Source organism: Lysobacter stagni, assembly GCF_030053425.1.
In the GTDB taxonomy this organism is placed as follows: domain Bacteria; phylum Pseudomonadota; class Gammaproteobacteria; order Xanthomonadales; family Xanthomonadaceae; genus Lysobacter_J; species Lysobacter_J stagni.
In genome coordinates, this window is record NZ_JASGBI010000001.1 from 114960 (window position 1) to 172152 (window position 57193).

Consider the following 57193-nt stretch of genomic DNA (forward strand, 5'->3'; position numbering starts at 1 on the left):
AGATCGTCACCGTCGCCATCCGCCGCACGAACATCGGCCAGAACCCCGGCGAGCCGAACCTGCTCGACGTGCTCCCGCCCGACCGTTTCACGCTCCTGCCCAACACCGCAGGCTGCTACACCGCCGATGACGCGGTGCGCACCTGCCGCCTCGCGCGCGAGCTGCTCGACGGCCACAAGCTGGTCAAGCTGGAAGTGCTCGGCGACCAGAAGACGCTCTACCCCGACGTCGTGCAGACCCTCGCCGCGGCCGAGCTGCTGGTGAAGGACGGCTTCGACGTGATGGTCTACACCTCCGACGACCCCATCCTGGCCAGGCGCCTGGAGGAGATCGGCTGCGTGGCGGTGATGCCGCTGGCCGCGCCCATCGGCTCGGGCCTTGGCGTGCAGAACAAGTACAACCTGATCGAGATCATCGAGAACGCGAAGGTGCCGATCATTGTCGATGCCGGCGTGGGCACCGCTTCCGACGCCGCCATCGCGATGGAGCTGGGCTGCGACGGCGTGCTGATGAACACCGCCATCGCCGGCGCGAAGGACCCGGTGCTCATGGCGCACGCGATGAAGCTGGCCGTCGAGGCCGGTCGCGCCGCCTTCAAGGCCGGCCGCATTCCGCGCAAGCGCTTCGCCAGTGCGTCCTCGCCGGTGGACGGGCTGATCGGGTGATGTCGCCGAGCCTCAATGACACCGTTCGTCCTGAGCGTAGCGCCGAACGCGCGAAGTCGAAGGACCCGTACAGCACCGTCCATCCTTCGACTTCGCCGCTGCGCGGCTACGCTCAGGACGAACGGGAATGAGTCACGACGGCCCGCGCAAGGCTCCGCCCAAGCCCTTCACCGTCGAGGAAGGCCGCCGCCAGGTCCGCAGCTTCGTGCTGCGACAGGGGCGCTTCACCGAGGCCCAGCAGCGTGCGTTCGATACGCTGTGGCCCCGGTTCGGCCTGGACTACACGGGCCAGCCGCGCGATTTCGACGCCGCCTTCGGCCGGCACGCCAGGCGCGTGCTCGAGATCGGCTTCGGCAACGGCGAGGCCCTGCGGTTCGCCGCGCAGAACGACCGCGAACGCGACCTCATCGGCATCGAAGTCCATGCACCGGGCGTGGGCCGGCTGCTCAACGCGCTGGCCCAGGACGACGCCGATCACGTGCGCGTGTACCACCACGATGCCGTGGAAGTGCTGCGCAACGAGATCGCCGACGGCTCGCTCGACGAGATCCGCATCTACTTCCCCGATCCCTGGCACAAGAAGCGCCACAACAAGCGGCGACTGGTGCAACCCGAGTTCGCCGCCCTGCTGACGGCCAAACTCGCCATCGGCGGGCGCTTGCACCTCGCCACCGATTGGCACGACTATGCCGAACAGATGTGGGATGTGCTCGACGCAACGCCCGGCCTGATCAATCGTGCCGGTCCGCGCGGAAGCGTTCCGCGGCCGCAATGGCGACCGCAGACCCACTTCGAAACCCGCGGCCAGAAGCTCGGCCACGGCGTGTGGGACCTGCTCTACGACCGTCGCTGACGCCACGAAGACACGAGAGTCGCTGACCACGCCGCATGGACACCGCGCTGACGCTCACCACCGACATGAAGCTCGTGCTCGGGCTGGTGGGCTTCACGATGGTGATGTTCCTGTTCGAGCGCATCCGCGCCGACGTGGTCGCCCTGGTGGTGCTGGTGCTGCTGGGCCTGTCGGGCCTGGTCGAACCGGACGAACTGTTCAACGGCTTCTCCGGTAACGCGGTCATCAGCATCATCGCCACGATGATCCTGGGCGCCGGCCTGGACCGCACCGGCGCACTCAACCGCCTCGCCGGCTGGCTGCTGCGCCGCGCAAAGGGCATGGAGCAACGGTTGCTGCTGCTCACCAGCGCGGTGGCCGGCCTCAACTCCTCGATCATGCAGAACCCGTCGGTGATGGCGCTGTACATGCCCGTCGCCGCGCGCCTGTCCTCCCGCACCGGCCTGGCCATGCCGCGCCTGCTGTTGCCGATCGCCGCGGCCATCGTCATGGGTGGCGCGCTGACGATGGTCGGCAACTCGCCGCTGATCCTGCTCAACGACCTGCTGATGGCGGCCAACAGCAACCTGCCCTCGGGCGCGGCCACGCTGGAACCGCTGAAGATGTTCGCGCCGCTGCCGATCGGCCTGGCGCTGCTGGCCGCGTCGCTGGCGTACTTCCATTTCTTCGGCGACAAGCGCCTGAGCGACGACGAAGGCAAGGGCGCCACGCCCGCGCGCACGCAGAGCTACTTCGCCAAGTCCTATGGCATCGAAGGCGACGTGTACGAACTCACCGTCAGCGCCGACAGCCCGCTGGTGGGCATGTCGCTGGGCGAGGCCGAGGCGCTGCGCGGCGCTCCGTTACTGCTGGCGCTCAAGAGCGATGGCGAGGCGCGACTGGCACCACCGGCGGACACGCGCATCTGGGTCGGCAGCGTGATCGGAGCGATGGGCCCGAAGCAGCAGGTCGGCGATTTCGCCCAGAACCACTTCCTGCGCATGTCCTCGCGCCTGCGTACCTTCGGCGACCTGTTCAACCCCAGTCGTGCCGGTATTTCCGAAGCAGTCGTGCCAGCCACCTCGAAGTTCATCGGCAAGAACGGCCGCGACCTGCAACTGCGCAAGCAGATGGGCCTGAGCCTGCTGGCGATCAACCGCGACAAGAGCGTGCTGCGCGAGAACGTGCGCGACGTGAACCTGCGCGCCGGCGACATGCTGGTGTTCCACAGCATCTGGACCGACCTGCACGAAGCGGCGGCCAGCAAGGACCTGGTGGTCGTCACCGACTACCCCAAGGGCGAGCAGCGCCCGCACAAGTTCAAGATCGCCATGACGATCTTCGCCATCTCGATGCTGCTGGCGCTGTCCTCGCGGCTGCCGGTGTCGATCGCTCTGATGACCGGTGTGGCCGGCATGCTCATCGCCGGCGTGATCCACATCGACGAGGCCTACGCTGCGATCAACTGGAAGACCGTCTTCCTGATGGCGTGCCTGATCCCCTTGGGCTGGGCGATGGATTCCAGCGGTGCCGCAGCGTGGGTGGCGGGCCACACCATCGAACGATTGCCCACCGGTACGCCGGTGTGGCTGATCGAAATACTGCTGGGCCTGTTCACCACGCTGTTCTCGCTGGTGATCAGCCATGTCGGCGCGACCATCGTCACCGTGCCACTGGCGATCAACCTCGCCCTCGCCGCGGGCGGCAACCCGACCGCATTCGCGCTGATCGTCGCGCTGTCGGCGTCCAACAACTTCATGACCGCATCCAACCCGGTCATCTCGATGATCACCGGCCCGGCCGGCTACACCGGCAAGGAACTGTGGAGGATCGGCGCGCCACTGTCGCTGATCTACACCGCGGTGATCGTACTGATGGTCAATCTGATGTTCTGAACGTCCTGGGGGACTTCGCGCATGCACCCGTTCCGACTCGCCGCCGTGCTGGCAGCGACCGTTCTCTTCGTCCCGATGCACTCGCAGGCCGCCTCGCCCATGACCGTCACGCTCAGCACGCGCACCACGCTCAACCTCGCCACGGCCAAGGCGATCGTCGCCGCCGCCGAAGCCGAAGCACAGCGCCAGCAACTGCGCGTGACCATCGTGGTGGTCGACGACGCGGGCCGCCCGCTGCTGCTGCAACGCATGGACGGCACGCCCAATTCCAGTGTGGAAGTCGCCACCGCGAAGGCACGCCACGCCGTGGACTACCGCCGCGACACGGTGTTCCACCAGGACCTGCTGGAGAAGCAGGCACTGGCGGTGCTCGCGTTGCCGGATTCGCTGCCCATCGAAGGCGGCGTGATGCTCAAGCACGGCGAGGAAGTGATCGGCGCGATCGGCGTGTCGGGAGCGGCGTCCAGTAAGGACGGCGAGATCGCGCGCGCAGGTGCGGCGGTGTTGGCGACAGCGCGCGCGCCGTGACACGCGCGAAACGGTCAGCGTGAGGCGTCCACCAGCATCACGGCCCACAGCCCAAGCACCGCCACGAAGTTCACGGTGAACACCAGCCCGCGCAGCCGCACGTTGCGCGTGCCGATCTGCACCGCGCTGTGCAGCACGCGCCCGGCGACGAACAGCCACGCCAGCAGCAACGGCCACGAACCGCTGTCGTTTCGCACGATCAGCAGTACGCAGGCCACGTGGAAGAACAGCGGCCACTCGAACTGGTTCGACAGGTTCGCGCTGATGCGCGGCTCGACGCCGGCCCAGGGATTGCTGCCGTCATCCTTCCGTCCGATGCCCCAGATGGCCGGCGCCCGCGCGACGGTCAGCAACACATAGAGGAAGGCCGCCAGCGCGATGTGCGCGGTCATGGGGACGATCAGCGGATGTGGCATTCGCGCTCCCGGAACGAACGTCGTTGAAATGCAGCCGATGCGTCCGGCGGCGCGTGCGGGTCGAACCTTACATCCCCAGCCACACCGCCCCATCGCGCACACTCACCTCCACCGCGCGCAGCGATTCCCCACGACACGGTCCGGCCACGCAGTCGCCGCGAACGAGTTCGAAACTCGCACCGTGCGCGGCGCAGACCAGCAGGCCGTCCTTGCTCTTGAGGAACTGGCCCGGCGCCCAGTCGAGGCGACGCCCCGCGTGCGGGCAGATGTTCAGCCAGGCCCGCACGTGATCGCCGTCACGATACAGAATCAACGATTCCGCATCGCCATCCAGGACCGCTTCGACCTCGGCGAAAGCCCCGTCCTGCAAGCGTTCAAGCACGATCAGCGGGGTCGCTTCCGCGGCCGGCACATGCGAATTGCTTAACGAAGTTCTCACACCTTCGGTCATGGGTGGCCCGATACTCCGTTGCCCGGCGATGTTGCCGCATTGTGTCACGACGCATTCCGATGTTCGCCCAGACCTTCCGCTTCGGTACGTCCCACTTCCATTCGCGCGTGCGTTCGGCCTTCGAGCCGCGCAAGCCGCGTCACCGCCTGCTGCGCTTCGCGCTGGGCGTGATCGGCCTCGGCGTGCTCGCGGTGCTGGTGGCGTTCTCGGTCGTCCTCGGCGCGGCGATGATCGCCATCGGCGTCACGTACAAGCTGTGGAAGCAGCGCGGCAAGCGCATGGCACGCAACGCGCAGCACATCGAAGGCGAGTTCCGCGTGGTCGGCCAGCCGGTGCTGGAGCCGCGTCGCGACGAATCGCAGACCAACGCCCTGTAAGCACATGGGTGACGTGATCGCGGCGCCGCCGCAGCCCCGCATTCCGGTCCGCGGCCAGTCGGACGGGTTCTTCCCGGTTCACCGTATTTATTGCGTCGGCCGCAACTTCGCCGATCACGCCCGCGAGATGGGCGCGGCCGTCCCGGCTTCGCGCGCCGACCGCGGCCAGCCCGTGTTCTTCCTCAAGCCTGCCGACGCCATCGCGCTGCAGGCGGACGTGCCCTATCCGCCCGGTACCCAGGACCTGCACCACGAAGTGGAGCTGGTCGTGGCGCTGGGCCAGGACGCACCACCCGGCGTGCTCGATCCCGACGACGCCGAACGCTTGATCTACGGTTACGCCGTGGGGCTGGACCTGACCCGTCGCGACCTGCAGGGCGCAGCCAAAGCCAAGGGCCTGCCGTGGGATACGGGCAAGGCGTTCGATCACGCCGCGCCCATCAGCGCCATCGTCCCGGCAGCCGAGGTTGGCGAGCTGGGCGCGCGCGCCCTCACCCTCACGATCAACGGCGAGACGAAACAGAACGGTTCGCTGGCCGACCTGATCTGGACGGTGCCGGAAATCCTGCACGAGCTGTCCAGGCTGTACGCCCTTCGCGCGGGCGACCTGATCTTCATGGGTACGCCGGCCGGTGTGGGTCCGCTGCAGCCGGGCGACCGTTTCCATGCCGTGCTGGAAGGCGTGGCGGAGCATTCGGGCCGGATCGTCGCTGCCTGAGCGGTATAGTCGCGGCGGCAGCCGCCGTCACCCAGTCAACGCAGGAGAGAGCGAAGCCATGGGCCTGATCACCGAGTTCAAGGAATTCATCTCGCGCGGCAACGTCGTCGACCTCGCCGTCGGTGTGGTGATCGGTGCGGCGTTCGGCAAGATCGTGACCGCGCTGGTGGACGGCATCGTGATGCCGGCGATCGGCGCCTTCACCAAGGGCGTCAGCGTCAGCGAGTGGAAGTACGTCATCAAGTCATCGCAACTGGATTCGGCCGGCAAGGAAGTCGCCGCCGAGCTGGCGATCCGCTACGGCATGTTCATCCAGACCCTCATCGATTTCGTGCTGATCGCGCTGGTGATCTTCCTGTTCCTCAAGGCCTACAACCGCGTGCGCACTCCGGCAGCCACGCCGGCCACGCCGGAAGACGTGCTGCTGCTGCGCGAGATCCGCGACCTGCTGAAGAAGTAAGCGCTTCGCGCCCTCTTCCGCCCTTCGGGCACCGCAACACAACCTCACTCCACCTGCCCTCTCCCCTTGCGGGAGAGGGACAGGCCGCGCAGCGGCCAGGGAGAGGGTTGGTCGTGCTTCGCGCATCCTGCGCTCACCGCCGTCGCCTCCTTTGCAGGGCGAGACGAAAACAGCACAAACGGCAAAGTCCACCGCGTGACTACCGACACCCTGCGGGTGGCGCATGACTTGTTACCCTCGCGCTTTCGTCTTCAGGGGAATTACCGGATGCGCGCAACACTGTCGGTGGCCATCGCCACGCTTCTGACCGCCGCCGTGTGCGGCCACGCCGACGCCGCCGAGCGCGAAACCCGGATTCCCGACAAGGCCATCGCCACCGCCGCGCAGCTGCGCGAGACGGCGCTGAAGAGCGACCTGGGCTACCGCATCGTCGAATCGCTGACCACCGAGGTCGGTCCGCGCCTGGCCGGCAGCGAGGCCGACGCGCGCGCCGTCGCGTGGGCGACCGCCAAGTTCAAGGAACTGGGCTTCGACAAGGTCTGGACCGAGCCGGTCACCTTCCCGAAGTGGGAGCGCCGCAGCGAATCGGCCCAGGTGGTCGGCAAGAACATGCAGCCGCTCCATCTGACTGCGCTGGGCGGCAGCCCGGCCGGCACCGTCGAGGCCGAAGTCGTGCGCTTCGCCGACCTGGCCGCACTGGAGGCCGCCGCGCCCGGTTCGCTGGCCGGCAAGATCGCCTTCATCGACTACAGGATGGAACGCGCGCGTGACGGCTCTGGCTACGGTCCGGGTTCGCGGGTGCGCAGCAAGGGCCCGTCCGCGGCGATCCGCGCCGGTGCCAGCGCCTATCTGATGCGCTCGGCCGGCACGGACTCGCACCGCAACCCGCACACCGGCATCACCCGCTTCGACGAAGGCCTCACGCCCATCCCGTCCGCGGCACTGGCCGTGCCGGACGCCGACCAGCTGGCGCGCCTGCTCGAGCGTGGTCCGGTGAAGGTGCGCGTGGCGCTGGACTGCGGCTGGGACGGCACCTACACCTCGCAGAACGTCATCGGCGAAATCCGCGGCTCGAAGAAGCCGGACGAAGTGGTCGTGATCGGCGGCCATCTGGATTCCTGGGACCTGGGCACCGGCGCGATCGACGACGGCGCCGGCGTGGGCCTGACGATGGCGGCCGCCAAACTCATCGGCGACCTCAAGCAGCACCCGGCGCGCACCATCCGCGTGGTCGCCTTCGCCAACGAGGAGCAGGGCCTGCACGGCGGCAAGGCCTACGCCGCCCAGCACAAGCCGGACGTGGCCAAGCACCAGATCGCCGCCGAGAGCGACTTCGGCGCGGGCCGCGTCTACGCCTGGTCCAGCTCCGCACCGGAATACGCCAAGGCCGCCGAGGCGCAGATCGCGCAGGCACTGGCCCCGCTGGGCATCGCCTACACGCCCGGCCAGGGGGGCCCGGGCCCGGACGTGGGTCCGTCCTCGCAGAACGGCGTGGCCTGGGCCCGCCTGGCGCAGGACGGCACGGATTACTTCGACCTTCACCACACCCCGGACGACACCTTCGATAAGATCGATCCGCAGGCGCTGGCGCAGAATGTCGCAGCCTATGCAGTGTTCGCCTACCTGGCCGCCTCGGCCGACGGCGATTTCGGAAGTCAGCCGGGTTCTCCCCAAGCCGGCAAGGAATAAGCCCCGGGTTTCATGGCAAAGCGGTACGACGATCCTGGAGATACCGCGGTAGACCCCATCACGGGCCTGCATCGCCTCGGAGCGAACGGGCCCAGCCTGGCGACCGCCATCGCGGTCGCCGGCGCCACCAAGCGCCGCATCGCGCTGCTGCACATCGACGTGGACATGTTCCGGTCGATCAACACCAACATGGGCACGGCCACGGGCGACCAGGCGCTCGCGGCCATCGCCCAGCGCCTGCGCCGCGCCGTGCCGCGCGACGGCTGGATCTGGCGCCTGACCAGCGACGAGTTCGTGGTCGGCATCGGCTATCGCGATGGCGAGCTCGACGGCGCCGCCCTGGCCGAACGCCTGCGCGACGCGTTCGAGACGCCGCTGTCCATCCCGCCCTACACGCTGCCGGTGACGCTCTCCATCGGCATCGCCGTCTTCCCCGACCACGCACCCAACGCCGCCACGCTACTGTCCAAGGCCGAGGAAGCGCTGCGCCGCGTGAAGCAGGACGGCCTCAACAACGTCGGCCTGTACTCCGCGTCCGCCGACCGCTCCGCGCCGAACGACGGCCTGGCCCAGCGTTTCGTCGAAGCCATCGACCGCGGCGAGTTCCGCCTGTTCTACCAGCCACAGGTCGCCGCGCACGACGGCAGCGTCACCGGCTTCGCCGCATTGCTGCGCTGGCAGACCGACCGCGGCCTGCTGCGCCCCAGCCAGTTCCTGGAACCGATCAACCGCGTCGGCCTCGCCGCGCGACTGGGCGCGTGGGTGGTGGAATCGGCCATCGCGCAGCTCGCGCAATGGCGCGCCGAAGGGCTGGATTACCTGTCGATGTCGGTGCACGTCTCCGGCCCGCTGCTGGTGCAGCGCGATTGCCTGGACCGCATCGGTGCACTGCTGCATCGCTACGGATTGCCGGGCAACGCGCTGGAGTTCGAAGTCCCCGAGAGCGTGCTCGTCACCGACAGCCACCGCGTGCACGACACGCTGGCCGGCTTGCGTGCGATGGGCGCGACGCTGACCGTGCAGGATTTCGGCCTGGGCGGACTGAGCTTCGCCGCGCTCGGCCAGTACCCGCTGGACCGCATCAAGATCGACCGCAGCTTCATCCGCAACGTCGCCAGCGATCCACGCAGCGCGGCGATCGTGCGCGGCATCATCGCGATGGGCCACCAGCTGGGCATGAAGGTGATCGCCAAGGGCGTGGAAAGCGAGGCGGAACTCGGCTTCCTGCGCCGCAACCATTGCGATTTCTTCCAGGGCTACCTGTTCAGTCCCTCGCAACCGGCCGACCAGCTGGGCGAACTGGTGCGCAAGCGTTTCCTGTTGCCCGGCGCATTCGCGGCGACGCGACCGGAGCGCACGCTGCTGTTGCTGGACGACGAGGAAAACGTGTTGCGCTCGCTGGTGCGCCTGTTCCGCCGCGACGGCTACCACATCCTCACCGCCAACAGCACGCGCGAGGCGTTCGACCTGCTCGCCAGCAACACCGCGCAGGTGATCCTGTCCGACCAGCGCATGGCCGACATGAGCGGCACCGAATTCCTCACGCGCGTGCGTGATCTCTACCCCGACACCATCCGCATGGTGCTCTCGGGCTACACCGACCTGGCCACGATCACCGAGGCCATCAACCGCGGCGCGATCTACCGCTTCCTGACCAAGCCGTGGAACGACGAGGAACTGCGCGAGCACATCCTCGATGCGTTCCGTGCGCATGAGCGGCGGGCGGCGGGCGAATCGGTGTACTGAGGCCGTGCGACAACGTGATCCGGACCGCGCGGGTGCGTGGTAGCGCTTCGCATACCCGCGCTACGTCCTGCATTGCTTTGCCGTTGCTTCGGCCGTTGCTTCGGCCGTTGCTTCGGCCGTTGCTTCGGCCGTTGCCGTTGCCGTTGCCGTTGCCGTTGCCGTTGCCGTTGCCGTTGCCGTTGCCGTTGCCGTTGATCTTGCGACTTCGGAGCGAGCCGAGCACCGGAGCCGGAAAAGGGCGAAGAGTCGCCCACTGTTTGAGTGCCGCGTAGCGGCGCGAGTTTGGGCGACGTCCCTTTTCCGACGAGGAGCGCAGGGGACCGCCGCGCAGCGGCGGATCGCGGAGGGAGCCAGCGGGTTTGGTTACTTTTGCCAAGACAAAAGTAACCCGCCCGTTTTCGGGCGGAAGCTTTTGCTCCTGCTGGTTCCGTTGCCTTTGCACCGGTTGCTGTCATTCCCGCGAAGGCGGGAATCCATGTGTCCGACGTATCACGGCCTTCGAAAAGAGTGCGGCGACTGAAAGTTGGATTCCCGCCTTCGCGGGAATGACGATCTCGAAAGCAACGTCAAGCTCAAAAGCAAAAGCTTCCGCTCGCAAGCGAGCGGGTTACTTTTGTTTCGGCAAAAGTAACCAAAACCATCCGCTCCCTACGCGATCCGCCGCTGCGCGGCGGTTCCCTGTGCTCCTCGCCAGCCAGGGGGACGTCGCCCAAACTCGCTACGCTGCGCTCCGCTCAAACATGGGCGACTCTTCGCCCCCTGCCGGGCTGCGGTGCTCGGCTCGCTCCGAAGTCGCAAGATCAACGACAACCTCAACGGCAACGGCCACAGCAACAGCAACAGCAACAGCCGCTACCGCATTGCACGGGCACCCAAAGGCGCACTGCGTGAACAGCGCGGCCCCGAGTTCGCTTCGCCTGCCCCGGCTAGCGGCGACCGCTACCGTCGATGTAATCGATCAACACCTGCGGCATCCGCGGCGTGATGCGCTCCGGCACCGCGTCCGCGCGCAGATCGAGGTAGAGCGCAGCGGCAGCGAGAATCGCACCGCGCACCGATGCGGTGTCGTGCGAGGCGACAGTCGCCGACAAGCGGCCGTCGTCGTCCATCCCCAGCGCCTCCGCGCGACGCACGCCGCGCTGCGGGCGCGAGGCGCGACGGTGCAGCATCGGCCCCAGCACCTGGTCGCGGAAGAACGCGAGCATGCCCAGCGCATCGAACAGTTCGCCGCGTCCCCACTTCGCCGCGGCATAGTGCAACCAGATCCAGGCGCGGTCCTCGAACCATTGCGATGACCGTTCGGGCCAATGGATGTGCGCCGCATCCAGCCTCGCCTCCACCGCCGCGCGATCGCGCGCGTACAGGATCGCGGGCCGCTCGACACGACGGTCCAGGTCCGTCGCGGTGACGAACTTCAGGTCGACGTGCAGCAGCGGCGGGCCGTACAGGCAGATCAGCAGCCGCGGCTCGCCGACGTGTTCACCGGTGAAGGCACCGAGCAGGTCGCCGAGGCTCCGGGCAAACGCCATGCGCGAGGCCATCGCTTCGTCGTAGTGCGCGTCGTCGACCACGATGACGACGTCGAGGTCGGAGTACGCGTCGAATCCGCCGTGCACGTACGAACCACCGGCAAGCAGCGCGCTGAAGCGCACATCCGCGGCGACGGCGTCACGGATGCGTTCGAGGAAGTGCGAATGCAGTGCGGGAATGCCGGACATCGCGGGTCTCCAGGCCACGGGCCCAGACTACCGACGCGGATTGGATGCCGACAAGCGCGCTGCGTGCGCGCGGGTCACTTCGCGCGCGGTCGCGACAGCGCCGGCTGCGCGATCGGCAGCACCACGCGGAACGTGCTGCCCGCGCCGGGGCGGCTGGTCACGTCGATGCGGCCGTGGTGCTTGGCGACGATGCGGTACGCGATCGCCAGACCCAGCCCCGTGCCGTGGCCGATGGGCTTGGTCGTGTAGAACGGGTCGAAGATGCGCGCCTGCACGTCCTCGGGAATGCCAACGCCGTCGTCGCCGACGCTCACCCACACCTCGTCGCCCTCGGTGCCCATGGCCAGCGTGATCAGGCCGCGCTCGGCGATGGCCTGGCCGGCGTTGATCAGCAGGTTCATGAAGACCTGGTTGATCTCCGACAGGTGGCATTCCACCAGCGGGACCTCGTCGTAGTGCTTCTCGACCTTCGCCTTGTACTTGAGGTCGTTCCACACGATGTTGAGGGTGGATTCCAGGCCCTTGCGCAGGTCGGACGAACGCATCGGCTCGTCGCGCTCGACGTGCGAGAACTCCTTGAGGTCCTGCACGATCTTGGTCACGCGCTCGATGCCCTCGCGCGATTCCTCCAGCAGCTTGGGCACGTCGCCGACGATGAAATCCACGTCCAGGCGGTCGCGCAGGCGGCGCAGCAGCGGACGGCTTGCGGCGGGGTCGTCGGATTGCAGCGCGGTGTGGTAGCCGTCCAGCAGCGCCAGCAGCGCGCCGACGTATTCCTGCAACGTGCCCAGGTTGGAGTGCACGTAGCCGATGGGGTTGTTGATCTCGTGCGCGACGCCCGCGGCGAGCTGGCCGATGGAGGCCATCTTCTCCGACTGCAGCAGCTGTTCCTGCGCACTGGCCAGGCGGTCGTAGGTGGATTGCAGTTCATCGTGGCGACGGCGCAGTTCGCCTTCGCGCGCCGAGCGCACGGAGATGTCGGTCATCACCACGAAGCGGCGGCAAAGGCCGCGGTCGCCGCCGGCGAAGGCCTTCACTTCCAGCACCAGCCCCGTCTGTCGCGTGGGCACTTCGCCGATCCAGCGGCCGTCGCGCATGGCGATCTGCCAGCCCTGTTCGGGGATGTAGTCCAGCAGTTGGGCGGGATCAGGTCTTACGTCGTCGGGGTGCAGGCGCATGGCCAGCACGCGCGCGGCGTCGTTGCTGTGCAGCATTTGGCCCTGGCTGTCGAGCAGGAACACCGCCAGGTCGGACATGGCGACCGCCCAGAGCATGTCTTCGCTCCAGATGCCGTCGTTGTCCATGCCCAGGATTTCGTTCATCCCACTCCGAGACAGCGCGCCTGTGGTTTGGCGCCCGACTGTCCGGAAGCATCGTACACGCTGTCGGCGTCGAGCCGGCCGAGGTGGCGCAGCGACCAGTTCACCTCGCGGCGACGGCGCGCCAGCAGGGCGCCGTTGGCCTGGTTGAGCTCGCTCAGCGCGATCACGCGTTGCGAATCGCCCGCCGCCACGCTCACCGCCTCGGCCTGTCGCAGTGCGACGAGCTTGGCCTGCGTGGACACCAGCAACGCATCGACGTCGTGCTCGAGCAGCGCGCGGCGCTCCTCGTGCAGCGCGCGCTCCAGCGCCTCCAGCGGATGGACGGCCGCCTCGCTCACTTGGTCAGCGCGTTCTCGAGCGAGAGCATGCGGTCGGCGACGGCCTGCGCATCCACCTTGTAGGTGCCGTCGGCGAGCGAGGCACGGATGGCGTTGACCTTGGCGACATCGATGCCGGCCGGGGCCGCACCGAGCTCGCGCTCCAGCGCCTGCAGGCCGGTGGCATCGCCGGTCAGGCGCATCTGGTCGGTCGCCGCGGTGGCGCCGACCGGCTGGCCGCGTTCGGCACCGGAACGGGACTGCACGGACGTACTGGCCGCGGCGTCGATCTGACGCAGCGCGGGGGACAGGGCACCGTCGATCTTGTGGGTCATGGCTGACTCCTGGAAAACGTGTTCGAACTGGGTAACGGCCGCCCGAGGGCAGACTTGAGGGGAAAACCTGACATGGATGTCAGGAAGTTCGGAGTTGCGGGAGCCATCACACCTTTGCCCCTCACAGCTGGACCTCCACGACGCCCGGGCCCACCAGCCGGCCCCGGATGATACGGCGCGACCCGGTGTTCTCGACCGAGACGGTCGCGCCCACCGCCGCGGCACCCATCGCCCGCCCGGCCATCCGCACTTCCATGCCGCCCACCCTGGACACCAGCGTCACCGGGTCGCCACGCTGCACGAGCGGCGGCGCCTCGGGTTCCGGCGTGAATCCCACGGGCTTGAGCCGACGCCCACTGAGGGGACGCAGACCGGCCCGTGCGGGCGCTGCGGCCTGCGCGAGCGGCTCACCGTCGGCGCGACGCACCGGCACATAGAGCTGCCACCCCGGGTTGTCGGCACAGCGCACCGCGACTGAAGCCGGCCCATTGGCCGCCGCCTGCAGCGCCTGCGCACAGGCGGGCATCCGCGTCCGGGGATCGACCCGGACCTCGGCCTGCACACCCGGACCGAGCGAGGCGATGGCGGCATCGCGGATGGACTCCGGCGACTGGAATCCGTCGGCCCAGGCCCACACCGGGCACAGCAGCAGCACGACCAGCAGGGGCCGGGAGGCGATGCGCATGGGTGGGCTCCGGAGAGGGATTGTCCGGGGGTGTGCAGGATTTGTGCCGTGGTGGGTGGCGGCGCATTGGCGAATGCGAATTGCAGTTGCAAGTTGGCATTTGGCGATTAGCGGCGACCTGGCTGTGGCTGCCCACCACGGTTGCGGTTGCGGTTGCGGTTGCCACTGCCACTGCCACTGCCACCGCCGTTGCCGTTGCCGTTGCCGTTGCCGTTGATCTTGCGACTTCGGAGCGAGCCGAGCACCGGAGCCGTACGGGGGCCGAAGAGCCGCCCGTGTCTGAGCGAAGCGCAGCGCAGCGAGTTTGGGCGGCGTGCCCTCGTGCGGCGAGGAGCACAGGGAACCGCCGCGCAGCGGCGGATCGCGGAGGGAGCTGGCGGTTTTGGTTACTTTTGCCAAGACAAAAGTAACCCGCCCGTTTTCGGGCGGAAGCTTTTGCTCCTGCTGGTGCCGTTGCTTTTGCAGCGGTTGCCGTCATTCCCGCGAAGGCGGGAATCCAGCCTTCAGCCATCGCACTCTTTTCGAAAGCCGTGATACGTCGGACACGTGGATAGTGCCGCCATGCGGCGGCCCAGAAGACCCCGCCTTCGCGGGAATGACGAGCTTCGACATCAAGAACAACAGCTTCCGCTCGCAAGCGAGCGGGTTACTTTTGTTTCGGCAAAAGTAACCAAAACCATCCGCTCCCTACGCGATCCGCCGCTGCGCGGCGGTCCCCTGTGCTCCTCGCCGCACGAGGGCACGCCGCCCAAACTCGCTACGCTGCGCTCCGCTCAGACATGGGCGGCTCTTCGGCCCTCGCGCGGCTGCGGTGCTCGGCTCGCTCCGAAGTCGCAAGAGCAAGAGCAAAGGCAAAAGCACGGCAACGGCAACGGCAACGGCAACGGCGGTGGCGGTGGCGGTGGCGGTCGCGGTCGCGGTCGCGACGGCAATGTCGCTGACAACCGTCCAACCACCAGCCCAAATGCAAGTTGACCCGCAGGAGGCCCACCCGGGCATCGCCTCGACACACCCGCGCCGGAAACCGGACGCCCCCCGCCAGAAACCCGTTCATGAACCGTGGCACGCCGCTTGCCTGTACCCGACAGGTAATCCGCTTCGCCATACGGACCATGACCGACGCCATCTCCTCCATCCTGTCCCAGATCCGCGCGCACGAAATGCGCATGCGCGGGCCGGATGCCGCCGCGGGCAACGCCATCGCCCCGTCGGCGCTCGCGCCGGGGGCGGCGGGAAGTGCGCAGGCCGCGCCGGGATTCCAGCAGACCCTCAACAACGCCATCGACAGCGTCAGCCGCGCGCAGAACACCAGCGGCGCACTGCAGCAGGCGTTCGAAATGGGCGATCCGCGCGCCGATCTGGCGCGGGTGATGGTGGCCATGCAGCAGTCGTCCGTGGCCTTCCGCGCCACGGTGGAAGTGCGCAACCGCCTCGTGCAGGCCTACCAGGACGTCATGAACATGCCGGTGTGACCCGCCGCGCCTGACGACGTCCCATCCCCGACCCCACCTTCCTGCAGAGCACCATGGCCGTCATCACTCTTCCCGACCAGAACAAGCTGCGCGACCTGCGCGGGCTGCAGGACATTCCGGTGGTGCGCCAGCTCGGGCTGTTTGCGCTCGTGGCGGCGGTCATCGCACTGGGGCTGTGGTTGTTCTTCTGGACGCAGCGTCCGGACTTCGTGCCGGTCTACGCAGGGCTGGACGCCAAATCCACCAGCGATGCCTCCGAACTGCTGCGCACCGCGCAGATTCCGTTCCGCGTCGACCCGGGCAGCGGCGCGCTGGCCGTGCCGCAGGACCAGCTGGGCCAGGCCAAGCTGGCGCTCGCCGCGGCCGGTCTGCCGGCCAACAACGATTCCGGTTTCGACGCCATCAAGGGCGACCAGGGCTTCGGCACCAGCCAGTTCATCGAGAACGCGCGCTACCAGCACGCGCTGGAGTCCGAACTGGCCCGCACCATCGCCAACCTGCGCCCGGTGCGCGAGGCGCGCGTGCACCTGGCCATGCCCAAGCCCAGCGCGTTCACGCGACAGAAGGAACCGGCCAGCGCGTCGGTCGTCCTGCAGCTGCACAGTGGCGCCGCGCTGGAACAGGGCCAGGTCGATGCCATCGTGCATCTGGTGGCATCCAGCATCCCCGGCCTGCCGCCGGAACGCGTGACGGTGGTCGACCAGTTCGGCCGCATGCTGTCCAACATCGATCCCGACAGCGACGCCGCGATCAGCGCCAAGCAGTTCGATCAGCAGCACCGACTGGAAGCCACCTACGTCCAGCGCATCCACGAACTGCTGGAGCCGATGACCGGCGACGGCCGCATCAGCGCGCAGGTCAGCGTCGACATGGACTTCGCGCAGACCGAGGAAGCGCGCGAGGTGTACGGCCCGCAGCAGCCGATGGTGCGCAGCGAGCAGATGTCCGAGTCCACTTCCGGTGGTGGCGCCGGTCCGCAGGGTGTGCCGGGCAGCGCGAGCAACACGCCGCCCACGCCGCCGCCGGCCAACGCCACTGCCGCGCAGCAGGCGCAGCCCAACGCCGCGGCCGCCGCGCAGGCGCAGCAGACCGCATCGAGCGGCCCGTCCTCGCGCAGCTCGGTGCGCAACTACGAGATCGACCGCACCCTCACCCACACGCGCCAGGGTCCGGGCCGCGTGCGTCGCGTGACGGCCGCGGTGCTGGTGGACAACGTGCCCGCTGCCGCCGGCAAGGACGGCAAGCCGGCGCTGCGTGCGCTCACCGACCCCGAACTCAAGCGCATCGAGACGCTGGTGCAGCAGGCGATCGGATTCGATTCGCAGCGCGGCGACGCGGTGTCGGTGGTGAACGCGCCGTTCGCCCGCGACCTCGCCGTGGAAGGCGAAGGCGAGAAGGCGCCGCTGTGGGAGCACCCGCGCGCGATGGAATTCCTGCGCATCGCCGTCGGCGGCCTGGCGGTGCTGGTGCTGATCCTGACGGTGCTGCGTCCGCTGTTCCGCCAGTTGATGGGCGGCAAGACTCCGCCGAAGCAGATCGCCACCGCGACGGTGGTGCCGGTGGAGGACGACGACGTGCAGGTCGCGCTGTCGGGACCCGCCACGGAGAGTGCGCCGGTCGCGCTGCCGCCGGGCGCGATGACATTGGACGACAAGCTGGAAGTGGCGCGCGCGGCGGTCAACAACGATTCCAAGCGCGTGGCGCAGGTAGTCAGGGACTGGGTGGAATCCGATGGCTGATCCGACCGGATTGACGGGCGTGCAGCGCGCCGCGGTGGTCCTGCTCTCGCTGGGCGAGCAGCAGGCGGCCGAGGTGCTCAAGCACATGAGCGCGAAGGAAGTGCAGAAGCTGGGCCTGGCCATGACCTCGGTCAGCGGCGTCTCGCGCGAGTCCGTGGGCAAGGTCATCGACCAGTTCGTCGACAACCTGGCGCAGCCCAGCGGACTGGGTTCCGGCGCCGATGAATACGTGCGTGCCGTGCTGGTGCAGGCACTGGGCGAGGAACGCGCCAGCAGCCTGATCGACCGCATCCTGCTGGGCCGCAACACCTCCGGCCTGGACACGCTGAAGTGGATGGAGCCGCGCGCGATCGCCGACCTCGTCCGCAACGAACACCCGCAGATCATCGCGATCGTCATGGCGCACCTGGAAAGCGACCAGGCCGCCGAAGCGCTCAAGTGCCTGCAGGACCGCGTGCGCGCCGACGTGCTGCTGCGCATCGCCACGCTCGACGGCATCCCGCCCAATGCGCTGAACGAACTCAATGACGTGATGGCGCGCCAGTTCGCCGGCGCGCAGAACCTGAAATCGTCGTCCGTGGGCGGCGTGAAGGTGGCCGCCAACATCCTCAACTTCATGGACTCGGGCCAGGACGAAGTGATCCTGGGCACGATCGGCGAGATCGACGGCGAACTGGGCGTGCGCATCCGCGACCTGATGTTCGTCTTCGACAACCTCGCCGAGATCGACGACCGCGCCATGCAGGCCGTGCTGCGCGAGGTGCCCAACGACAAGCTCGCCGTCGCCCTGCGCGGCGCCGACGGCAAGGTGCGCGAGAAGATCACCAACAACATGTCGCAGCGCGCGGCGGAGATCCTGGTCGAGGACATGGATGCACGTGGCCCGGTGCGTCTGGCGGAAGTCGAGGCGGCGCAGAAGGAAATCCTGTCGATGGTCCGCAAGATGGCCGACGCGGGCACCATCCAGCTGGCGGCCAAGGCCGAGGCCTTCGTATGAGCCTGGCCACTTGGAGCCATGAACTGGCCGGCGCCGTGCGCTGGACCGCGCCGGGGTTGGAACCGCTGCCGCCGGAACCCGTGGTCGAGCTGCCCACGCCTCCGAGCGTGGAGGAACTGCAGGCCATCGAGGAAGCCGCACGTTCGCAGGGGTATCAGGACGGGCTGGAGCGCGGCCACGCCGAAGGCTTCGCCAGCGGCCAGGCCGAAGTGCGTCGCCTGGTCGCACAGATCGAAGGCATCCTCGATGGATTCACGCGTCCGCTCTCGCGGCTGGACGACGAAGTCGCCGAATCGCTGGCCGAACTGGCCGTGCGCGTCGCCGGCTCGCTGCTGGGCCCGGCCTACACGGCCGATCCGGCCCTGCTCGCCGACCTGGTGCGCGAAGCGCTCGACGCGGTCGGCACCAGTCATCGCGAAGTCGAGCTGCGCCTGCATCCGGACGACATGGGCGTGCTCTATCCGCACCTGGCCGGACTGGACGGCGTGCGCCTGACCAACGACAGCACGCTCGCCCGCGGCGAGCTGCGCGTGCACAGCGAGAGCGTGCGCATCGACGGCACGCTCGCCGCGCGTCTTCAGGCGGTGCTGGATTCCACCGTCGCGGCGCATGGAGCGGTGCGATGAGGCTGTGCTGCCACTGCGATGACGCTTCCCCGTTCGTCCTGAGCGTAGCGAAGCGAAGTCGAAGGATGAGCGGACTCGTTGCCCGCCCGCTCATCCTTCGACTTCGGTGCTTCGCACCTACGCTCAGGACGAACGGAAATCCGAAGGTAGGACGTTCAACAAACCCGAACCGGCCATGCCCATGAGCACCCCCGCCTCCCACTGGCTCGACGCCCGCAACCTGCGCCTGGCCGCACGCCTCGACGCCTCCGCGCCGCAGCCGCGTTCGCTGGGCCTGGCGCGCGAAGGCGTGTTGCGCCGCGCGGTCGGCCTCACGCTCGAAGCCTCCGGCTGCAGTGCGCCGCTGGGTTCGCGCTGCCGCGTGGAAACGCATGGCGGCGTATGGGTGGACGCGGAAGTCGTCGGCTTCTCCGGCGACCGCACGTTCCTCATGCCCAGTGCGCATCTGGAAGGCCTGCTGCCGAACGCACGCGTGGTGCCGTCGCGGCAGCGCGGCGAAGTGGCCGTCGGCGAAGGCCTGCTCGGCCGCGTGATCGACAGCGACGGCGTCCCGCTGGACGGACGCGGACCGATCCGCGCCGAGAACTGGGTCGGTCTGGCCGGCGCATCGATCAACCCACTGATGCGCGAACCGATCACGCGCTCGCTCGACGTGGGCGTGCGCGCCATCAACGCATTGCTTCCCATCGGCCGCGGCCAGCGCGTGGGTCTGTTCGCAGGCTCGGGCGTCGGCAAATCCACGCTGCTGGGCATGATGACCCGCTTCACCGCCGCCGACGTCATCGTGGTGGGACTGATCGGCGAACGTGGTCGCGAAGTGCGCGATTTCGTCGAGGCCACGCTGGGCGAAGAAGGCCTGCGCCGCGCGGTGGTCGTCGCCGCGCCGGCCGATCGCCCACCGCTGGCGCGACTGCACGGCGCGCTGCGCGCCACGGCGATTGCGGAGTGGTACCGCGACCAGGGCCTGCACGTGCTGCTGCTGATGGATTCGCTGACGCGTTACGCGCATGCGCAGCGCGAGATCGGCCTGTCGGTGGGCGAACCGCCGACCACGCGCGGCTATCCGCCCAGCGTGTTCGCCAAGCTGCCCGCATTGGTCGAACGCGCCGGCAACGGCGCCGACGGACGCGGTTCGATCACCGCGTTCTACACCGTGCTCACCGAAGGCGACGACCAGCAGGAACCCATCGCCGACGCCGCGCGCGCCATCCTCGACGGCCACATCGTGCTGACGCGCCGCATCGCCGATGCCGGCCAGTACCCGGCCATCGACGTGGAAGTCTCGGTCAGTCGCGTGATGCAGGACATCACCGACGCGCCATGGCGCGAGCGCATCCGCAAGCTCAAGCGACTGATGGCCGCCTACAACGCACAGCGCGACCTGATCGCCATCGGCGCCTACCAGCGCGGCAACGATCCGGTCGTGGACGAAGCGCTGGCGCGCTGGCCGGCGATCCTTCATTTCCTGGGGCAGGACGTGAGCGAAGCGGCCGACGTGGCCGCCAGCCGCGAGGCGCTCGCGCGCCTGCTCGACGATGTCCGTGACCCCGTGAAGACGGAGACCCCATGACCCGCTCGCAACGCCTCGATCCCCTGCTGAACCTGATGCAGCAACGCCAGGACGCCGCCGCACGCGATGTCGCCGAGCGCGACCGCCAGCTGGCCGAACAGGAACAGCGCCTGGACGCATTGCGCCGCTATGCCGAGGAGTATTCGGCCACGCCGGCCGACGGCACCATCGCGCCGGCACTGCTCGCCAACCGCATCGCCTTCCGCGCCAAGCTGGAAACCGCCGTGGACCAGCAGAGCCGCATCGTCGACAGCAGCCGCCAGACCCGCGATGTCGAACGCGCGCGCCTGCTGCTGGCCAGCCGCGACACCAAGGTGCTGGGACAACTGGCCGACAGCTATCGCGCGCAGGAATCGCGCGTGGCCGAGCAGCGCGTGCAGCGCGAACTGGACGATCTGGGCGCACGCCGCGTGCGTGGCAACACCGAGGAAGCGCCGGAGTGATGCACAGCTTCAACGCCCTGCTGCCCGGCCTGGGCGCGAGCACCGGCGCCAACGGCGCTGCGTCCGCGCAGAACGGCGCGAACGCCCGCGACACGGGCGAGCACCGCGACGGCTTCGACCGGATGCTGCAATCGCATGCGCGCGGCAGCGCCGATACGGCGTCACGTACGCCCGCGACGCCCGCACGCACGCAGGACGCCGACACCTCCGGCTCGACCTCGTCGCGCAAGACGCGCAACGACGGCCAGGCCCGCACCTCGTCGCGCGATTCCGACACCAAGGCGCGCGAGTCCGACGAGCGCACCTGCAAGGCCGACGACGGCGCATCGGATTCGACCGCGCGTGCGGATGCACAGCCCACCGGCGACAGCGCCGCAGCCGACGACGCGCCGGCCGCGCAGGACACGGCCACGACTACCGACGCAACGCCCGCCACCCTGCCCGAGCAGCTGCTCGCGCTGTTGAACGGCCTGGCGGTCATGCCCACTGCGCCCGCGGAAACCACGCAGGCCGTCGCACCGACCCTGCCGGAGTCCTTCGTCGCGCCCCAGGGCGCCGCGTCCACACGCACGCCCACGCCGTCGATGCCGGCCATGGCATTGCCGGTCGTGCCAGCGCAGACAGGCGCGCCGGCACCGGCCGAGGCGGCACCGGAGGCCTTCGCGCTGGCCATGGGCGCGATGGCTGCCGGCAGTGCCGACGCCGTTGCCGAACCCACGACCGATACCGGCTCGCCTGCCGATATCACCCCCGTCGCGCTGACCGCCACCCACGCGCCTTCCGCGGCGGGCAACCTCACCGCGAAGGCGGTGGTTCCGGTCGCACCGCAGACGCCGCTCGCACTGGATGCGGACTTCGAGGACGGCGTCGGTTCACGCATTGCGTGGATGGCGGACCAGAAAGTCGGCCACGCCGAGATCCGCGTGAGCCCGGACCACCTGGGCACGATCGACGTACGTCTGCAGATCGACGGCACGCGCGTGAACGCCGAATTCCACAGTGCGCAGGCCGACGTGCGCCACGCGCTGGAATCCAGCCTGCCGCGCCTTCGCGACATGCTCGGTCAACAGGGCCTGCAGCTGGGCCACACCGACGTGGGACAGCGACAGGCGGGACAGCAGCCGGGCTCGTCCAATGGACAGTCGGCCGCGGCCAACGCCTCCGACCGCAGCGACCCCGCGACCGGCGCCGGCTGGACACCGGGACCGGCGGTACGCGCATCGCGCGGGTTGCTGGACGAGTACGCGTGATGGCCTGACGGCGCCTGCGCGCCGACGGGAGTCCGGCGCGACGGCCGCGTCAAAAGACCGACAGCGGCGTTGGTCCGTCCGTCCTTCGACTCCGGGCCTTCAGCCCTGCGCTCAGGCCGAACGGTGAACTGGCGCGTGGAAAGATTCCGTTCGTCCTGAGCGTAGGCGCGCAGCGCCGGAGTCGAAGGATGAACGGGCCGGTGACGCATCAGGTTCCCGGCACACCGCTTGCACGGACACGGCATTCCCCGATGCCGAGCTCCACGCATGTCCAAGCCCGCCGCCAACGCCGCTCCTCCTCCGCCGCGCAGCAGCAACCTCGCGCTGTGGATCCTGATCGCCCTGCTGGTCCTCGGCATGGCCGGCGCGGGCGCGTGGTGGTTCCTGGAAGGCCGCAACGTCGGCGTCCCGCACGCCGACGCCGAGCCCGTTGCCGCCTCGGTGTCGCCGGCGCGCTACTACGCGCTGGAGCCGGCCTTCGTGGTGAACCTGGCCGACACCACCTCGGTGCGCTACCTGCAGGCCGACGTGCAGGTCATGACGCGCGATGAAGCCACCGGCGCCGCGCTGGAGCTGCACAGCCCCGCCATCCGCAACCGCTTGCTGCTGCTGTTCGGCCAGCAGACCGCGGCGCAGCTGGCGCAGCGCTCGGCCAAGGAACGCCTGCAGGAACAGGCGCTGGCCGAAGTGCGCGGCGTGCTCAAGGCCGAGCGTGCGGCCAACAAGGTCGAAGCAGTGTTCTTCACCAGCCTGGTCACGCAGTGACCCACGCAGGTCGACAGGAGCGATCGCGATGATGACGGACCTGCTGTCACAGGATGAGATCGATGCCCTGCTGCACGGCGTCGACAGCGGTGCGGTGGAAACCGAACCGCCGCCGGCGCCCGGCGAGGCGCGCAATTACGACTTCGCCAGCCAGGACCGCATCGTCCGCGGCAAGCTGCCGACGCTGGAGATGATCAACGAGCGCTTCGCGCGCACGTGGCGCATCGGCCTGTTCAACCTGCTGCGCCGCTCGGCCGACCTGTCGGTGCGCGGCATCGACCTGATCCGCTTCGGCGAGTACATGCACTCGCTGCAGGTGCCCACCAACCTCAACCTGGTGAAGATGAAGCCGCTGCGCGGCACCGCGCTGGTGATGTTCGAGCCGCGCCTGGTGTTCACCGTGGTGGACAACTTCTTCGGCGGCTCGGGCAAGTACCACACTCGCATCGAGGGCCGCGAGTTCACGCCGACCGAGATGCGCGTGATCCAGCTGCTGCTCAAGCAGACCTTCGCCGACCTGGTCGACGCATGGGCGCCGGTGATGCCGGTGGAGTTCGAGTACCTCAACTCCGAGGTCAACCCGCACTTCGCCAACATCATCAGTCCGCGCGAGTACATCGTGGTGTGCCGCTTCCACGTCGAGCTGGACGGCGGTGGCGGCGAGTTCCACGTGTCGCTTCCCTACGCGATGCTCGAACCGATCCGCGAGGCGCTGGACGCCGGCGTGCAGAGCGACCGCATCGAGCGCGACGAAAGCTGGACCGTGGCGCTGCGCTCGCAGCTGCACGATGCGGAGATCGAACTGTCCAGCGTGCTGGCGCAGCGCTCGATCAGCCTGCGCGAGCTGTGCCGCCTTCGCGTGGGCGACGTGATCCCGATCGAGATCCCGCGCACCGCGACGCTGAAGGTCGAACAGATGCCGCTGTTCTCCGGCGAATTCGGCACGCACAACGGCCGCAACGCCATCAAGGTCAACGCCGTGCACGCGGTTCGCGAGAAGCCGGTGTTCGATCCCACCAATCCCGATTCCATCGCGGTCCACGCCGCGTTCAACCAGGCCTGACGCCGATGAACCCCAACGACTCCGCCGCACGCGCTGCCTTCGATCCGCTGACCAACGAGGCCGGCATCGCCAGCGACCTCAACCTGGACGTGATCCTCGACGTGCCGGTCACGCTCTCGCTGGAGGTTGGCCGCGCGCGCATTCCGATCCGCAACCTGCTGCAGCTCAACCAGGGCTCGGTGGTGGAACTGGAGCGCGCTGCCGGCGAACCGCTGGACCTGTACGTCAACGGCACGCTGATCGCCCAGGGCGAGGTGGTGGTCGTGAACGACCGCTTCGGCGTGCGCCTGACCGACGTGGTCAGTCCCGCTGAGCGCATCAAGAGGCTGCGATGAGCGCGAGCGTGGCCATCGGCACGGGCGTGGTCGAGGCGCCGAAGGGCGATCTCGATGCCCTCAGCGTGCCGGACGTCCGCGCGCCGAATGCTGGCTCCCTCCCCTGCTTGCAGGGGAGGGCTGGGGAGGGGTGTGAGCCGCTTGCGGCGAGCGCATCGCAGCAAGGCTCGGCGCAGAGCGCCTCGCAACCCCCTCCCAACCCGCAGCCATCGGGCAACAGCCCGATGTCGTTCGACGGGACGCGCGCCAGTGGCGCGCAAGCAGTCCCGTCTCACCCCCTGCAAGCAGGGGGAGCGGCAAAAGCGACGCACGCCGCCGCTGCCACTCACACCGCCACCGTCGCGCACCCCGCGAAGCCGCAGACCTTCGCCAAGCCCGCCGACGCCCCCGGCATCGGTGGCGCGGTGTTCGCGCTGATCCTCGTCGTCTCGCTGATCCTGGGCCTGGGCTGGCTGGCGCGGCGCATGCCGGGCGTGGGCCGTTCGTCGAACAACGCGCTGCGCGTGGTCGGCTCGCTCGCGCTGGGGCCGCGCGACCGCGTGGTGGTGGTCGAGGTCGGAACGACGCAGTTGCTGCTCGGCGTCGGCCAGGGCGGCATGACCACGCTGCACACGCTCAGCGAGCCGCTGCCGGTGGCACAGCCTTCGCAGGGGAACGTGGCGACGCCGTTCGCACAACTGCTGGCCCAGCATTTCGGAAAGAAGTCGTGATGTCCTTCGTTCGCCCTGCCATTGCCCGCCGCGTTGTGAATCCTCTGCGCTCCGTCCTGCTGGCGAGCCTGGCCGTACTGCTGCTCGCAGCGATGTCCATCGCACCCGCTTCGGCGCAGAGCGCACCCGCGCAACCGCTGGCGCAGGTCGGCGCACAGACCATGATGCCGTCGCTGAACCAGCCGCTGCCGGCGGTCACCGTCGGCAAGATCGGCGGCGAGCCGGTCAGCATGCCGATGCAGGTGCTGCTGCTGATGACCGGCATCACGCTGCTGCCGGCGGCGCTGCTCGGGCTGACCGCGTTCACGCGCATCATCATCGTGCTGGGCCTGCTTCGACAGGCGCTCGGCACCGGGCAGACGCCGAGCAACCAGGTGCTGCTGGCGCTGGCGTTGTTCCTCACCGCGATGGTGATGACGCCGGTGTTCGACCAGTCGTGGGCAGCGGGCATCGCGCCGTACCTCAACGACCAGATGGATTTCCGCAGCGCATGGGCCGCCGCGTCGGAACCGTTCCGCGGTTTCATGCTGGCGCAGATCCGCGAGAACGACCTGATGACCTTCGCCGGGCTGTCCAACAGCGGCCCGTACGCAACGCCGCAGGACGTGCCCTTCAGCGTGCTGGCCGCTTCGTTCCTCACCAGCGAGCTGAAGACCGCGTTCGAGATCGCGTTCCTGATCTACATCCCGTTCGTGATCATCGACCTGGTGGTAGCGAGCGTGCTGATGTCGATGGGCATGATGATGCTCTCGCCGATGCTGATCTCCGCGCCGTTCAAGATCCTGCTGTTCGTGCTGGTGGACGGCTGGGTGCTGGTGGTCGGCTCGCTGGCCGCCAGCTTCAACCCGGTCTGATGCGATGAGCCCGGAAACCGCACTCACCGAGATCGGCCGCGGCCTGCAGATGGCGCTGATGCTCGGCGCGCCGCCGCTGATCGCGGTGCTGGTGATCGGCGTGCTGGTCGGCGTGGTGCAGGCCGCCACGCAGCTCAACGAACCGACCATCGGTTTCGTCGCCAAGGCCATCGCACTGGTGGCGACACTGGCGATGACGGGGCATTTCCTGCTCGGCAAGCTGGTGGCGTTCACGGTGGATCTGTTCCATCGGATTCCGCATCTGGTGGGTTGAGGGCCATGTCGAGCATGCATGCCCTCCTTTCACCGTTCGCCCTGAGCGTAGGGCCGAAGGTCCGAAGTCGAAGGGTGAGCGGACCGGAAGCCCGTCCGTTTCCGCATGCCGCCCGTCCATCCTTCGACTTCGGGCTTGCAGCCCTACGCTCAGGACGAACGGGGAATAGGTTCGCGCGACACGGGCGCGCTCGGGTGAGGGGCTAGTGGAACCCACCACCGCCACCGTCATCGACGGACTCAACCTGTTCGGCATGCTCGGTACCGTGCTGTGGCATGCCATCCGCATCGGTGCGGCGGTGCAGGCGCTGCCGATGCTGGGCGGGCGCGGCATGCCGGTGCGGGCGCGGTTGATGATCACGCTGGCGTTGTCGGGCGCGCTGTCGGCACTGCTGCCCACACCGCCCGTGGCCGGCGTCGATGCCGCGACCGTGCTCACGGTGCTGCGCGAGTTCGCGGTGGGCATCGCCATCGGGTTGATGCTGCGCCTGGCGTTCGAGGCAGGACAGTTCGCGGGAGAACTGGTCTCGCAGGGCATGGGCCTGTCGTTCGCGACGATGGCCGACCCGTTGAGCGGTGCGTCCTCGCCGGTGCTGAGCCAGTGGTTCTACCTGGTGTTCGGCCTGCTGTTCTTCACTTTCGATGGTCACCTGGCGCTGGTGAAGCTGTTGCTGGACAGCTATCACGCGCTGCCGTTGGGCACGCCGATGGCGGACGTGCAGCAGTTCCTGTCGGTGGTGCCGACCTTCTTCTCCACCGCGCTGCAGGCGGGGCTGTTGCTGGCGCTGCCGGTGGTGGTCGCGCTGCTGGCGGTGAACCTGGCCTTCGGCGTGCTGGCGCGTGCGGCGCCACAGCTCAACCCGATGCAGCTGGGCCTGCCGGTCGCGCTGCTGGTCGGCCTGTTGCTGCTGATGCTGCTGGCACGCGAACTGCAGGGACCCGTGGAGCAACTGTTCGACGAGGCGTTCTCGGCGGCACGCGCGGTGACGGCCTGAGGTTCTGCTCCCTCCCCTGCTTGCAGGGGGAGGTTGGGAGGGGTCGCGATGCCGCAGCGCGACGAGCTCGGCGCTGACGCGCCTCACACCCCCTCCCAACCTCCCCCTGCGAGCAGGGGGAGGGGCTGAAGCAGCAAGGCCATGTCCGAAGACCAGGAAGACCGCACCGAACAGCCATCAGAGAAACGATTGCGCGAGGCGCGCGAACGCGGCGATGTCCCGCGATCGCGCGAACTGGGCAACGTGGCCGTGCTGGGTTGCGCGGCGATGGCGCTGGTGGCCACCGGTTCGCACATCGGCGGCGCTTCGCAGGACTGGCTGCGCGATGCGTTGACCATTGACCCGGCGATGCTCGGCCAGCACGACCGTCTGATCGCGCGCGCGCCGTCGTTGTTCGCCGGGCTGCTGCTGCCGCTGTTGCCGGTGGTTCTGACCGCGCTGGGCGCGTGCTTCATCGCACCGGCGGTGATGGGCGGGCTGCGTTTCGCGGGCAAGTCGCTGCAGCCGGACTTCGCGCGCATGAATCCGCTCAATGGATTCAAGCGCATGTACGGCAAGGAGAGCCTGGCCGAACTGGTGCGCTCGCTGATGCGCGTGGCGCTGATCGGCGGACTGGGCGGCATGGTGGTGTACGGCGCGTTCAACCAGCTGCTGTCGATGGCCGGCATGCCGTTGCAGGCCGCGGTCGGCGCCGGGCTGTCGTTGATCACCAAGGCCCTGCTGGCGATGGTCGGCGCGTTGGGCGTGCTGGCGCTGGTGGACGTGCCCTGGCAGCACTGGTCGTACCGCAACCGCCTGAAGATGACCAAGCAGGAGCTGCGCGACGAGTACAAGGAAAGCGAAGGCAACCCGGAAGTGAAGGCGCGCGTGCGACAGGTCGCCGCGCAGATGTCGCGCCGCCAGATGATGGAAGCGGTGCCCACCGCCGACGTGATCGTCACCAACCCCACCCACTACGCGGTGGCGCTGAAGTACGAGGCCGGCGCCATGCGCGCGCCCAAGGTGGTCGCCAAGGGCGTGGACGAGATCGCACTGGCCATCCGCGACGTGGCCGGCAAGCACCGGGTCAGCATCGTCGAGGCGCCGCCTCTGGCACGCGCCTTGTATCGGCATGCGCAGATCGACCAGGAGATCCCGGTGAAGCTCTACGCCGCCGTCGCGCAGGTGCTGTCCTACGTCTACCAGCTCAAGCGCTGGCACCGCTCGCATGGGCCGATGCCGCAGCTGGGCGACGTGTCCGTGGACGCCGTGCTGGCCGACGGCGAGCCGGGCGCTGACGCATCCGTCAAAGGCCCGTCGGCGTGAACCGTCCGGTTTCCGACAGGCGTTTTTCCCTCGCCGAGATAGGCCACGCCGTGCGTAGCGGCCTGGCCACGCCGGTGATCGTGCTGGCGATGCTGGCCATGGTCATCGTGCCGCTGTCGCCGCTGGTGCTGGACGCCCTGTTCACCATCAACATCGCCATGTCGCTGGTGGTGCTGCTGGCCGTGGTCTACGTGAAGCGGCCACTGGAGTTCTCGGTCTTCCCCAGCGTGCTGCTGCTGGTCACGCTGCTGCGCCTGGCGCTGAACGTCGCCTCCACCCGCGTGGTGCTGCTGCACGGCCACCAGGGCCCGGCGGCGGCGGGCCACGTCATCGAAAGCTTCGGCCAGTTCGTCATCGGCGGCAGTTTCGCGGTGGGCATCGTGGTGTTCGCCATCCTGACCATCGTCAACTTCGTCGTCGTCACCAAGGGCGCGGGCCGCATCTCGGAAGTGTCGGCGCGCTTCATCCTCGACGCCCTGCCCGGCAAGCAGATGGCGATCGACGCCGACCTCAACGCCGGCCTGCTCACCCGCGAAGACGCGAAGATGCGCCGCGAGGAAGTGCGCGCCGAGGCCGACTTCTACGGTTCGATGGACGGTGCCAGCAAGTTCGTGCGCGGCGACGCCATCGCCGGCCTGCTCATCCTGGCCATCAACATCATCGGTGGCGTGCTGATCGGCGTGCTCCAGCACGAGATGACGTTCAAGGACGCCGGCACCACCTACGTGCTGCTGGCGATCGGCGACGGCCTGGTCGCGCAGTTGCCGGCGCTGCTGATCTCCACCGCGGTGGCGATGCTGGTCACGCGCGCCACGCGCGAGCAGGAAATGGGCCAGGCCGTGACGACGCAGGTGCTGCACCCGCGCGCGCTCGCGGTGGCTGCGGCGCTGCTGGGGCTGGTCGGCATCGTGCCGGGCATGCCCAACCTGCCCTTCCTCACCCTCGCGGCGGCACTGGGCTACGCCGCCTGGCGCATGCAGAAACGCGCCGCGGATCCCGCGCAGGCATCGGCCGATGGCGATACCGCCACCGCGACCGCCGCCGCGCAGCCGGAACTGAGCTGGGACGAGCTGCGCCCGGTCGAACCGCTGGGCCTGGAAGTGGGCTACCGCCTGATCGCACTGGTCGACAAGAACCAGGGCGGTGAACTGCTCGCGCGCCTGAAGGGCGTGCGTCGCAAGCTCACCCAGGACCTGGGTTTCCTGATTCCGGCCGTGCACGTGCGCGACAACCTGGAACTGGCGCCCGGCCATTACCGCGTGCTGGTGCACGGCGTGCCGATCGCCAGCGGCGAGCTGCATCCGGATCGCGACCTCGCACTCGACCCGGGCCACGTGTTCGGAAAGCTCGAGGGCATTCCCGGCAAGGACCCGGCCTTCGGGCTGGACGCGGTGTGGATCCCGCAGGGCCAGCGCGCGCATGCCGAATCGCTGGGCTACACGGTGGTGGATGCGGCGACCGTGGTGGCCACGCACCTCTCGCACCTGGTGCGCGAGCGCGCGGCCGAACTGCTCGGCCACGAGGAAGTGCAGCAGCTGCTGGCCACGCTGGGCCGCGGCTCGCCGCGCCTGGTCGAAGACCTGACACCCAAGCTGCTGCCGCTGTCGACGGTGGTGCGCGTGCTGCAGTCGCTGCTGGCCGAACGCGTGCCGGTGCGCCAGCTGCGGCAGATCGTCGAAGCCCTGCTGGAACACGGCGCCCACACCCAGGACCCGGCCCTGCTCACCGCCGCGGTCCGCACCGCGCTGGGGCGTTTCATCGTGCAGGAGCTCAACGGCCTGGGCGCCGAACTGCCCGTCTACACGTTGGCGCCGGCTTTGGAACGGGTGTTGCAGGACTCCGTCAGCGGCCAGGGCGCCGCGTTGGAACCCGGACTCGCCGAGCGTCTTCACCAGAACCTCAGCGAGTGCGTCACCCGCCAGGAGAGCCGCGGCGAACCCGCCGTTCTGCTGGTCCCCGGTGGCATCCGGTCCTCGATCGCCCGGCTCGTTCGGCACAGCGTCCCCGCGCTGACCGTCCTGGCCTACGGCGAGGTGCCGGAGGACAAGCGGTTGCGGTTGGTCGGGGCGATTGGATGAAACGGGACTAAGGCCGAGAGGCTGGGGACTGGCAAGGCAGGCGCAATGAGACATCACAGGCAAAACGAATCCACACACGGCTCCGCGCACCGGTGCTGCATCACCCGCCCCCAGCTGCACGTCCACGGTCCCCGCGGAGCACAACCATGAGAATCAAACGCTTCATCGCACCCGACATGCGCACCGCGCTGCGCATGGTGCGCGACGAACAGGGCCCCGACGCCGTGATCCTGTCGAACCGTCCCACCGAGGACGGCATCGAGATCGTCGCCGCCACCGACTACGACGAATCTCTGGCGCAGCAGGCCCTGCGCGCCGCTTTGCCGTCGCTGCCGCCGACACCCGCGCCGGTCGCCTCGCCGTCCACGCCGGCCACCGTCGCGGCGGTGATGCCGCCCCGCGCCGAGGTTCCGTCGTTCGCGGCCGAGCCGCCGCCGTCGCGCATGGCGTCCATCGCCTCGCTGATCGCGCCGAGGGTGGCCGCGAAGCCCGCTGCCGCGACGGCCACCGCAAGCGCGCCGGCCGCCGCCGTCGCGACCGCCGAAGCACCGAAGGTCGCTGAAGCACCGAAAGTCGCCGAATCGCCGATCCGCGGCCGTGCCGTGTTCGCCATCGGCGACGCGCCGGCCAATGCGCCGGCACCCGCCCCCGTGGCGCGCGCCACGAAGCCGGAAACCCGCGTCGCCGCGCCGCAGGCGCCGATGCAGCGACCCGATACCTCGCGCTTCGACGCGATGATGGCGGCGCTGATTCCGCAGGGTGATTCGTTCGACGTCGAGGACGACGTGGTGGTGTCGCTGACGGCGGCCGCGCATGCACCGGTTGTGGATGCGCCCGTCGAAACCGTCGCTGCCGCTGCCTCCAACGACGCGCACGCGGTTCTTCCCTCTCCCAACGGGAGAGGGATCGAGGGTGAGGGGCGCAATCAGGATCGTGTTGACGATCGCGCTGCCGCCGAGAGTTCTCCTTCCGTCCTCGATCTGTCGAGCAACCACTTCGTTGCCCCTCACCCCAACCCCTCTTCCGAGGGGAGAGGGGCTCAAGCCCCCGCAACTGCAACCCATCTCCACGCCGTCCCCGATGCACGCGATCCGGGCATGCTCGCCATGCGCGAGGAGCTGGCCACGATGCGCCAGATGATCGAGCGCGAGCTGGCGCAGATGTCGACCGAACGCCTGCGCGGTTCGCCGGCACGCGCGGCGGCCTACGACGCGCTGATGGGCTACGGCTGCGACGAAAGCCTGGCGCAGACCATCGCCGGTCGCATCGACGCGCGCCTGGACCCCTCGCAGGTCCGCGAGCCGATGCTGGCCGAACTGGCACGCGCGCTCAGCGTGCTGCGCCATGAGCCCATCGACGACGGTGGCGTGATCGCCCTGGTCGGCCCCACCGGCGCCGGCAAGACCACCACCGCGGCCAAGCTCGCCGCGCGCTTCGCCCAGCGCCACCGCGCACGCGACGTCGCCCTGGTCACCACCGACACCGAGCGTCCCGGCGCCACCGAACAGCTGCACATCCTCGGCCGTCGCCTCGGCGTGACCGTGTGCGAGGCCAACGGGCCGGAAGCGTTGAACGACGCCCTGGACCAGCTGGCCGACTACCCGCTGGTGCTGGTCGACACCGCCGGCCATGGCCTGCGCGACCGCGCCCTGCTGGGACAGATCCTCTGGCTGCGCGCCGCCAAGCGCGTGCGCAGCCTGCTGGTGCTGCAGGCCAACACCCAGGCGCACGACCTGGGCGAAGTGGTCCGCCGCTATCGCCCGGCCTCGCCCGAAGGCGTGGTGCTGACCAAGCTCGACGAGACCGGCCGCCTCGGCTCGGCCCTGTCGGTGATGGTCCAGCACGGCCTGAGCCTGGCCTACACCACCGACGGCCAGCAGGTCCCGACCGACCTGGCCGCCGCCGACGCCGACCGACTCGTCGCGACCCTCGAGAAAGTGCGGCGTGCTGCCGATAACCCCCTCGGGTCTCTCGACCTGAGCCACGTGAAGCCCCGTCCTTTGACCCTCCCCACCGAGGACCGCCATGCCATCGCCAGCTGATCTGAACGCTACCGTCTCCGCAGCGCGCGCACCCGTGCGCGTCATCTCCGTGGCCAGCGGCAAGGGCGGCGTGGGCAAGACTTCGGTGTCGGTGAACCTGGCCATGTCGCTGGTCCATGCCGGTCAGCGCACGCTGTTGCTGGACACCGACCTGGGCCTGGCCAACGTCGACGTGATGCTCGGGCTGTCGCCGAAGTTCACCCTGGCCGACGTCCTCTCCGGACGCTGCGAACTGCAGGACACGCTGCTGGAAGGCCCGCGCGGCCTGTGGGTGGTGCCGGCCGCATCGGGCAAGCGCCACATGACCGAACTGCTGCCGCAGCAGCACGTCGGCCTGGTGCACGCCTTCTGCCAGCTCGACCTGCCGCTGGACGCGATGGTGGTGGACAACGCCGCCGGCATCTCCGACAGCGTGCTGACCTTCTGCCAGGCCGCGCAGGACGTGATCGTGGTGGTCTGCGACGAACCGGCCTCGGTGACCGACGCCTACGCGCTGATCAAGGTCCTCAGCCGCGAGCGCGGCGTGACGCGCGTGCAGGTGCTGGCCAACCAGGTCAACAACGCCGTCGAAGGCAAGCAGCTGTTCGAGAAGCTCGAACGCGTCAGCGCCCGCTTCCTCGACGTGACCCTGCATTACATGGGCGCGATCCCGCGCGACGAATGGCTGCGCCGCGCGATCCAGCGCCAGGAAGCCGTCGTCGAAGCGTTCCCGGGTTGCCCGTCGGCACTGGCCTTCCGCGACATCGCACGCCGCGCCAGCAGCTGGCAGTCGCCGACCGGTCCGCGCGGGGGCGTCGAATTCTTCATGGAACGCCTCGTCGCGCACAGCGCGGGCGGCGCGGCCCACGCGAACGATCCATTGAGGAGCGCCGTCGCATGAACGCCGCCGCCCAGTACCGCGCCACCCAGCGCGCGGCCGATACCTTCAACGCCACCGAGATCGTCGAGCGCCATGGCGAACTGGTGCGACGTATCGCGCACCACCTCGCCGCGCGCCTGCCGGCCAGTGTGGAGATCGACGACCTCATCCAGGCCGGCATGCTCGGCCTGATCGACGCGGCACGCAATTTCCAGGCCGACCAGGGCGCCGCGTTCGAAACCTACGCATCCATCCGCATCCGCGGCGCGATGATCGACGAAATCCGTCGTGGCGACTGGGTGCCGCGCTCGGTGCACCGGCGCTATCGCGACGTCGTCGCGGCCACGCGCGAGGTGGAACAGCGCACCGGCCGCGCCGCGACGTCGCAGGAAGTCGCCGGCGCGCTCAACGTGCCGCTGGACGAGTACCACCGCATGCTCGAGGACGCCGCGCGCGGCCAGCTCATCAGCCTGGAAGCGCACCTGGACGAGCACGATGGCGAACCGCACCTGGCCTCGCACGCCGGCACCACGCCCGCGCGCGAGTTCGAGCAGGGCGAGTTCCGTGAAGCGTTGGGCGAAGCGATTTCCAACCTGCCCGAACGCGAACAGCTGGTGCTGTCGCTGTACTACGAGCAGGAACTGAACCTGCGCGAGATCGGCGCGGTGCTCAACGTCAGCGAATCGCGCGTGTGCCAGATCCACGGCCAGGCGATGTTGCGCCTGCGTTCGCGACTGGGCGAATGGCGCGGCGCGCATGAGGACGATGAGGACGATGGGTATTGAATCCGCCTCCACCGGCCGGCCCGTTCCTCCTTCGACTTCGGCGCTTCGCGCCTACGCTCAGGACGAACGGGATCGCTCCAACGTTCGTCCTGAGCGTAGGGCCGCAGGCCCGAAGTCGAAGGACCGAAGTCGAAGGACCGGCGCATCACGTAACCGATCAGCACTGAATTTCTTCCGCACTTTTCTCCGCTGTAACAGAGCCACGCCCACATGGACAAGAACATCCGCATCCTCATCGTCGACGACTTCTCGACCATGCGACGCATCGTCAAGAACCTGCTCAACGACCTGGGCTTCCACAACACCGCCGAGGCCGACGACGGCAGCACCGCGCTGATCGAGCTGAAGAAGGCGCCGTTCGACCTGGTCGTCACCGACTGGAACATGCCCGGCATGCCCGGCATCGATCTGCTCAAGGCGATCCGCGCCGATGCGTCGCTGGCGAAGATCCCGGTGCTGATGGTGACCGCCGAGGCCAAGCGCGAGCAGATCATCGAAGCCGCGCAGGCCGGCGTGAACGGTTACGTCATCAAGCCCTTCACCGCGGCGACGCTGGAAGACAAGCTCAACAAGGTGTTCGAGCGCATGGGAGCGGCGGCGTGACCGACGCGTCCTGCGGGAAAGCTTTCCCGGACGACCGGCAGGCCGTGATCGCACGTCTGCACGCAGCGCTGTGGGCGCTGGAACACGACGACCTGGCCGGCTGGCGCACGAATGTCGATGCGCTCATCCAGTGGCGCAGCCAACCCCTGGTGCAGGGTCTGGCACGCCTTGCGCGCGAGCTGGAGAACGCGCTGGGCGACGGTGGCATCGCCTCCACCGGCTCGCTGCCGGAAGCCTGTGCGCGACTGGAACACGTCGTCCACGTGAGCGAGGAAGCAAGCCATCGCACGCTGGACCTGATCCAGGAATGCGGCGTGCTGCTGGGCACCTTGCCGGACGCCGCCGCCGACGAGCAGGCGGCGACCGTCGCCGCGATCCGCTCGCGCATGTCCGAAATGACCGCCGCGCAGGGCTATCAGGACCTCACCGGCCAGATCATCCGCCGTGTCGTGGACCTGGTGCGGGCCGTGCACGCGGGTCTTGGCGAGGCCACCGATGCCAGCGCCACGCCGCTGCAACTGAACAACACACGCGGCTTCGGCCCGTCGGTGGCGGGTGTCGATCCCACGCCGGCGACGCAGGACGACGCGAACGAACTGCTGTCTTCGCTGGGGTTGTAACGATGTCCGGCCCGATGTCCATCGCCTGCTCCACCTCCAGCCGTCGTTCCCGCGCAGGCGGGAACCCAACTGTCCGTCGCTTCAAGTCCTCCGAAGGGCGTGCAGCGTCTGAACGCTGGATCCCCGCCTTCGCGGGGATGACAACGGCGGGGATCACGGCACGGGCGTGCAGCACGCAGGGCCTTTCGCCATGAACGCCATCGCCGACGACATCGCCGCCGACTTCCTGATCGAAGCGCGCGAGATCCTCGACCAGCTCGGCGAACAGATGGTCGCGCTGGAACACGCGCCCACCGACCGCACCTGCCTCAACACGGTGTTCCGCGGTTTCCACACCATCAAGGGCGGTGCCGGCTTCCTCGACTTCGTGCCGATGGTGTCGATCTGCCACGCAGTGGAAGACCGCCTCAACGTCGCACGCGACGGCACGGTGCCGATGGACGCTTCCGCGTTCGACGGCGCGCAGCAGGCGCTGGACCTGCTGGTGGACATGCTGGCCGCCGTATCCAACGGCGAGGAACCCGTTCCGGCACCGGCCGCGCTGATCCAGTCCCTGCGCGACGGTACGAAAGGCTTCGTCACCTCGATGCCCACGCTGCCGGCAGCATCGGCCACGCCGAAGCCGGCCAGCGGCGACATCGACGAAGCGGAGTTCGACGCACTGCTGGATTCGTTGCACGGTGTGACCGCAACGACCCGCAGCCCGGCGCCCGCACCGGCGCAGGCTGCTCCCACGCGCGCGAAACCAGCGCCCGCTGCCGCGCCCAAGGCGGCCGAAGACCCCACCGTCCGCGTCGACGTGCGGCGCCTGGACGCGATGGTCGACCTGGTCGGCGAACTGGTACTGGCGCGCAACCGACTGAAGACCATCCGCCCGCGCCTGCGCGACGAGGACCTCGACCGCGCGGTGACCGCGCTGGACGTGGCCACCTCACGCCTGCAGTCGGCGGTGATGATGGTGCGCATGCAGCCGGTGGGCCGCGTGTTCGCACGTTTTCCCAAGCTCGCGCGCGACGTCGCGCGACAGGTGTCGAAGTCGGTGGAGCTGGACATCGTCGGCGCCGACACCGAGCTGGACCGCAACCTCGTCGAAGCCCTCGCCGATCCGCTGGTGCACCTGGTGCGCAACGCCATCGACCACGGCATCGAAGCGCCGGCCACGCGTCGCGCTTCCGGCAAGTCCGAACAAGGCACCGTGCGGCTGTCCGCGCAGCAGGAAGGCGACCACGTCTCCATCGAGGTCAGCGACGACGGCGCAGGCATCGATCCGGAAAAGATCCGCCGCAGCGCCTGCAACAAGGGGCTGATCGATGCCGACGCCGCCGCGCGCCTGACGTCGGAGGAATGCCTCAACCTCATCTTCATGGCCGGCTTCTCCACGCGCAGCGAGGTCAGCGACCTGTCCGGGCGCGGCGTCGGCATGGACGTGGTGCAGTCGAAGATCCGCGAACTCTCCGGACAGGTGCAGATCCATTCCGAGGTCGGCCGCGGGACGCGCTTCGTGATCCGCGTGCCGCTGACGCTGGCGATCCTGCCGACGTTGCTGGTGGAACTGGACGGCGACGTCTACGCGCTGCCGCTGGTGCGCGTGGTCGAGGTGCTGGCGCACGACCGCGTGGAAGCGATCTGGGTCGACGGGCAGAGCATGCTCGACCTGCGCGACGAGCCGCTGCCATTGATCGACCTGCGCACGTGGCTGGGACTGACGCCGGAACCGGCCACCGCCAAGACCTGCGTGGTGCTGCAGTCGGGCGAACAGCGCTTCTGCCTCACCGTCGACCGCGTGCGCGGCCGCGAGGAAGTGGTGATCAAGGCGCTGCCGCGGACGCTGCGCGGGCTGGCCGGCTACGCCGGCGCCAGCCTGGTCGGCGACGGCCGCATGGCGCTGATCCTGGATGTTGACGCACTGCTCAGGACCGGATTGCGCAACTCAAGTAACGCGGCGAGGGACCGTTAAGAACTACGAACCTCATGGACCACGAAGCCGTCATCCCCGCGCAGGCGGGGATCCAACCGACCGCCGCTGCACGCTCTACGGAGGCTTTGCGGCGGCCCACACATGGATTCCCGCCTTCGCGGGAATGACAGCTCCCCCTACGGACGCGATTGCCTGATGGACAGACTCAGCCTCACCGGTGTCGTACTCGCGCTGGTCGCCCTGCTCGGCGGCAGCGTGCTCAAGGGCGCGGGCCTCTCGGGTCTGTGGTCGCCGGCGGCGTTCGTCATCGTGATCCTGGGCACCACCGCAGCCATCCTGCTGCAGACGCCCCTGCCCACCTTCAAGCGCGCCATGACGATCGTGCGCTGGGTGTTCCGTCCGCCGGTGCAGGACCGTCCGGCGATGATCGCGCGCCTGGTCGAATGGAGCACCGTCGCGCGCCGCCAGGGCCTGCTGGGCCTGGAAGCGGAAGTGAACGCACAGGAAGACCCGTTCGTGCGCAAAGGCCTGCAGATGGTCGTCGACGGCGTCGAGCCCGAGTCCATCCGCCAGATGCTGGAGATCGAACTGCACGGACAGTCGCAGCGCGACATGGCCGCTGCGAAAGTGTTCGAGGGCATGGGCATCTACTCGCCCACGCTGGGCATCATCGGCGCGGTGCTGGGCCTGATGGCGGTGATGAAGAACCTCGCCGACCCGAGCAAGCTCGGCCACGGCATCGCCGCCGCGTTCACCGCGACCATCTACGGCATCGGCATGGCGAACCTGATGCTGCTGCCGATGGCGGCCAAGCTGAAGGGCCTGATCACGCAGCAGGCCGACGAGCGCGAGATGATCATCGAGGGCCTCATCGCCATCGCCCAGGGCGAGAACCCGCGCAACATCGAAGCACGCCTCAACGGCTTCGTGGTCTGACGGACGCACAGTCATGGCCGGTCGCCGCCGACACCAGCACGAGGAGCACGCCAACCACGAGGCGTGGGCGATCCCGTACGGCGATCTGATCACGCTGCTGCTGGCCTTCTTCGTGGTGATGTACGCGATCTCCTCCATCAACGAAGGCAAGTACCGCGTGCTGGCCGATGCGCTGTCGTCCGCGTTCGGCGGTCCGCCGCGCACGGTGACGCCGGTGCAGCTGGGCATGCACCAGTTGCGCGGCTCCGCGTTCGACCGGCCCTCGCTGGTGACGCCGGGTTCGAATTCAGGTCCGTCGTCGGCCACGCCGATCGCCGCGCCGCGCATGCGCCAGGCGTTGGACATGCCGACCTTCGGCGCCGCACAGGGCAGCGCGGCCGAAGGCATCGACGCCGCGCGCGAACGCAACAACCAGCAGCTGCATTCGCTGGGCCGTCGCATCCAGGATGCGTTGTCGGAACTGGTGAAGCAGAAGCTGGTCACCGTGCGCCGCAGCTACACCTTCCTGGAAGTCGAGATCCAGAGCGACATCCTCTTCCCCAGCGGCGTGGCCACGCCCAACCCGCAGGCGGTGGACACCGTGCTGCGCATCGCCGAGGTGCTGCGCGACGAGCCCAACGCGATGCGCGTGGAGGGCTACACCGACAACATGCCCATCGCCACGGCGCAGTTCCCGTCGAACTGGGAACTGTCTTCGGCGCGTGCGTCCAGCATCGTCCACGTGATGATGCGCGCCGGCATCGCGCCCGGCCGCCTGGCCGTGGTCGGCTACGGCCAGTACCAGCCGGTGGCCGACAACGCCACGCCGGAAGGCCGCAACGCCAACCGCCGCGTGCTGCTGGTGATCCTCGCCAGTCCGCAGGGTCCCGATGCGATCGAGGACCGCACGCCGGCCATCGCGATGGAATCCGAGGCGGCCGCGCAGGCGCCGCTCATCGATGCCGATCTTTTCCCCGTCGCGCCGCAGGCGCCGGGCGCCGCCGCCGCGACCGCGCGCGCACACGCGTCCGGTACCGAAGGCATTGCCGCCGATACGGCGACGGCCACCGCGGCGGCCAAACGTTCCTCCACCCCACCACCGGGAGCGGGCTGATGCGCGCCTGGGCTATTGCCAACCAGAAGGGCGGCGTCGGTAAGACCACGACGTCGTTGTTGCTCGCACGCGGACTGGCCACCGCCGGCCACCGCGTGCTCCTGCTCGATCTCGATCCGCACGCGTCGCTGACGCGCGCGTTCGAAGTGCCGGCCGATCCGCCGCCATCGGGCACCCACGACCTGTTCAGCGGCAGCGGTGCCGGCCTGCTCGAGCTGGCGCGGTACACCGAGATCCCGCACCTGCAGCTGGTCGCCGCGCAGGCGGCGCTGGCCACGCTGGAACGTCGCGGCGCCACGCAGCCGGGTCTGGGCCTTGCGCTGGGTCGCGCGTTGCACACGGTGCGCGAGGTCTACGACTACGTGCTGATGGACTGCCCGCCCACGCTCGGGCTGTTGATGGTCAACGCGCTGGCCGCGGCCGATCGCCTGATCGTGCCCACGCAGACCGATCCGCTCGCACTGCACGGTCTGGCCGACATGCTGCGCACTGCGGAGATGGTGGAGCGCTCGCGCCGCCGACCGTTGCCGCGCCACGTGCTGCCCACGCTGTTCGACCGGCGCACACGCACCGGCGTCGCCAGCCTGTACGAATTGCAGGACCGCTACGGTGAGCGCGTCTGGCCGCATGCCGTGCCGATGGACACGCGCCTGCGCGATGCCGCCTCGCTGACCAAGGCCGAGCCGCCCGACGGACGCGGCGCCGACATGTACCGGCGCGCACTCAAGTGGTTGCTGGAAACCGAAGCCAACGGCGACCAGCGCCGGGAAGCGGCGTGACGCGACCCACATCCGCCTTCCTTTCACCGTCATTCCCGCGCAGGCGGGAATCCATGGACGTTGCCTGGCACGCGCCCTGCAGAAGCCACGTCCATGGATCCCCGCCTGCGCGGGGATGACGAGCCTGTCCCGGAACCGACATGACGCAGCCCGCCATCGACGCCTACCTCGACGAACTGCTCGACCTTCACGTCGACGCCGTCGCGCCCGCGGTTGAAGTGCCGTCGGTGCCACCGGCGCCGGTCGCGGCACCGGTGCCATTCGAGATTCCCGCCGGCCTGCTGGACGAACTCGATACCGATCCGCTGTTCGCAGCGGTATCTTCCGAACCGCAGGCCACCGCACCGGCACCGATGATCGACGCCGCGCTGCTGGCCGAACTGGATTGCGATCCGCTGTTCGTCGCCGCATCGCACGAGCCGCCCGCCGCCGCGCCGATGATCGACACGGCCCTGCTGGCCGAACTGGAATCCGATCCGCTGTTCGCTGCCGCATCCATCCCATCGCAGCCCGCGGCATCGACGCCCATGATCGATGACGCGCTGCTCGCCGAACTCGATTCGGACCCGCTGTTCGTCGCCGCGGCCTCACCGCCGCCCGCACCGGCGATACGCGAAGCCGCGGTCGTCCCTGCGCCCGCACCGAAGCCCGCCGCGCCTGCGCCTGCGCCTGCGCCGATGGCGCCGATCGCACGCCCTGCGCCGTCCACCGGCCTGCGCCCGGTGGAATTCATGCCGCCGGCGCTGATGCCCTCGGTCACCACCACGCATCGCTGGCTGCGCGTCGCCGTCGGCGAGGACAGCTATGCCATCGAACTGCTGCGCGTGCAGGAAGTCGGCCGCACCTCGCCCATCGTCGCCATGCGCGGCGCGGTGCCGTCGGTGCTGGGCGCGATGAACCTGCGCGGCCGCATCGTGCCGGTGTTCGACCTGGGCCTGTGGCTGGGTACGGGCCGCGTCAACCCCGACGAACGCGCGCGCATCGTCGTGGTGGAACGCGACAACGAACTGATCGGCGCGCTGGTGTCGGCCGTGGACGACGTGGTGACGCTCGGCCCGGACCGCATCGAACCGCCGCTGATGGCCAGTCCGTCGCGGGCGATCGTGGGCGTCGCCCGCGTGGTGGCGAAGCCGACGGTGCTGCTGGACGCCAACGCACTCTTTGGGTGAGGCAGGCCGCTTGCGCGGCACTGCCGCGCGGCCTGGCGAACGCCCGGCCATCGATGGCCGGGCCGGGCACCCCGAAGCCGGTCTCGTCCCGCCATGGATGGCAGCGGCAGCCCACCGACCGTCCATCCTTCGACTTCGGCGCTGCGCGCCTACGCTCAGGACGAACGGTGACCTTCTGCCGCGCAATGGTCTTCCCTCCACCGTTCGTCCTGAGCGTAGGGCCGAAGGCCCGAAGTCGAAGGATGGTCGGCCGACAGCCTCCCGTCGCCAGCCCTCAAGTCCTCCCGTACCGCGCCGTTATCCCCTTCGAATGACCACCACGGCTGCGAGCCACCCATGAACGCCCTGCCTCTTCCTTCGGACCTCGGCATCGAACACGTCACCGACCTGCAGTCGGTGTTGCGCGAACACCTGGACGACGCCGAACCGTTGTCCCTGGCGGGCGATCGCGTGGAGCGCGTGCACACCGCCGGCCTGCAGATCCTGCATGCCTTCGTGCGCGAACGCGCCGCGCTGGGCCGCCAGACCACCGTCACCGACGCCTCGCCCGTGCTCGCCGAAGCGGCGCGCCAGCTTGCGTTGGCGTGCAGCCTCGGCGTCGATGCGCCGGCCGCCGCCTGATCTCATCCCTTCCTTCCATAACCACTCAATCGAAGCCGCCACGATGTCCAAGAACCTGCTGATCGTCGACGACTCCACCTCCATGCGGCAGATGGTCGCTTTCGCCCTGAGCGGCGGTGGATTCAACGTGCGCGAGGCCGAGGACGGCCAGGCTGCGCTCGACATCGCGCGCACCCAGCGTTTCGACGCGGTGGTGACCGACGTGAACATGCCGCGCATGGATGGCATCGAGCTGATCCGCCAGTTGCGCCAGCTGCCCGACTACCGCTTCACCCCGCTGCTGATGCTCACCACCGAATCCGGTGGCGACAAGAAGGCCGAGGGCAAGGCTGCCGGCGCGACCGGCTGGCTGGTGAAGCCGTTCGATCCCGAGCAGCTGCTCGCGACCGTGCGCAAGGTCCTGGGCTGATCGCCCGCGTCTCCGACTGAGCCAACGATAGAGCCGCCACGATGGACATCACTCGCTTCCACGCCGCGTTCTTCGAGGAAAGCCGCGAAAACCTGGATGCCATGGAAGCGGGCCTGCTCGCGCTGGAATCCGGTTCGGCCGACGCGGAAACCATCAACGTGGTCTTCCGCGCCGCGCACTCGATCAAGGGCGGCGCCGCGACGTTCGGCTTCGCCGCCATCAGCGAGTTGACCCATCAGCTGGAAACGCTGCTGGACGAAGCGCGCAGCGGTCGTCGCCAGCTCGATCCCGACGCCATCGGCGCACTGTTGGTGGCCGGCGATTCGCTGCGCGGCCTGCTGGGCGCGGCCGAACACGGCGATGCCATCGACGAAGCCGGCCTCAAGCGCGCGCACGATGGCCTGGCCCGCATGATGGGCCGCGAAAGCAAGGCCGCCTCTTCCGCGGCTGCGGCCAGCAAAGCCGAGATCGCCGAATGGCGCATCGGCTTCAAGCCGGCGCCGTCGATGTTCCTCAGCGGCAACGACCCGCTGCGCATCCTGCGCGAGCTGGCCGGCCACGGGGAACTGGGCGTCACCTGCCTCGACAACAACCTTCCGAAGTTCTCCGACCTGGATCCGTTCGAGGCCTACCTCGCATGGGACCTGATGCTGCCCGGCAGCGTGCCGCGCAGCGCCATCGACGATGCGTTCGCATGGGTCGAGGACCAGTGCGAGCTCGCCATCGAAGGCATTCCCGCCAAGTCGATGGTGGCCCCGCCGCCGCCGGCCGAACACCTGGACAACGTGGTCGCGCTCGGCGCGCGCACCGAAACGACAGCCGCGCGCAGCGGCGGCAACGACGCCGACTCGTCCATCCGCGTCGCGGTCAACAAGGTCGATGCGCTGATCAATCTCGTCGGCGAACTGGTCATCACCCAGGCGATGCTGCGCCAGCGCTCCACGCAGCTGGACCCGGTGGCCAACGAACTGCTGCTCTCCGGCCTGGAACAGCTGGACCGCAACACCCGCGACCTGCAGGAAGCGGTGATGGGCGTGCGCATGCTGCCGGTGGAGTTCGCCTTCAGCCGCTTCCCGCGCATGGTCCGCGACCTCGCCACCCGTCTGGACAAGAAGGTTCGCCTGCGCACCAGCGGCGAAGCGACGGAGCTGGACAAGGGCGTGATCGAGAAGATCGTCGATCCGCTGGTGCACCTGGTGCGCAACGCCATCGACCACGGCCTGGAACTGCCGGCCGAGCGCCGCGCAGCGGGCAAGGACGACACCGGCACCATCAGCCTCAACGCGCAGCACCAGGGCGGCCACATCGTCATCGAGATCAGCGACGACGGCCGCGGCCTGGACCGCGAGCGCATCCTGCGCAAGGCCGCCGAGCGCGGCCTGCCGATCGGCGACAACCCGACCGACGCGCAGGTGTGGGACCTGGTCTTCCACCCCGGCTTCTCCACCGCCGAACAGCTCACCGACCTGTCCGGTCGCGGTGTCGGCATGGACGTGGTGAAGAAGAACATCGCCGCACTCGGCGGCCAGGTCGAGATCCGTTCGAAGAAGGGCGCCGGCACCACGGTGTCGATCCGCCTGCCGCTCACGCTGGCCATCCTGGACGGCATGACCGTCGCCGTCGGTGGCGAAGTCTTCATCCTGCCGCTCAACGCGGTGATCGAATCGCTGCAGCCCGGCGCTGGCGACGTGCGCACCATCGCCAACGAAGCGCGCGTGCTGCGCGTGCGCGAGGACTACCTGCCGCTGCTCGACCTGGCCGCGCAGTACGGCCTGGTCGGCAGCCATGGCAACGCCCACGGCAACGGCGCACCGATCGCGGTCGTGGTGGAAGCCGACGGACGGCGCCTGGCGCTGGAAGTGGACGAACTGCTCGGCCAGCAGCAGGTGGTGGTCAAGAACATCGAAGCCAACTACCGCCGCGTGCAGGGCATCTCCGGCGCGACGATCCTCGGCGATGGTCGCGTGGCCCTGATCGTCGACGTCGGCGGCCTGACGCAGGCGCAGCAGATGGCAAACGCGGCCTGACGAACAAGCCCCTCCTCCTGCTCGCAGGAGGAGGTTGGGAGGGGGTAGCGAGGCGCGCAGCGCCGAGCAGGGTGGCGGCACCACTTCACCCCTCCCCAACCCTCCCCTGCAGTCGCAGGAGAGGGAGCTGAACAACCAACGAGATCGCCATGAGCCACGACAGCACCACCGCCACCGAGTCCGCCGACGAGTACCTGACCTTCGCCCTGGGCGAAGAGGAGTACGGCGTCGAGATCCTCAAGGTGCAGGAAATCCGCGGTTACGACACCGTCACCCGCCTGCCCGACGCTCCCGACTACATCAAGGGCGTGATCAACCTGCGCGGCACCATCGTACCGGTCATCGACATGCGCCTGAAGTTCCGCCTGGCCAAGGCCGAATACAACGCGCTGACGGTGATGATCGTGCTCAACGTCGCCGACCGCGTCGTGGGCATGGTGGTGGACAGCGTGTCCGACGTGATCCGCCTGGGCGCCGAGCAGATCCGCCCGGTGCCGGAAATCGGCGCGACCATCGACCGCCAGTTCATCACCGGCATCGGCACCGCCGCGGAGCGCATGCTCATCCTGCTGGAGATCGAGCGCCTGATGACCAGTGCCGAGATGGGCCTGGTCGCCCACGCCAACGCGGCCTGATCGCCACGCCGTTCTTTTTACGCTTCACCGCTTCACGTACGACCGCCGCCCCCTGTGGGCGGCCATTCGTGAGTCCACGCATCGGGCCGTAACGGACGCCGTGCTAGGCACGGCGTCTGCGATTTGACACCACGACTTCGGCCGCGACGACGCCCGTTCCGGCGCCGCATCGCGGCCATCTTCCCGCACGCTCCCTCGCCGCATTGCACCGCGGGCATCCCTGTTTTCGTCTGCGGCGACACCGCATGCCGTCGCGGCGATGCCGCGCGCGTGGGCGTCGTCGCGCCACCGAAACCGCGAGCGGCGCGCTGAATTCCGCACGCCCTTCGCGGTAATGAGAGACCAAAAAGGCGGGCTTCGGCCCGCCTTCTTTGTTCCGGAACCCATCGATTGCCCAAGTCAGATTGATGAACAGCCAAAATGTGAAAATTTCGTTTCAGGACTGTGACCGGCAGCCGATATCGCAATCGCTCCGCCCATGCGTCAACGCGGTCGGGCCTCATCCGCGCTGCGTTGCGCGTCCCATGCACCATCACAGGAAACACCATGCGTAACCGCCCCAGTGCCCTGGCGCTCGCCCTGGCATCGCTCGTCCCCTTTTCCGCCCTCGCCCAGGACGCCGGCGAAGGCATGTTCTCCTTCAGCGGCTACGGCACCCTCGGCGCCGTGCGCAACAGCGAGAACCACGCCGACTTCGTGCCGACCCAGGGCACCATCGGCGCCGGCTACACCCACATGTGGTCGACCACGCCGGACACGCGCCTGGCCGCGCAGGTCGACGCACGCTTCACCGACAAGTTCAGCGCCGTGCTGCAGGTGCTCAGCGAATACGACGCCCTGGGTTCCTACGAGCCGCAGGTCGAGCTGGCCCACGTCAAGTACGCCTTCACGCCGGCCCTGCAGGTTCGCGCCGGTCGCTTCACCGCGCCGATCTTCATGCTGTCGGAGTACCGCAAGGTCGGTTACGCCATGCCGTGGGTGCGCCCGCCGGTGGAGGTGTACGACACCGCCGTGACCATCGACGGTGGCGACGCCAGCTACAAGTTCAACGTGGGCGACGTGGCCCTGTCGGTGCAGGTCTCGGCCGGTTCGTCCGACGAGAAGACCTTCAAGCTGCATGACGCACGCACCCTGGCGCTGCGCGCCGAGTTCGGCAGCTCCACGCTGTTCGGCAGCTACAGCACCGCCAAGCTCGACTCCATCACCACGCCGCTGCTGGCCCTGTACCAGGGCCCGCTGGCACCGCTGGCCGACACCTACGCCATCGAAGGCGACGACCTGGAGTTCGCGTCCTTCGGCTACGCCTACGACCCGGGCACCTGGTTCGCGCGTGGCGAGATCACCCGCACCAGCGGCGAGGTCAACCTGCTGCCCAAGCTCACCAACGCCTACGTCAGCGCCGGCTACCGCATCGGCCAGTTCACCCCGTACGCCACGCTGGGTAGCGTGCAGGTGGACAGCGAGACGAGCATCGGCGCCCGCGACCCGATCGGCGTGATCAACGCCGGACTGGCCAGCACCAATGGCGAACTGAAGAGCGCCACCGTCGGTGCCCGCTGGGACTTCCGCGAGAACGTCGCGCTGAAGGCCGAGTACGCGCACGTCGACGTGCCGACCGGTTCCAACGGTGGCCTGGTCAACCGCCAGCCGACCTTCAAGACGGGTCAGAACTACGACCTGCTGTCGCTCTCGCTCGACTTCGTGTTCTGACCGGAGACCGACCATGACCGTTCGCAATCTCATCGTCACCGTCGCCGGCCTCGCGCTTGCTGCCGCCGCCACCTTCGCCCATGCCGGCGTGGTGGTGGTGGTCTCGGCCAAGAGCGAAGTGAAGTCGCTCACGCAGGCACAGGTCTCGCAGCTGTTCCTCAACAAGGCCGTCTCGTTCCCGGGCGGCGGTGCCGCCACGCCGGTGGACCTGCCCGAAGGCCCGGCGCGCGCCGAGTTCTACACCAAGGTGACCGGCAAGGACGCCGCGCAGCTGAAGGCCTACTGGGCGCAGCTGACCTTCACCGGCAAGGCACAGCGCCCCAAGCAGCTGGGCAGCGGCGCGGAAGTGCGCAAGTTCGTCGCCGGCTCGCCGTCGGCCATCGGCTATCTGGATGCCGCCGATGTCGACGACAGCGTCCACGTCGTCCTCAAGCCCTGATCCATGCAACCCGCGACGCCCGGCGCAACCCGCCGGGCGTTCGCCCCATGAAGAGTCCGCCATGCAATTCCTGTCGCGCGTTCCCCTGTTCTGGAAAGTCCTGGCGCCGGCGATCCTCTCGCTGCTGTGCCTGCTCGCCTATCTGCTGACGTCCACCGTCGTCACCCAGCGCAACAACGCGGGGCTGACCAGCATCCGCGACGAGCAGTTCCCACGCCTGGAAGCGATGACCGAGAACGTCGCGGCGCTCGACAAGCTCATCAACACCCTCAACACGGCCGCCGCCTCCGCGGATGCCGATACGCTGGCCAGCGCCGGCGAAGTGGCGCAGCAGATCCGCGCGCGCTACCAGAAACTGGCGAAGGCCAGCCCGGGCGATGCCGCGCTGAAGGCGCTGTCGTCCGACTTCGAGCATTACTACGCCTCCGCCGCCGGCGTGGCGAAGGTCTTCGTCGACGGCGGCGAGGTGAACCCCGACGACGTGCAGGCGATGTCCACCGCACTGGCCACCTACCGCGACCACCTCAATGCCGAGCGCGATGCGGCCAACAAGCGCTTCACCGCCACCGTCGGCGATGGCATCGCCGCGTCCAACCGCGCGCTGGTGTTCGGCATCGTGGCTGGCGTGTTCGCGCTGCTGGCCGCGCTGGGCGTTGGCATCGTGCTGGCGCGAGCGATCTCCTCCGCGCTGAATCGCGCGATGACCGTTGCCAACCACGTCGCCGCGGGCCGCCTGGACGACGTGATCGTGGTCCAGGGCCACGACGAGAACGCGCGCCTGATGAAAGCCATGCAGCACATGCAGGCCGAGTTGCGCGCGTTCGTCGAAGCGCAGCAGACCATGGCCCAGCAGCACCGCGCGGGCGAGATCGACCATCGCATGCCGGCCGAGCGCTTCGCCGGCATCTATGGCGACATGGCCCACGCGGTCAACGAACTGGCGACCACCCACATCGACGTCAACCTTCGCGTGGTGGATGTGGTGGGCACCTACGCACGCGGCGACCTGTCCGTCGACATCGAACGCCTGCCGGGCCAGGGCGCACGCATCACCGAAGCGGTGGACTCGGTCAAGCACGGCATGCAGTCCATCAATGCGCAGATCAAGACGCTGGTCGATGCCGCCATGGCGGGCGACTTCAGCCGCCGCGGCGACGCGACGCGCTTCGAGTTCGTCTACCGCGACGTGGTGGAAGCGCTGAACCAGCTGATGGCGACCTCCGAGAAGGGCCTGCACGAAGTGGGTTCGCTGCTGTCCGCTGTCGCCGATGGCGACCTGAACCGTCGTGTCGAAGTGGAGCTGCCGGGCCAGTTCGGCCGCCTTGCCGCGGACGCCAACCACACCGTCGGCCAGATCGCGCAGATCGTCGGCCGCATCCGTGAAGGCGCCGACACCATCAGCAGCGCCGCCACCGAGATCGCCGCGGGCAACAGCGACCTGTCGCAGCGCACGGAGCACCAGGCCGCGTCGCTGGAAGAGACCGCTTCGTCGATCGAGGAACTCACCAGCACCGTCCGCCAGAACGCCGACAACGCGCGTCAGGCCAACGCGATGGCGATCAACGCCTCGCAGGTGGCCACGCGCGGTGGCGAAGTGGTGCACGAGGTGGTCACCACGATGGCGCAGATCAGCGCGTCCTCGCGCAAGATCGGCGACATCATCGGCGTGATCGACGGCATCGCGTTCCAGACCAACATCCTGGCGCTGAACGCCGCGGTCGAGGCCGCGCGCGCCGGCGAACAGGGCCGTGGCTTCGCCGTGGTCGCCGCGGAAGTGCGCTCGCTCGCGCAGCGTTCGGCCAACGCCGCCAAGGAAATCAAGCAGCTGATCACCGACTCGGTGGACCGCGTGGGCGCCGGCACGCAGCTGGTGGAAAGCGCGGGCCGCACGATGGACGAAATCGTCACCAGCGTGAAGAAGGTGACCGACATCATCGCCGACATCTCGGCGGCCTCGCAGGAACAGAGCGCCGGCATCGAGCAGGTCAACCAGGCCATCACGCAGATGGACGAAAGCACGCAGCAGAACGCGGCGCTGGTCGAACAGGCCTCGGCCGCCGCACGCAGCATGGAAGAACAGGCGGGCCAGCTGATGTCGGCCGTCTCGGCGTTCCGCGTCGCCTCCGGCCAGTCGCATTCGCGGCGCGCCGCCAACGACGGTACCGGTTCGACACGGGCGATGCTCCGCACGGTGTAAGCCAGCAAAGGTTGTCTTCGACGCCCGGCGATCTCTCCCGCCGGGCGTCGTTGTTTGTGCGGCCCCATTCAGCGCGATGTCTCAGTTTCAGCTTGATGAATGTGAGCTGCGCCGAAAGTAGTACTCCATGACGCCGCAGCGCGGCCGATATGAAGGGCAAGGCGCGAACCGCGCCGAGTCCCTTCCCGCCGGTGCCTCATGTCGTTCGCTCCCAGCCTGTTCCGCTTCTCTTCCCTTTCGCTGCGCACCCGTTTCGTCTGGATGATCGCCGTGCTCGCCCTGGGCCTGGTGGCGATCACCGCGATCGCGGTGCAGCGCAACCATTCCGGCCAGATCGAGTTCGAACGCGCGCGCCTGAACCAGCGCGTCGGCGCGGCCATGACCGTGGTGCAGCGCTACGCGGACCTGGCCAAGGCCGGCACGCTGCCGGAGGACGTCGCCAAGCGCGAGGCGCTGGCGGTGCTTGGCACCCTGCGCAGCAAGGACGGCACCGATTACCTGTGGGTCAACGACGAGCATCCGCGCATGCTCATGCACCCGCACCAGACCAACCTCAACGGCAAGGACCTGACGGACTTCGTCAGTGCCGACAAGAAGCGCATCTTCGTGGAGATGGTGAAGACCGCGCGCGCCGGCGGCGGCTTCGTCGACTACCAGTGGCCCAAGCCGGGCGTGGAAGGGCCGGTGTTGAAGATCTCCTACGTCGCGCTGCAACCGCGCTGGGGCTGGGTGATCGGCAGCGGCGAGTACACCGACGACATCGCCGCGCGCAACTGGCGCTTCGCCGGCATGCTGCTGTCCGCCGCGCTCATCGCGCTGGCCGCCGTGGTGCTGCTGTGCGTGATGATCTCGCGCAGCATCGCCGCATCCGTGCGACGCGCCACGCAGGCCGCGCAGGCGATGGCCGACGGCGACTTCAGCCAGGACATCCACAGCGAACAGCGCGACGAGATCGGCCAGATGCTGCAGGCCCTGGAGCGCATGCGCAGCCGCCTGGACGATTACGCGCTGGCGCAGGGCGAGATGGCCCGCCGCCACGACGAAGGGCAGATCAGCTTCCGCATCGACGAAAGCGCGTTCCCCGGCGCGTACGGTCGCATGGCGCACGAAACCAACGCACTGGTGGCCTCGCACATCGACGCCATCCAGCGCGCACTGGCGATCATGGAGCGCTATGCGGTCGGCGACCTGTCGCAGGACATGGACCGCCTGCCGGGCGAGAAGGCCGTGCTGACGCGCACGATGGACTCGGTCAAGGGCAACCTGCGTGCGATCAACGCGGAGATCCAGCGACTGGCGGCATCGGCAGCCGACGGCGACTTCGCCGCGCGCGGCGAGGCCGAACGCTTCCAGCACGACTTCCGCATCATGGTCGAGACGCTCAACCGCCTCATGGCAACCGCCGACGACAACCTTTCGGCCTTGTCGTCGCTGCTGCAGGGCGTCGCGCGCGGCGATCTGGAACAGCGGATGCAGGGCGAGTACCGCGGCGTGTTCGCGCGGATGAGCCATGACGCGAACGAAACCGTGGACCGCCTGGCGCAGATCGTGAGCCAGATCCGCGAGGGATCGGATGCCATCGGATCCGCCGCGGGCGAGATCGCCGCGGGCAACAACGACCTGTCGCAGCGCACGGAGCAGCAGGCCGCCTCGCTGGAAGAGACCGCCTCGTCGATGGAGGAACTCACCAGCACCGTGCGCGCAAACGCCGACAACGCGCGCCAGGCCAACCAGCTGGCACAGACCGCTGCGGGCGTGGCCGGCGAAGGCGGCGCGGTCGTGGCGCGCGTGGTGCGCACCATGGACGCGATCAGCGACTCGTCGCGCCGCATCAGCGAGATCATCGGCGTGATCGACGGCATCGCGTTCCAGACCAACATCCTGGCGCTGAATGCGGCGGTCGAAGCGGCGCGTGCCGGCGAACAGGGCCGCGGTTTCGCGGTGGTCGCCGCGGAAGTGCGCTCGCTCGCGCAACGCTCGGCCAATGCCGCCAAGGAGATCAAGCAGCTCATCACCGACTCGGTGGTGGAAGTGCAGCAGGGTACGCAGCTGGTCGGTCACGCCGGCCGTACGATGGAAGAGATCGTCACCAGCGTGAAGAAGGTCACCGATGTCATCGCCGACATCTCGGCGGCCTCGCTGGAACAGAGCGCTGGCATCGAACAGATCAACAACGCCATCACCCAGATGGACGAAGGCACGCAGCAGAACGCGGCGCTGGTGGAGGAAGCCTCGGCCGCGGCACGCAGCCTGGAACAGCAGGCCGAGCAGCTGGTACGCACGGTCGCGGTGTTCCGCCTGGCACATGGCGCACCGATCGCGCCCGCTGCGGACGTCGTGGTGTTGCCGGCCAAGCCGGTTCGCTCGCCTTCGCCCACGCGGCCGGTCGCAGCGACCCGTACCGCAACGCCTGCCCGTCCGCTGCGCGCACCGGCCGCGAACGGCGACAGCGACTGGCAGGAGTTCTGAGTTCGACGCTGCGTCAGGCGTCACGCGTCCCGCGAGGCCCTTGCTCACGCAGGGGCTTCGCGTTTGCGTGTTGCGTGGAACGACGTGTCAGCGAACCCGTCGCCCGCTGCGATGGCGCGTGAACACCACGCCGCGTTAAGCTCGCGCGGCCGGCGCGATGCCGCGCATCCATCAGGGGAAGGAATGATCAGGAACGAATGGAAGACGACGGCTGCACTGGCGCTGCTGGTGTTCGCTGCCGTGCCGGTACGCGCGGCGGACGATGGCACCAAGGCACTGCCACCCGACGTGCAGGCCACGGTCAACGACATCGCGAAGCAGATGGCGCAGGTGCGCGAGACCGACGTGGAACTGTCGTGCGACAAGGGCGTCGAGAACGCGCGCTATGGACTGGAGACGATGCTTGAAGTCGGCCAGAAGAACGCCGACGGCGGCTACATCAAGCGCGAGGAGTTCAACGCCATGGCCACGCAGCTGCGCGGTTTCCTGTCGCAGATCACGGTGGCCGACTGCCAGTCCGCCGAAGGCGAGAAGCAGGCCTTCTACCGCTGCATGTCCAGCGACTACAACCATGTCACCGCCTGCGCGGCGAAGCACCGGTTCTAGTCACTCCATCTCGATCACCACCTTGCCGCGCGCGCGTCCGGTTTCCAGGTAACGGATGGCGTCCGCGGTGTCGCGCATCGAATAACGCCGATCGATCACCGGCGTGATCCGGCGCGTCTGCATCAGGTCGCGCAGCACGCCCAGATCGCTCGCATTCAGATGGGCCAGGCGCATGCCCATGTCCTGGCTGACGAACCAGGAAAGCATCCACGCGCCCACCGGCTTGAGCATCGGCCCCACCCAGCGCCCGTCGTCGGGACCACCGCCGCCGATCAGCACGTAGCGGCCGTCGGGTTTGAGCACGCGCCGGTTCTCGCCGAGCGAACGGTTGCCGACGTTGTCCAGGATGATGTCGTACCGCGCCGTGCCCTGCGTGTAGTCGGCCTGCTTGTAGTCGATCACTTCATCCGCGCCCAGCGAGCGCACCAGCGCCACGTTGCGCGTGCTGCACACGCCGGTTACGTGCGCGCCCAGCGAGTGCGCGATCTGCACCGCGTACGTGCCAACACCACCGGACGCTCCGTTGATCAGCACGCGATCGCCGGGCTGCAGGCGCCCGCCATCGCGCAAGCCCTGCAACGCGGTGGTCGCGGCGATGCCGACGGTCGCGGCCTGTTCGAACGACAACTCCGGCGGCTTGTGCACGATCGCGCGGTCCTCGCGGACCAGGACGTAGTGCGCCAGCGCACCCGAAGCTCCGCCGAAGACGGCATCGCCCGGTTTGAAGCGCGTGACACCCGGCCCGACCGATTCCACGGTACCGGCGAAATCCACGCCCAGGCGGATGTCGCCCGGTCGCCTCAGCCCCATGCCCAGACGCATGATGTACGGCGTGCCGCGCATGTAGTGCCAGTCCAGCGGGTTCACCGCCGCCACGCGCACGTTCACCAGCACTTCGCCCGCTGCCGGCACCGGCGTTTCCACATCGGCAATCCGCAGCACGTCCGCGGTGCCGTAGTCGCAGCGGATGACGGCCTTCATCGGTTTCTTCGGCGCGACCGCCTCTCGATAGCACGCGTTGGTCGAGGTGAACCAGCCGAACGCGAACGCACCGGCGGCCAGCACCAGGACGGTCCCCGCGCTCCATGCGAACAGGCGCCGCAGTTTCATCGCGCTACCCTGGCCATGCCGTCAGCGGCCGCGACACGCGACCATTGTCGGTAACGTCGCCCCGGGCGCGGATCGGCCTTGCCGGGCAAAAAAAAGAGAGCGCGCCGTCGCCGGCGCGCTCCCCGTATCCAACCGTGGGAGGTTGTGGATTACAGCGAGAAGTCGAGGCGGACCTTGCCCTTGCCGCCGCCCGGAGCGAACTCCCACTGCTTCACGGCGCGCACGGCCGACTGCTCGAACACGCGGGCCGGCTTGGCGTTGACCACCGAGACGCTGGAAACCTTGCCGCCTTCGTCCACGACGAATTCGACTTCGACGAAACCCTGGGTGCCGGCACGTGCGGCTTCCACCGGGTACTGCGGCTCGACGCGCTTGGTCGGCTTCAGGTCGGCGGAGGCCGGGGCGGCGAAGGACAGGACCAGCACGGCAAGGCCGGCGGCATGGATGAACGAACGGCGCATGGGAACTCCTTGGGGATGATGTCGGGCGACATCGGGTACATCGGCCATGCGCGGGGTTTCTTTAGGGCGTCGACACCACGGTGCGTGGCGAAACCGCACGGCGGGCCGCCCTCCCCCCGGGGAGGGGCGTTCCGCGATCCCCGGACACTCATGACCGTCCTTTGCAGCCCATGGGGAAACACCCCGCGCAAGCGGCCCGCCTCTAAAGTTTCGACCTGCCGCGCCGATGCCAGAGGTGTCGACCCGAATCGGGTCTGTTCCGCACCGAGAGGCTCCATGTCCACCCGCTCAACCTCCACTCTGCTGGACCGTTTCCTGACACCGGCCACGCAGTTGATGTCGCAGCTGCGCTTCAACCAGAAGGCCATGGTGATCGGCGCCGCTTTCATGCTCACCTGCGGCGTACTGGCCGGCATCATCCTCGTGCGTTCCAACGCCGAGATCGACGCGGCCCGCGCGCAGCAGTCGGCAGTCGCCGGCCTGGGCCATCTGCACCGTGCGATGCTGGGCATCCAGCAGCATGAGCAGCTGGTGGTGCGCAAGCTCGCCAAGGACGAAGTGTCCGACCAGGCGCTGACACAGTCGGTCGATCTGGTGAACCGCGAGCTCGACGGCCTGGCCGCCTGGCAGCGCGCGCAGCTGGCCGACTCCGCCCTGCCGGCCGCACTGCAGGAAGCCCGCACCGCATGGGCCAAGGCCAACGCCGACCACACCGATTCGGCCGCCGCCGCCACCGACCACGCCGCCGCCGTGCGCAAGCTGGGCGATGTGCACGGGCTGATCGCCGACGAGACCGGTCTGGCGCAGGCGCAGAACGCCGCCGTGCTGTACATGGGCCGCGCCGCGACCGTGTGGGTGCCCACGCTGGCCGAGTACACCGCGCAGCAGAGCGCCACCGCACTGCGCGTGCTGGGCGACGGCGCGATCTGGGTCGACGACCGCACCGGTCTGGCCGTGTCGCGCAACATGCAGGACTACGTGCGCACGCGCTCGGAAGTGGAGATCAAGGACGCCGAAGAGGAAATGGCGAGCCTGTCCGACAGCATGGGCGCGCCGTTCCGCAAGGCACTGGAAGCCGTCGCCAAGCAGAACGGCGACATCCAGAAGCACATCCTCGACGCCGAGACGCCGGTGCTTCCGGTGAAGATCATGGCCGCCCGCGTGGACGCCACGCGCCTGTCGCTGGCTGCCGCGCTCTCCGCCGCCAACACCTCGCTCAACGCCGCCGCCAACGCCGAGATCGCCCGCCTGAAGCAGCGCACCGCGCTGACGATGGGCATCTGCGTGCTGATCCTGGCGATCGCCGCGTACTTGTTCCTGGGCTTCAGCCAGAGCACCCGCGCCGCGCTGAAGGAAGTGCAGGACGCGTCGGACCGGTTGGCCCGCGGTGAGTTCCCGGATGCGGTCCGCGTGAACAGCCGCGACGAAGTGCGCGACATCGCGCGCGGCCTGGAACGCGCCATCCATACGCTGCGCAGCTTCGCCGGCGCACAGCGCGACATCTTCGAGGCGCACCAGGCCGGCGAGATCGACCGTCGCCTGCGCAGCGAGGACTTCCCGGGTGCCTACGGCCAGATGGCCGGCGAAGTGAACACGCTGGTGGATTCGCACATCCAGGTGAACACGCGCGCCATCGAGATCGTCGCGGCTTATGCACGTGGTGACCTGTCGATGGACATGGACCGCCTGCCGGGCCAGAAGGCGCGCATCACCGATGCCGTCGACTCGGTCAAGCACGGCATGCAGTCCATCAACGCCGAGATCAAGACGCTGGTCGATGCCGCCGTCGCCGGCGACTTCAGCCGCCGCGGCGACGCCTCGCGCTTCGAGTTCGTCTATCACGACGTCGTGCAGTCGCTGAACCAGCTGATGCACACCGCCGAGGAAGGCCTGCGCGAAGTCGGCACGCTGCTGTCGGCGGTCGCCGACGGCGACCTCAACCGCCGCGTCGAAGTCGAACTGCCGGGTGAGTTCGGCCGCCTCGCGCACGATGCCAACCGCACCGTCGAACAGCTGGCGCAGATCGTCGGCCAGATCCGCCAGGGTTCGGATGCCATCAGCAGCGCCGCGGCGGAAATCGCCGCCGGCAACAACGACCTGTCGCAGCGTACCGAGCAGCAGGCCGCATCGCTGGAAGAAACCGCCTCGTCGATGGAAGAGCTGACCAGCACGGTCCGCCAGAACGCCGACAACGCACGCCAGGCCAACCAGCTGGCGCAGAGCGCGGCGGAAGTCGCCGGCCAGGGCGGCACGGTGGTCGGCGAAGTCGTGCATACGATGAATGCGATCAACCAGTCGTCGAAGAAGATCGCCGACATCATCGGCGTGATCGACGGCATCGCGTTCCAGACCAACATCCTGGCGCTGAACGCCGCGGTGGAAGCCGCGCGTGCCGGCGAACAGGGCCGCGGCTTCGCGGTGGTCGCCGCCGAGGTGCGCTCGCTGGCGCAGCGTTCGGCCAACGCCGCCAAGGAGATCAAGCAGCTGATCACCGACTCGGTGGGCAAGGTGGAAGAAGGCAGCGCGCTGGTCGACCAGGCCGGTCGCACGATGGCCGACATCGTCACCAGCGTGCGCAAGGTGACCGACATCATCGCCGACATCTCCGCCGCGTCGCAGGAACAGAGTTCGGGCATCGAGCAGGTCAACAACGCCATCACGCAGATGGACGAAGGCACGCAGCAGAACGCGGCACTGGTGGAACAGGCATCCGCCGCGGCACGCAGCCTGGAACAGCAGTCCGAGCAGCTGGTGCACACGGTTGCTGTGTTCCGCCTGGCGCACGTCGCGCAGGCCGCGCGTGCGGCGGCGACGGTGGTCGAGATGCCCGCCGGCAAGCCGGTCCGTGGTCGCGCGACCGCAGCGGCCGCCAAGCCCGCCGCCCGCAAGGTGCGTGCGCCGGTCGCGGCGAACAGCGCCGAGCCGGATTGGCAGGAGTTCTGAGTCGCGACGCAGTGCTTCAAAGCCCCTCTCCCACCGGGAGAGGGGTTGGGGTGAGGGGCGGCGGAGCAGCAAGCTCCAACGCGCAGTGCGATAGGGCACTGGTGTTCGACGCCTGATGTTCCGTTCTCCCTCA

The 57193-nt window shown here is 68.7% G+C and carries 55 protein-coding genes (1 of these 55 running past the window's edge); 45 read left to right on the forward strand and 10 right to left on the reverse strand.

What is annotated here, in order from left to right; translation table 11 throughout:
* The 4 genes from QLQ15_RS00505 to QLQ15_RS00520 all read left to right on the forward strand — a co-directional run.
* Positions 1-665 carry the 3' portion of a thiazole synthase gene (locus QLQ15_RS00505; RefSeq protein ID WP_283210915.1) on the forward strand. 142 nt of this gene lie to the left of the window's left edge, so the window shows 665 of its 807 coding nt (coding positions 143-807); its start codon lies beyond the left edge, outside the window; its stop codon occupies positions 663-665.
* 127 nt (positions 666-792) lie between these two features.
* A complete protein-coding gene (gene trmB, locus QLQ15_RS00510; RefSeq protein ID WP_283210916.1) occupies positions 793-1518 on the forward strand; it encodes a tRNA (guanosine(46)-N7)-methyltransferase TrmB in 726 nt (241 codons plus the stop codon).
* A 35-nt stretch (positions 1519-1553) separates the two neighbouring features.
* Positions 1554-3392: an SLC13 family permease gene (locus tag QLQ15_RS00515; RefSeq protein ID WP_283210917.1), complete on the forward strand. Its 1839-nt coding sequence runs from the start codon at positions 1554-1556 to the stop codon at positions 3390-3392.
* Positions 3393-3413: 21 nt separating this feature from the next.
* Positions 3414-3920: a GlcG/HbpS family heme-binding protein gene (locus tag QLQ15_RS00520; protein WP_283210918.1), complete on the forward strand. Its 507-nt coding sequence runs from the start codon at positions 3414-3416 to the stop codon at positions 3918-3920.
* Positions 3921-3934: 14 nt separating this feature from the next.
* On the opposite strand, the gene QLQ15_RS00525 is transcribed toward QLQ15_RS00520, so the two are convergent.
* Both QLQ15_RS00525 and QLQ15_RS00530 read right to left on the reverse strand, forming a co-directional pair.
* On the reverse strand, positions 3935-4336 hold the full coding sequence (locus tag QLQ15_RS00525) for an MAPEG family protein (RefSeq protein ID WP_283210919.1): 402 nt from the start codon (positions 4334-4336) through the stop codon (positions 3935-3937).
* Between the two features lie 67 nt (positions 4337-4403).
* Positions 4404-4748, reverse strand: a complete 345-nt coding sequence (locus tag QLQ15_RS00530) for a Rieske (2Fe-2S) protein (protein WP_432277831.1) — start codon at positions 4746-4748, stop codon at positions 4404-4406.
* A 98-nt stretch (positions 4749-4846) separates the two neighbouring features.
* Between QLQ15_RS00530 and QLQ15_RS00535 the strand changes: the two genes are divergently transcribed.
* The 5 genes from QLQ15_RS00535 (at position 4847) to QLQ15_RS00555 (ending at position 9777) form a co-directional block, all read left to right on the forward strand.
* Positions 4847-5164, forward strand: coding sequence for a hypothetical protein (locus tag QLQ15_RS00535; RefSeq protein ID WP_283210921.1), 318 nt, complete (start codon positions 4847-4849; stop codon positions 5162-5164).
* A gap of 4 nt (positions 5165-5168) precedes the next feature.
* Complete coding sequence (locus tag QLQ15_RS00540) at positions 5169-5882, forward strand: fumarylacetoacetate hydrolase family protein (protein WP_283210922.1); 714 nt, start codon at positions 5169-5171, stop codon at positions 5880-5882.
* A gap of 58 nt (positions 5883-5940) precedes the next feature.
* Positions 5941-6342 carry a large-conductance mechanosensitive channel protein MscL gene (mscL, locus tag QLQ15_RS00545; protein WP_283210923.1) on the forward strand — a complete coding sequence of 134 codons (402 nt, stop codon included), beginning with the start codon at positions 5941-5943 and terminating at the stop codon, positions 6340-6342.
* Positions 6343-6609: 267 nt separating this feature from the next.
* Entirely contained in the window at positions 6610-8031 is a 1422-nt protein-coding gene (locus tag QLQ15_RS00550; RefSeq protein ID WP_283210924.1) for a M28 family peptidase, read from the forward strand.
* A gap of 12 nt (positions 8032-8043) precedes the next feature.
* Positions 8044-9777, forward strand: a complete 1734-nt coding sequence (locus QLQ15_RS00555; protein WP_283210925.1) for an EAL domain-containing protein — start codon at positions 8044-8046, stop codon at positions 9775-9777.
* Between the two features lie 926 nt (positions 9778-10703).
* On the opposite strand, the gene QLQ15_RS00560 is transcribed toward QLQ15_RS00555, so the two are convergent.
* The 6 genes from QLQ15_RS00560 to QLQ15_RS00585 all read right to left on the reverse strand — a co-directional run bounded on the left by QLQ15_RS00560 (position 10704) and on the right by QLQ15_RS00585 (position 14399).
* Positions 10704-11495 carry a nucleotidyltransferase domain-containing protein gene (locus QLQ15_RS00560; protein ID WP_283210926.1) on the reverse strand — a complete coding sequence of 264 codons (792 nt, stop codon included), beginning with the start codon at positions 11493-11495 and terminating at the stop codon, positions 10704-10706.
* Positions 11496-11569: 74 nt separating this feature from the next.
* On the reverse strand, positions 11570-12817 hold the full coding sequence (locus QLQ15_RS00565) for an ATP-binding protein (RefSeq protein WP_283210927.1): 1248 nt from the start codon (positions 12815-12817) through the stop codon (positions 11570-11572).
* The gene (locus QLQ15_RS00570; protein WP_283210928.1) at positions 12814-13155 is read right to left on the reverse strand and encodes a flagellar protein FlgN; all 342 of its coding nucleotides are present in this window, start codon (positions 13153-13155) and stop codon (positions 12814-12816) included. The genes QLQ15_RS00565 and QLQ15_RS00570 overlap by 4 nt, the downstream gene beginning before the upstream one ends.
* On the reverse strand, positions 13152-13469 hold the full coding sequence (gene flgM / locus QLQ15_RS00575) for a flagellar biosynthesis anti-sigma factor FlgM (RefSeq protein ID WP_283210929.1): 318 nt from the start codon (positions 13467-13469) through the stop codon (positions 13152-13154). The genes QLQ15_RS00570 and flgM overlap by 4 nt, the downstream gene beginning before the upstream one ends.
* Positions 13470-13590: 121 nt before the next feature.
* A complete protein-coding gene (gene flgA / locus QLQ15_RS00580) occupies positions 13591-14154 on the reverse strand; it encodes a flagellar basal body P-ring formation chaperone FlgA (protein ID WP_283210930.1) in 564 nt (187 codons plus the stop codon).
* A gap of 107 nt (positions 14155-14261) precedes the next feature.
* Complete coding sequence (locus tag QLQ15_RS00585; protein WP_283210931.1) at positions 14262-14399, reverse strand: hypothetical protein; 138 nt, start codon at positions 14397-14399, stop codon at positions 14262-14264.
* Positions 14400-15266: 867 nt separating this feature from the next.
* Here QLQ15_RS00585 and fliE point away from each other — a divergent pair.
* From fliE to QLQ15_RS00760, 35 genes are all read left to right on the forward strand, one after another.
* Positions 15267-15626 (forward strand): flagellar hook-basal body complex protein FliE, encoded by a 360-nt coding sequence (fliE, locus tag QLQ15_RS00590; RefSeq protein WP_283210932.1) that lies wholly within the window; start codon positions 15267-15269, stop codon positions 15624-15626.
* Between the two features lie 53 nt (positions 15627-15679).
* Complete coding sequence (fliF, locus tag QLQ15_RS00595) at positions 15680-17365, forward strand: flagellar basal-body MS-ring/collar protein FliF (RefSeq protein ID WP_283210933.1); 1686 nt, start codon at positions 15680-15682, stop codon at positions 17363-17365.
* A 10-nt stretch (positions 17366-17375) separates the two neighbouring features.
* Entirely contained in the window at positions 17376-18362 is a 987-nt protein-coding gene (fliG, locus tag QLQ15_RS00600; protein ID WP_283213892.1) for a flagellar motor switch protein FliG, read from the forward strand.
* Positions 18359-18988 (forward strand): FliH/SctL family protein, encoded by a 630-nt coding sequence (locus tag QLQ15_RS00605; protein ID WP_283210934.1) that lies wholly within the window; start codon positions 18359-18361, stop codon positions 18986-18988. The genes fliG and QLQ15_RS00605 overlap by 4 nt, the downstream gene beginning before the upstream one ends.
* Positions 18989-19169: 181 nt before the next feature.
* Complete coding sequence (gene fliI, locus QLQ15_RS00610) at positions 19170-20558, forward strand: flagellar protein export ATPase FliI (RefSeq protein WP_432277758.1); 1389 nt, start codon at positions 19170-19172, stop codon at positions 20556-20558.
* Complete coding sequence (fliJ, locus tag QLQ15_RS00615) at positions 20555-21001, forward strand: flagellar export protein FliJ (RefSeq protein WP_283210936.1); 447 nt, start codon at positions 20555-20557, stop codon at positions 20999-21001. Before fliI ends, fliJ begins: the two co-directional genes overlap by 4 nt.
* Entirely contained in the window at positions 21001-22251 is a 1251-nt protein-coding gene (locus QLQ15_RS00620; RefSeq protein ID WP_283210937.1) for a flagellar hook-length control protein FliK, read from the forward strand. The genes fliJ and QLQ15_RS00620 overlap by 1 nt, the downstream gene beginning before the upstream one ends.
* A 267-nt stretch (positions 22252-22518) precedes the next feature.
* On the forward strand, positions 22519-23016 hold the full coding sequence (locus QLQ15_RS00625) for a flagellar basal body-associated FliL family protein (protein WP_283210938.1): 498 nt from the start codon (positions 22519-22521) through the stop codon (positions 23014-23016).
* Between the two features lie 31 nt (positions 23017-23047).
* Positions 23048-24079, forward strand: a complete 1032-nt coding sequence (fliM, locus tag QLQ15_RS00630) for a flagellar motor switch protein FliM (RefSeq protein ID WP_283213893.1) — start codon at positions 23048-23050, stop codon at positions 24077-24079.
* A 5-nt stretch (positions 24080-24084) separates the two neighbouring features.
* A complete protein-coding gene (gene fliN, locus QLQ15_RS00635; protein ID WP_283210939.1) occupies positions 24085-24414 on the forward strand; it encodes a flagellar motor switch protein FliN in 330 nt (109 codons plus the stop codon).
* Positions 24415-24692: 278 nt separating this feature from the next.
* A complete protein-coding gene (gene fliO / locus QLQ15_RS00640; protein WP_432277832.1) occupies positions 24693-25124 on the forward strand; it encodes a flagellar biosynthetic protein FliO in 432 nt (143 codons plus the stop codon).
* Positions 25124-25978: a flagellar type III secretion system pore protein FliP gene (fliP, locus tag QLQ15_RS00645; protein WP_432277759.1), complete on the forward strand. Its 855-nt coding sequence runs from the start codon at positions 25124-25126 to the stop codon at positions 25976-25978. The genes fliO and fliP overlap by 1 nt, the downstream gene beginning before the upstream one ends.
* 4 nt (positions 25979-25982) lie before the next feature.
* Complete coding sequence (locus QLQ15_RS00650) at positions 25983-26252, forward strand: flagellar biosynthetic protein FliQ (protein ID WP_283210940.1); 270 nt, start codon at positions 25983-25985, stop codon at positions 26250-26252.
* A 205-nt stretch (positions 26253-26457) separates the two neighbouring features.
* The gene (gene fliR, locus QLQ15_RS00655) at positions 26458-27246 is read left to right on the forward strand and encodes a flagellar biosynthetic protein FliR (protein ID WP_432277760.1); all 789 of its coding nucleotides are present in this window, start codon (positions 26458-26460) and stop codon (positions 27244-27246) included.
* Positions 27247-27387: 141 nt separating this feature from the next.
* Positions 27388-28551, forward strand: a complete 1164-nt coding sequence (gene flhB, locus QLQ15_RS00660; protein WP_283210941.1) for a flagellar biosynthesis protein FlhB — start codon at positions 27388-27390, stop codon at positions 28549-28551.
* Positions 28552-28640: 89 nt separating this feature from the next.
* A complete protein-coding gene (gene flhA, locus QLQ15_RS00665; protein WP_432277833.1) occupies positions 28641-30629 on the forward strand; it encodes a flagellar biosynthesis protein FlhA in 1989 nt (662 codons plus the stop codon).
* 146 nt (positions 30630-30775) lie between these two features.
* Positions 30776-32671: a flagellar biosynthesis GTPase FlhF gene (flhF, locus tag QLQ15_RS00670; RefSeq protein WP_283210943.1), complete on the forward strand. Its 1896-nt coding sequence runs from the start codon at positions 30776-30778 to the stop codon at positions 32669-32671.
* Positions 32655-33551 (forward strand): MinD/ParA family protein, encoded by an 897-nt coding sequence (locus QLQ15_RS00675; protein ID WP_283210944.1) that lies wholly within the window; start codon positions 32655-32657, stop codon positions 33549-33551. The genes flhF and QLQ15_RS00675 overlap by 17 nt, the downstream gene beginning before the upstream one ends.
* Positions 33548-34315, forward strand: coding sequence for an RNA polymerase sigma factor FliA (locus QLQ15_RS00680; RefSeq protein WP_283210945.1), 768 nt, complete (start codon positions 33548-33550; stop codon positions 34313-34315). Before QLQ15_RS00675 ends, QLQ15_RS00680 begins: the two co-directional genes overlap by 4 nt.
* Before the next feature lie 210 nt (positions 34316-34525).
* A complete protein-coding gene (cheY, locus tag QLQ15_RS00685) occupies positions 34526-34918 on the forward strand; it encodes a chemotaxis response regulator CheY (RefSeq protein WP_283210946.1) in 393 nt (130 codons plus the stop codon).
* Positions 34915-35538: a protein phosphatase CheZ gene (locus tag QLQ15_RS00690; RefSeq protein WP_283210947.1), complete on the forward strand. Its 624-nt coding sequence runs from the start codon at positions 34915-34917 to the stop codon at positions 35536-35538. The genes cheY and QLQ15_RS00690 overlap by 4 nt, the downstream gene beginning before the upstream one ends.
* 190 nt (positions 35539-35728) lie before the next feature.
* Positions 35729-37495, forward strand: coding sequence for a chemotaxis protein CheA (locus QLQ15_RS00695; protein WP_283210948.1), 1767 nt, complete (start codon positions 35729-35731; stop codon positions 37493-37495).
* A 156-nt stretch (positions 37496-37651) separates the two neighbouring features.
* Positions 37652-38392, forward strand: coding sequence for a flagellar motor protein (locus QLQ15_RS00700; protein ID WP_283210949.1), 741 nt, complete (start codon positions 37652-37654; stop codon positions 38390-38392).
* Between the two features lie 13 nt (positions 38393-38405).
* Positions 38406-39485: a flagellar motor protein MotD gene (motD, locus tag QLQ15_RS00705; RefSeq protein WP_283210950.1), complete on the forward strand. Its 1080-nt coding sequence runs from the start codon at positions 38406-38408 to the stop codon at positions 39483-39485.
* Positions 39485-40264 carry a ParA family protein gene (locus QLQ15_RS00710; protein ID WP_283210951.1) on the forward strand — a complete coding sequence of 260 codons (780 nt, stop codon included), beginning with the start codon at positions 39485-39487 and terminating at the stop codon, positions 40262-40264. The genes motD and QLQ15_RS00710 overlap by 1 nt, the downstream gene beginning before the upstream one ends.
* 140 nt (positions 40265-40404) lie before the next feature.
* Entirely contained in the window at positions 40405-41433 is a 1029-nt protein-coding gene (locus QLQ15_RS00715) for a chemotaxis protein CheW (RefSeq protein ID WP_283210952.1), read from the forward strand.
* A gap of 336 nt (positions 41434-41769) precedes the next feature.
* Entirely contained in the window at positions 41770-42054 is a 285-nt protein-coding gene (locus QLQ15_RS00720; protein WP_283210953.1) for an STAS domain-containing protein, read from the forward strand.
* A 43-nt stretch (positions 42055-42097) separates the two neighbouring features.
* Entirely contained in the window at positions 42098-42463 is a 366-nt protein-coding gene (locus tag QLQ15_RS00725; protein ID WP_283210954.1) for a response regulator, read from the forward strand.
* Positions 42464-42504: 41 nt separating this feature from the next.
* A complete protein-coding gene (locus tag QLQ15_RS00730; RefSeq protein ID WP_283210955.1) occupies positions 42505-44490 on the forward strand; it encodes a chemotaxis protein CheA in 1986 nt (661 codons plus the stop codon).
* A 149-nt stretch (positions 44491-44639) separates the two neighbouring features.
* The gene (locus tag QLQ15_RS00735; RefSeq protein WP_283210956.1) at positions 44640-45125 is read left to right on the forward strand and encodes a chemotaxis protein CheW; all 486 of its coding nucleotides are present in this window, start codon (positions 44640-44642) and stop codon (positions 45123-45125) included.
* A gap of 546 nt (positions 45126-45671) precedes the next feature.
* Positions 45672-46835, forward strand: a complete 1164-nt coding sequence (locus QLQ15_RS00740; protein WP_283210957.1) for an outer membrane protein — start codon at positions 45672-45674, stop codon at positions 46833-46835.
* A gap of 13 nt (positions 46836-46848) precedes the next feature.
* A complete protein-coding gene (locus QLQ15_RS00745; RefSeq protein WP_283210958.1) occupies positions 46849-47274 on the forward strand; it encodes a type 2 periplasmic-binding domain-containing protein in 426 nt (141 codons plus the stop codon).
* A 61-nt stretch (positions 47275-47335) separates the two neighbouring features.
* Positions 47336-49471, forward strand: a complete 2136-nt coding sequence (locus QLQ15_RS00750) for a methyl-accepting chemotaxis protein (RefSeq protein ID WP_283210959.1) — start codon at positions 47336-47338, stop codon at positions 49469-49471.
* Positions 49472-49669: 198 nt separating this feature from the next.
* Positions 49670-51940: a methyl-accepting chemotaxis protein gene (locus QLQ15_RS00755; protein WP_283210960.1), complete on the forward strand. Its 2271-nt coding sequence runs from the start codon at positions 49670-49672 to the stop codon at positions 51938-51940.
* A gap of 183 nt (positions 51941-52123) precedes the next feature.
* On the forward strand, positions 52124-52546 hold the full coding sequence (locus QLQ15_RS00760) for a hypothetical protein (RefSeq protein ID WP_283210961.1): 423 nt from the start codon (positions 52124-52126) through the stop codon (positions 52544-52546).
* On the opposite strand, the gene QLQ15_RS00765 is transcribed toward QLQ15_RS00760, so the two are convergent.
* The gene (locus QLQ15_RS00765; RefSeq protein WP_283210962.1) at positions 52547-53656 is read right to left on the reverse strand and encodes an NAD(P)-dependent alcohol dehydrogenase; all 1110 of its coding nucleotides are present in this window, start codon (positions 53654-53656) and stop codon (positions 52547-52549) included.
* A 149-nt stretch (positions 53657-53805) separates the two neighbouring features.
* Positions 53806-54117: an energy transducer TonB gene (locus tag QLQ15_RS00770; RefSeq protein WP_283210963.1), complete on the reverse strand. Its 312-nt coding sequence runs from the start codon at positions 54115-54117 to the stop codon at positions 53806-53808.
* A gap of 276 nt (positions 54118-54393) precedes the next feature.
* On the opposite strand from QLQ15_RS00770, the gene QLQ15_RS00775 reads away from it, so the two are divergent.
* Positions 54394-57060, forward strand: a complete 2667-nt coding sequence (locus QLQ15_RS00775; RefSeq protein WP_283210964.1) for a methyl-accepting chemotaxis protein — start codon at positions 54394-54396, stop codon at positions 57058-57060.
* Positions 57061-57193: the final 133 nt, after the last annotated feature.

Coding starts and splice junctions, on each gene's coding strand:
- trmB (WP_283210916.1), top strand. CDS start 793: ATGAGTCACGACGGCCCGCGCAAGGCTCCGCCCAAGCCCTTCACCGTC.
- QLQ15_RS00515 (WP_283210917.1), top strand. CDS start 1,554: ATGGACACCGCGCTGACGCTCACCACCGACATGAAGCTCGTGCTCGGG.
- QLQ15_RS00520 (WP_283210918.1), top strand. CDS start 3,414: ATGCACCCGTTCCGACTCGCCGCCGTGCTGGCAGCGACCGTTCTCTTC.
- QLQ15_RS00525 (WP_283210919.1), bottom strand. CDS start 4,336: ATGCCACATCCGCTGATCGTCCCCATGACCGCGCACATCGCGCTGGCG.
- QLQ15_RS00535 (WP_283210921.1), top strand. CDS start 4,847: ATGTTCGCCCAGACCTTCCGCTTCGGTACGTCCCACTTCCATTCGCGC.
- QLQ15_RS00540 (WP_283210922.1), top strand. CDS start 5,169: ATGGGTGACGTGATCGCGGCGCCGCCGCAGCCCCGCATTCCGGTCCGC.
- mscL (WP_283210923.1), top strand. CDS start 5,941: ATGGGCCTGATCACCGAGTTCAAGGAATTCATCTCGCGCGGCAACGTC.
- QLQ15_RS00550 (WP_283210924.1), top strand. CDS start 6,610: ATGCGCGCAACACTGTCGGTGGCCATCGCCACGCTTCTGACCGCCGCC.
- QLQ15_RS00555 (WP_283210925.1), top strand. CDS start 8,044: ATGGCAAAGCGGTACGACGATCCTGGAGATACCGCGGTAGACCCCATC.
- QLQ15_RS00560 (WP_283210926.1), bottom strand. CDS start 11,495: ATGTCCGGCATTCCCGCACTGCATTCGCACTTCCTCGAACGCATCCGT.
- QLQ15_RS00565 (WP_283210927.1), bottom strand. CDS start 12,817: ATGAACGAAATCCTGGGCATGGACAACGACGGCATCTGGAGCGAAGAC.
- flgM (WP_283210929.1), bottom strand. CDS start 13,469: ATGACCCACAAGATCGACGGTGCCCTGTCCCCCGCGCTGCGTCAGATC.
- flgA (WP_283210930.1), bottom strand. CDS start 14,154: ATGCGCATCGCCTCCCGGCCCCTGCTGGTCGTGCTGCTGCTGTGCCCG.
- fliE (WP_283210932.1), top strand. CDS start 15,267: ATGACCGACGCCATCTCCTCCATCCTGTCCCAGATCCGCGCGCACGAA.
- fliF (WP_283210933.1), top strand. CDS start 15,680: ATGGCCGTCATCACTCTTCCCGACCAGAACAAGCTGCGCGACCTGCGC.
- QLQ15_RS00605 (WP_283210934.1), top strand. CDS start 18,359: ATGAGCCTGGCCACTTGGAGCCATGAACTGGCCGGCGCCGTGCGCTGG.
- fliI (WP_432277758.1), top strand. CDS start 19,170: ATGAGCACCCCCGCCTCCCACTGGCTCGACGCCCGCAACCTGCGCCTG.
- fliJ (WP_283210936.1), top strand. CDS start 20,555: ATGACCCGCTCGCAACGCCTCGATCCCCTGCTGAACCTGATGCAGCAA.
- QLQ15_RS00620 (WP_283210937.1), top strand. CDS start 21,001: ATGCACAGCTTCAACGCCCTGCTGCCCGGCCTGGGCGCGAGCACCGGC.
- QLQ15_RS00625 (WP_283210938.1), top strand. CDS start 22,519: ATGTCCAAGCCCGCCGCCAACGCCGCTCCTCCTCCGCCGCGCAGCAGC.
- fliM (WP_283213893.1), top strand. CDS start 23,048: ATGACGGACCTGCTGTCACAGGATGAGATCGATGCCCTGCTGCACGGC.
- fliN (WP_283210939.1), top strand. CDS start 24,085: ATGAACCCCAACGACTCCGCCGCACGCGCTGCCTTCGATCCGCTGACC.
- fliP (WP_432277759.1), top strand. CDS start 25,124: ATGTCCTTCGTTCGCCCTGCCATTGCCCGCCGCGTTGTGAATCCTCTG.
- QLQ15_RS00650 (WP_283210940.1), top strand. CDS start 25,983: ATGAGCCCGGAAACCGCACTCACCGAGATCGGCCGCGGCCTGCAGATG.
- flhB (WP_283210941.1), top strand. CDS start 27,388: ATGTCCGAAGACCAGGAAGACCGCACCGAACAGCCATCAGAGAAACGA.
- flhA (WP_432277833.1), top strand. CDS start 28,641: ATGCTGGCCATGGTCATCGTGCCGCTGTCGCCGCTGGTGCTGGACGCC.
- flhF (WP_283210943.1), top strand. CDS start 30,776: ATGAGAATCAAACGCTTCATCGCACCCGACATGCGCACCGCGCTGCGC.
- QLQ15_RS00675 (WP_283210944.1), top strand. CDS start 32,655: ATGCCATCGCCAGCTGATCTGAACGCTACCGTCTCCGCAGCGCGCGCA.
- QLQ15_RS00680 (WP_283210945.1), top strand. CDS start 33,548: ATGAACGCCGCCGCCCAGTACCGCGCCACCCAGCGCGCGGCCGATACC.
- cheY (WP_283210946.1), top strand. CDS start 34,526: ATGGACAAGAACATCCGCATCCTCATCGTCGACGACTTCTCGACCATG.
- QLQ15_RS00695 (WP_283210948.1), top strand. CDS start 35,729: ATGAACGCCATCGCCGACGACATCGCCGCCGACTTCCTGATCGAAGCG.
- QLQ15_RS00700 (WP_283210949.1), top strand. CDS start 37,652: ATGGACAGACTCAGCCTCACCGGTGTCGTACTCGCGCTGGTCGCCCTG.
- motD (WP_283210950.1), top strand. CDS start 38,406: ATGGCCGGTCGCCGCCGACACCAGCACGAGGAGCACGCCAACCACGAG.
- QLQ15_RS00710 (WP_283210951.1), top strand. CDS start 39,485: ATGCGCGCCTGGGCTATTGCCAACCAGAAGGGCGGCGTCGGTAAGACC.
- QLQ15_RS00715 (WP_283210952.1), top strand. CDS start 40,405: ATGACGCAGCCCGCCATCGACGCCTACCTCGACGAACTGCTCGACCTT.
- QLQ15_RS00720 (WP_283210953.1), top strand. CDS start 41,770: ATGAACGCCCTGCCTCTTCCTTCGGACCTCGGCATCGAACACGTCACC.
- QLQ15_RS00725 (WP_283210954.1), top strand. CDS start 42,098: ATGTCCAAGAACCTGCTGATCGTCGACGACTCCACCTCCATGCGGCAG.
- QLQ15_RS00730 (WP_283210955.1), top strand. CDS start 42,505: ATGGACATCACTCGCTTCCACGCCGCGTTCTTCGAGGAAAGCCGCGAA.
- QLQ15_RS00735 (WP_283210956.1), top strand. CDS start 44,640: ATGAGCCACGACAGCACCACCGCCACCGAGTCCGCCGACGAGTACCTG.
- QLQ15_RS00740 (WP_283210957.1), top strand. CDS start 45,672: ATGCGTAACCGCCCCAGTGCCCTGGCGCTCGCCCTGGCATCGCTCGTC.
- QLQ15_RS00745 (WP_283210958.1), top strand. CDS start 46,849: ATGACCGTTCGCAATCTCATCGTCACCGTCGCCGGCCTCGCGCTTGCT.
- QLQ15_RS00750 (WP_283210959.1), top strand. CDS start 47,336: ATGCAATTCCTGTCGCGCGTTCCCCTGTTCTGGAAAGTCCTGGCGCCG.
- QLQ15_RS00755 (WP_283210960.1), top strand. CDS start 49,670: ATGTCGTTCGCTCCCAGCCTGTTCCGCTTCTCTTCCCTTTCGCTGCGC.
- QLQ15_RS00760 (WP_283210961.1), top strand. CDS start 52,124: ATGATCAGGAACGAATGGAAGACGACGGCTGCACTGGCGCTGCTGGTG.
- QLQ15_RS00765 (WP_283210962.1), bottom strand. CDS start 53,656: ATGAAACTGCGGCGCCTGTTCGCATGGAGCGCGGGGACCGTCCTGGTG.
- QLQ15_RS00770 (WP_283210963.1), bottom strand. CDS start 54,117: ATGCGCCGTTCGTTCATCCATGCCGCCGGCCTTGCCGTGCTGGTCCTG.
- QLQ15_RS00775 (WP_283210964.1), top strand. CDS start 54,394: ATGTCCACCCGCTCAACCTCCACTCTGCTGGACCGTTTCCTGACACCG.